54 protein-coding genes and 1 pseudogene (1 of these 55 cut by a window edge) are annotated in these 57,415 nt (G+C 66.3%); 31 read left to right on the top strand and 24 right to left on the bottom strand.

Translation table 11 applies throughout. From position 1 onward, the window contains the following. The 7 genes from ACFVJ5_RS33700 to ACFVJ5_RS33670 form a co-directional block, all read left to right on the top strand. A protein-coding gene (locus ACFVJ5_RS33700) for a phytoene desaturase family protein (RefSeq protein WP_379226501.1) crosses the window boundary here: on the top strand, nucleotides 1-766 show its end. The gene continues 776 nt to the left of window position 1, outside the view; only the last 766 of its 1,542 coding nucleotides appear in the window; the start codon falls outside the window, past its left edge; the stop codon is at nucleotides 764-766. Further along, complete coding sequence (locus ACFVJ5_RS33695) at nucleotides 766-1,317, top strand: pyridoxamine 5'-phosphate oxidase family protein (protein ID WP_379226500.1); 552 nt, start codon at nucleotides 766-768, stop codon at nucleotides 1,315-1,317. The genes ACFVJ5_RS33700 and ACFVJ5_RS33695 overlap by 1 nt, the downstream gene beginning before the upstream one ends. 218 nt (nucleotides 1,318-1,535) lie before the next feature. After that, nucleotides 1,536-2,351 carry an alpha/beta hydrolase gene (locus ACFVJ5_RS33690; protein WP_379226498.1) on the top strand — a complete coding sequence of 272 codons (816 nt, stop codon included), beginning with the start codon at nucleotides 1,536-1,538 and terminating at the stop codon, nucleotides 2,349-2,351. A 57-nt stretch (nucleotides 2,352-2,408) separates the two neighbouring features. Next, entirely contained in the window at nucleotides 2,409-2,945 is a 537-nt protein-coding gene (locus tag ACFVJ5_RS33685) for a bifunctional adenosylcobinamide kinase/adenosylcobinamide-phosphate guanylyltransferase (protein WP_379226496.1), read from the top strand. 39 nt (nucleotides 2,946-2,984) lie between these two features. Further along, nucleotides 2,985-4,100 (top strand): nicotinate-nucleotide--dimethylbenzimidazole phosphoribosyltransferase, encoded by a 1,116-nt coding sequence (gene cobT, locus ACFVJ5_RS33680; protein WP_379226494.1) that lies wholly within the window; start codon nucleotides 2,985-2,987, stop codon nucleotides 4,098-4,100. After that, a complete protein-coding gene (locus ACFVJ5_RS33675) occupies nucleotides 4,097-4,846 on the top strand; it encodes an adenosylcobinamide-GDP ribazoletransferase (protein WP_379226492.1) in 750 nt (249 codons plus the stop codon). The genes cobT and ACFVJ5_RS33675 overlap by 4 nt, the downstream gene beginning before the upstream one ends. Before the next feature lie 133 nt (nucleotides 4,847-4,979). Beyond that, nucleotides 4,980-5,693, top strand: coding sequence for an MBL fold metallo-hydrolase (locus tag ACFVJ5_RS33670; RefSeq protein ID WP_379226490.1), 714 nt, complete (start codon nucleotides 4,980-4,982; stop codon nucleotides 5,691-5,693). Between the two features lie 55 nt (nucleotides 5,694-5,748). Here the strand turns inward: ACFVJ5_RS33670 and ACFVJ5_RS33665 are convergent, their stop codons facing one another. Both ACFVJ5_RS33665 and gcvT read right to left on the bottom strand, forming a co-directional pair. Then, the gene (locus tag ACFVJ5_RS33665; protein ID WP_379226488.1) at nucleotides 5,749-6,846 is read right to left on the bottom strand and encodes a branched-chain amino acid aminotransferase; all 1,098 of its coding nucleotides are present in this window, start codon (nucleotides 6,844-6,846) and stop codon (nucleotides 5,749-5,751) included. A gap of 55 nt (nucleotides 6,847-6,901) precedes the next feature. Beyond that, nucleotides 6,902-8,002, bottom strand: a complete 1,101-nt coding sequence (gene gcvT, locus ACFVJ5_RS33660; RefSeq protein WP_379226486.1) for a glycine cleavage system aminomethyltransferase GcvT — start codon at nucleotides 8,000-8,002, stop codon at nucleotides 6,902-6,904. Nucleotides 8,003-8,131: 129 nt separating this feature from the next. Between gcvT and ACFVJ5_RS33655 the strand changes: the two genes are divergently transcribed. After that, nucleotides 8,132-9,733: a phosphatase PAP2 family protein gene (locus tag ACFVJ5_RS33655; protein ID WP_379226484.1), complete on the top strand. Its 1,602-nt coding sequence runs from the start codon at nucleotides 8,132-8,134 to the stop codon at nucleotides 9,731-9,733. An 83-nt stretch (nucleotides 9,734-9,816) separates the two neighbouring features. Continuing rightward, on the top strand, nucleotides 9,817-10,470 hold the full coding sequence (locus tag ACFVJ5_RS33650) for a nucleotidyltransferase domain-containing protein (RefSeq protein WP_379226482.1): 654 nt from the start codon (nucleotides 9,817-9,819) through the stop codon (nucleotides 10,468-10,470). Between the two features lie 64 nt (nucleotides 10,471-10,534). On the opposite strand, the gene ACFVJ5_RS33645 is transcribed toward ACFVJ5_RS33650, so the two are convergent. Next, nucleotides 10,535-11,569: a hypothetical protein gene (locus ACFVJ5_RS33645; protein WP_379226480.1), complete on the bottom strand. Its 1,035-nt coding sequence runs from the start codon at nucleotides 11,567-11,569 to the stop codon at nucleotides 10,535-10,537. Nucleotides 11,570-11,683: 114 nt separating this feature from the next. On the opposite strand from ACFVJ5_RS33645, the gene ACFVJ5_RS33640 reads away from it, so the two are divergent. Beyond that, entirely contained in the window at nucleotides 11,684-11,932 is a 249-nt protein-coding gene (locus ACFVJ5_RS33640; protein ID WP_379226478.1) for a hypothetical protein, read from the top strand. Between the two features lie 54 nt (nucleotides 11,933-11,986). On the opposite strand, the gene ACFVJ5_RS33635 is transcribed toward ACFVJ5_RS33640, so the two are convergent. Then, nucleotides 11,987-13,024 (bottom strand): hypothetical protein, encoded by a 1,038-nt coding sequence (locus ACFVJ5_RS33635; RefSeq protein ID WP_379226476.1) that lies wholly within the window; start codon nucleotides 13,022-13,024, stop codon nucleotides 11,987-11,989. A 108-nt stretch (nucleotides 13,025-13,132) separates the two neighbouring features. Continuing rightward, nucleotides 13,133-13,648 (bottom strand): peptide-methionine (S)-S-oxide reductase MsrA, encoded by a 516-nt coding sequence (msrA, locus tag ACFVJ5_RS33630; protein WP_056816640.1) that lies wholly within the window; start codon nucleotides 13,646-13,648, stop codon nucleotides 13,133-13,135. A 172-nt stretch (nucleotides 13,649-13,820) separates the two neighbouring features. Here msrA and ACFVJ5_RS33625 point away from each other — a divergent pair, with 172 nt between their 5' ends. From ACFVJ5_RS33625 to ACFVJ5_RS33610, 4 genes are all read left to right on the top strand, one after another. Next, entirely contained in the window at nucleotides 13,821-14,285 is a 465-nt protein-coding gene (locus ACFVJ5_RS33625) for a carboxypeptidase-like regulatory domain-containing protein (protein WP_379226474.1), read from the top strand. A 113-nt stretch (nucleotides 14,286-14,398) separates the two neighbouring features. Then, nucleotides 14,399-16,354: a GMC family oxidoreductase gene (locus ACFVJ5_RS33620; protein ID WP_379226472.1), complete on the top strand. Its 1,956-nt coding sequence runs from the start codon at nucleotides 14,399-14,401 to the stop codon at nucleotides 16,352-16,354. A gap of 97 nt (nucleotides 16,355-16,451) precedes the next feature. Further along, complete coding sequence (locus ACFVJ5_RS33615; RefSeq protein WP_379226470.1) at nucleotides 16,452-16,919, top strand: MarR family winged helix-turn-helix transcriptional regulator; 468 nt, start codon at nucleotides 16,452-16,454, stop codon at nucleotides 16,917-16,919. Nucleotides 16,920-17,051: 132 nt separating this feature from the next. Continuing rightward, the gene (locus tag ACFVJ5_RS33610) at nucleotides 17,052-18,515 is read left to right on the top strand and encodes an MFS transporter (RefSeq protein WP_379226468.1); all 1,464 of its coding nucleotides are present in this window, start codon (nucleotides 17,052-17,054) and stop codon (nucleotides 18,513-18,515) included. A gap of 9 nt (nucleotides 18,516-18,524) precedes the next feature. Here ACFVJ5_RS33610 and ACFVJ5_RS33605 read toward each other — a convergent pair whose 3' ends face one another. The 6 genes from ACFVJ5_RS33605 to ACFVJ5_RS33580 form a co-directional block, all read right to left on the bottom strand. Then, nucleotides 18,525-18,899, bottom strand: coding sequence for a DUF742 domain-containing protein (locus tag ACFVJ5_RS33605; RefSeq protein ID WP_379226466.1), 375 nt, complete (start codon nucleotides 18,897-18,899; stop codon nucleotides 18,525-18,527). After that, the gene (locus ACFVJ5_RS33600) at nucleotides 18,896-20,875 is read right to left on the bottom strand and encodes a nitrate- and nitrite sensing domain-containing protein (RefSeq protein ID WP_379226464.1); all 1,980 of its coding nucleotides are present in this window, start codon (nucleotides 20,873-20,875) and stop codon (nucleotides 18,896-18,898) included. Before ACFVJ5_RS33600 ends, ACFVJ5_RS33605 begins: the two co-directional genes overlap by 4 nt. A gap of 185 nt (nucleotides 20,876-21,060) precedes the next feature. Continuing rightward, nucleotides 21,061-22,365, bottom strand: a complete 1,305-nt coding sequence (locus tag ACFVJ5_RS33595; protein WP_379226462.1) for an AAA domain-containing protein — start codon at nucleotides 22,363-22,365, stop codon at nucleotides 21,061-21,063. Beyond that, complete coding sequence (locus ACFVJ5_RS33590) at nucleotides 22,362-23,843, bottom strand: hypothetical protein (RefSeq protein ID WP_379226460.1); 1,482 nt, start codon at nucleotides 23,841-23,843, stop codon at nucleotides 22,362-22,364. Before ACFVJ5_RS33590 ends, ACFVJ5_RS33595 begins: the two co-directional genes overlap by 4 nt. Further along, nucleotides 23,840-24,925 (bottom strand): hypothetical protein, encoded by a 1,086-nt coding sequence (locus ACFVJ5_RS33585; RefSeq protein WP_379226458.1) that lies wholly within the window; start codon nucleotides 24,923-24,925, stop codon nucleotides 23,840-23,842. The genes ACFVJ5_RS33590 and ACFVJ5_RS33585 overlap by 4 nt, the downstream gene beginning before the upstream one ends. Beyond that, complete coding sequence (locus ACFVJ5_RS33580) at nucleotides 24,922-25,707, bottom strand: hypothetical protein (RefSeq protein ID WP_378636463.1); 786 nt, start codon at nucleotides 25,705-25,707, stop codon at nucleotides 24,922-24,924. Before ACFVJ5_RS33580 ends, ACFVJ5_RS33585 begins: the two co-directional genes overlap by 4 nt. Before the next feature lie 137 nt (nucleotides 25,708-25,844). On the opposite strand from ACFVJ5_RS33580, the gene ACFVJ5_RS33575 reads away from it, so the two are divergent. Further along, nucleotides 25,845-27,353 (top strand): leucyl aminopeptidase, encoded by a 1,509-nt coding sequence (locus tag ACFVJ5_RS33575; RefSeq protein WP_379226456.1) that lies wholly within the window; start codon nucleotides 25,845-25,847, stop codon nucleotides 27,351-27,353. On the opposite strand, the gene ACFVJ5_RS33570 is transcribed toward ACFVJ5_RS33575, so the two are convergent. Then, nucleotides 27,354-27,704, bottom strand: coding sequence for an oxidoreductase (locus tag ACFVJ5_RS33570; protein WP_378636459.1), 351 nt, complete (start codon nucleotides 27,702-27,704; stop codon nucleotides 27,354-27,356). A 232-nt stretch (nucleotides 27,705-27,936) separates the two neighbouring features. On the opposite strand from ACFVJ5_RS33570, the gene sucB reads away from it, so the two are divergent. The 6 genes from sucB to ACFVJ5_RS33540 are packed head-to-tail and all read left to right on the top strand — an operon-like array spanning nucleotide 27,937 to nucleotide 33,264. After that, entirely contained in the window at nucleotides 27,937-29,688 is a 1,752-nt protein-coding gene (gene sucB / locus ACFVJ5_RS33565; protein ID WP_379226454.1) for a 2-oxoglutarate dehydrogenase, E2 component, dihydrolipoamide succinyltransferase, read from the top strand. 11 nt (nucleotides 29,689-29,699) lie between these two features. Continuing rightward, nucleotides 29,700-30,593 (top strand): TIGR01777 family oxidoreductase, encoded by an 894-nt coding sequence (locus ACFVJ5_RS33560; protein ID WP_379226452.1) that lies wholly within the window; start codon nucleotides 29,700-29,702, stop codon nucleotides 30,591-30,593. A 4-nt stretch (nucleotides 30,594-30,597) separates the two neighbouring features. Further along, nucleotides 30,598-31,101 (top strand): GNAT family N-acetyltransferase, encoded by a 504-nt coding sequence (locus ACFVJ5_RS33555; RefSeq protein WP_379226450.1) that lies wholly within the window; start codon nucleotides 30,598-30,600, stop codon nucleotides 31,099-31,101. 44 nt (nucleotides 31,102-31,145) lie between these two features. Further along, nucleotides 31,146-31,895 carry a lipoyl(octanoyl) transferase LipB gene (gene lipB, locus ACFVJ5_RS33550; RefSeq protein WP_379226448.1) on the top strand — a complete coding sequence of 250 codons (750 nt, stop codon included), beginning with the start codon at nucleotides 31,146-31,148 and terminating at the stop codon, nucleotides 31,893-31,895. After that, nucleotides 31,892-32,914, top strand: a complete 1,023-nt coding sequence (gene lipA, locus ACFVJ5_RS33545) for a lipoyl synthase (protein WP_358127197.1) — start codon at nucleotides 31,892-31,894, stop codon at nucleotides 32,912-32,914. Before lipB ends, lipA begins: the two co-directional genes overlap by 4 nt. 38 nt (nucleotides 32,915-32,952) lie before the next feature. Then, nucleotides 32,953-33,264 (top strand): pyrimidine/purine nucleoside phosphorylase, encoded by a 312-nt coding sequence (locus tag ACFVJ5_RS33540; protein ID WP_379226446.1) that lies wholly within the window; start codon nucleotides 32,953-32,955, stop codon nucleotides 33,262-33,264. A gap of 48 nt (nucleotides 33,265-33,312) precedes the next feature. Here ACFVJ5_RS33540 and ACFVJ5_RS33535 read toward each other — a convergent pair whose 3' ends face one another. From ACFVJ5_RS33535 to ACFVJ5_RS33525, 3 genes are all read right to left on the bottom strand, one after another. Continuing rightward, the gene (locus ACFVJ5_RS33535; protein WP_062991977.1) at nucleotides 33,313-33,846 is read right to left on the bottom strand and encodes a hypothetical protein; all 534 of its coding nucleotides are present in this window, start codon (nucleotides 33,844-33,846) and stop codon (nucleotides 33,313-33,315) included. Nucleotides 33,847-33,926: 80 nt separating this feature from the next. Continuing rightward, entirely contained in the window at nucleotides 33,927-34,667 is a 741-nt protein-coding gene (locus ACFVJ5_RS33530; protein WP_379226444.1) for a glucose 1-dehydrogenase, read from the bottom strand. A 33-nt stretch (nucleotides 34,668-34,700) separates the two neighbouring features. Then, nucleotides 34,701-35,102 (bottom strand): DUF5360 family protein, encoded by a 402-nt coding sequence (locus ACFVJ5_RS33525; protein WP_379226442.1) that lies wholly within the window; start codon nucleotides 35,100-35,102, stop codon nucleotides 34,701-34,703. Between the two features lie 72 nt (nucleotides 35,103-35,174). Between ACFVJ5_RS33525 and ACFVJ5_RS33520 the strand changes: the two genes are divergently transcribed. Further along, a complete protein-coding gene (locus tag ACFVJ5_RS33520) occupies nucleotides 35,175-35,762 on the top strand; it encodes a TetR/AcrR family transcriptional regulator (protein ID WP_379226440.1) in 588 nt (195 codons plus the stop codon). A 10-nt stretch (nucleotides 35,763-35,772) separates the two neighbouring features. On the opposite strand, the gene ACFVJ5_RS33515 is transcribed toward ACFVJ5_RS33520, so the two are convergent. Then, nucleotides 35,773-36,399 (bottom strand): hypothetical protein, encoded by a 627-nt coding sequence (locus tag ACFVJ5_RS33515; protein WP_378636434.1) that lies wholly within the window; start codon nucleotides 36,397-36,399, stop codon nucleotides 35,773-35,775. 474 nt (nucleotides 36,400-36,873) lie between these two features. Here ACFVJ5_RS33515 and ACFVJ5_RS33510 point away from each other — a divergent pair, with 474 nt between their 5' ends. Next, on the top strand, nucleotides 36,874-38,292 hold the full coding sequence (locus tag ACFVJ5_RS33510) for a WGR domain-containing protein (protein WP_379226438.1): 1,419 nt from the start codon (nucleotides 36,874-36,876) through the stop codon (nucleotides 38,290-38,292). 260 nt (nucleotides 38,293-38,552) lie between these two features. On the opposite strand, the gene ACFVJ5_RS33505 is transcribed toward ACFVJ5_RS33510, so the two are convergent. Then, nucleotides 38,553-39,224, bottom strand: coding sequence for a TetR/AcrR family transcriptional regulator (locus ACFVJ5_RS33505; protein WP_379226437.1), 672 nt, complete (start codon nucleotides 39,222-39,224; stop codon nucleotides 38,553-38,555). Nucleotides 39,225-39,374: 150 nt separating this feature from the next. Between ACFVJ5_RS33505 and ACFVJ5_RS33500 the strand changes: the two genes are divergently transcribed. The 5 genes and pseudogenes from ACFVJ5_RS33500 (at nucleotide 39,375) to ACFVJ5_RS33480 (ending at nucleotide 46,419) form a co-directional block, all read left to right on the top strand. Further along, nucleotides 39,375-39,590, top strand: a complete 216-nt coding sequence (locus tag ACFVJ5_RS33500) for a hypothetical protein (protein ID WP_378636426.1) — start codon at nucleotides 39,375-39,377, stop codon at nucleotides 39,588-39,590. Then, entirely contained in the window at nucleotides 39,587-41,098 is a 1,512-nt protein-coding gene (locus ACFVJ5_RS33495; RefSeq protein ID WP_379226435.1) for a hypothetical protein, read from the top strand. Before ACFVJ5_RS33500 ends, ACFVJ5_RS33495 begins: the two co-directional genes overlap by 4 nt. A 528-nt stretch (nucleotides 41,099-41,626) precedes the next feature. After that, a complete protein-coding gene (locus tag ACFVJ5_RS33490; RefSeq protein ID WP_379226433.1) occupies nucleotides 41,627-41,899 on the top strand; it encodes a hypothetical protein in 273 nt (90 codons plus the stop codon). 205 nt (nucleotides 41,900-42,104) lie between these two features. Then, a pseudogene (locus ACFVJ5_RS33485) lies at nucleotides 42,105-42,994 on the top strand (N-6 DNA methylase); the annotation flags it as partial. 98 nt (nucleotides 42,995-43,092) lie between these two features. Then, nucleotides 43,093-46,419: a type ISP restriction/modification enzyme gene (locus ACFVJ5_RS33480; RefSeq protein WP_379226431.1), complete on the top strand. Its 3,327-nt coding sequence runs from the start codon at nucleotides 43,093-43,095 to the stop codon at nucleotides 46,417-46,419. Between the two features lie 7 nt (nucleotides 46,420-46,426). On the opposite strand, the gene ACFVJ5_RS33475 is transcribed toward ACFVJ5_RS33480, so the two are convergent. Further along, nucleotides 46,427-46,768, bottom strand: a complete 342-nt coding sequence (locus ACFVJ5_RS33475) for a hypothetical protein (RefSeq protein ID WP_375934042.1) — start codon at nucleotides 46,766-46,768, stop codon at nucleotides 46,427-46,429. Between the two features lie 412 nt (nucleotides 46,769-47,180). After that, nucleotides 47,181-47,333 carry a hypothetical protein gene (locus ACFVJ5_RS33470; protein WP_379226429.1) on the bottom strand — a complete coding sequence of 51 codons (153 nt, stop codon included), beginning with the start codon at nucleotides 47,331-47,333 and terminating at the stop codon, nucleotides 47,181-47,183. 176 nt (nucleotides 47,334-47,509) lie between these two features. Here ACFVJ5_RS33470 and ACFVJ5_RS33465 point away from each other — a divergent pair, with 176 nt between their 5' ends. Further along, entirely contained in the window at nucleotides 47,510-47,692 is a 183-nt protein-coding gene (locus ACFVJ5_RS33465; protein ID WP_379226427.1) for an alpha/beta hydrolase, read from the top strand. A gap of 23 nt (nucleotides 47,693-47,715) precedes the next feature. Then, nucleotides 47,716-48,489 carry an SDR family NAD(P)-dependent oxidoreductase gene (locus ACFVJ5_RS33460; protein ID WP_379226425.1) on the top strand — a complete coding sequence of 258 codons (774 nt, stop codon included), beginning with the start codon at nucleotides 47,716-47,718 and terminating at the stop codon, nucleotides 48,487-48,489. Between the two features lie 339 nt (nucleotides 48,490-48,828). Here the strand turns inward: ACFVJ5_RS33460 and ACFVJ5_RS33455 are convergent, their stop codons facing one another. Next, the gene (locus tag ACFVJ5_RS33455; RefSeq protein ID WP_379226423.1) at nucleotides 48,829-49,374 is read right to left on the bottom strand and encodes a hypothetical protein; all 546 of its coding nucleotides are present in this window, start codon (nucleotides 49,372-49,374) and stop codon (nucleotides 48,829-48,831) included. A 68-nt stretch (nucleotides 49,375-49,442) separates the two neighbouring features. Here ACFVJ5_RS33455 and ACFVJ5_RS33450 point away from each other — a divergent pair, with 68 nt between their 5' ends. Then, nucleotides 49,443-51,587, top strand: a complete 2,145-nt coding sequence (locus tag ACFVJ5_RS33450) for a DUF262 domain-containing protein (protein WP_379226422.1) — start codon at nucleotides 49,443-49,445, stop codon at nucleotides 51,585-51,587. 166 nt (nucleotides 51,588-51,753) lie between these two features. On the opposite strand, the gene ACFVJ5_RS33445 is transcribed toward ACFVJ5_RS33450, so the two are convergent. From ACFVJ5_RS33445 to ACFVJ5_RS33430, 4 genes are all read right to left on the bottom strand, one after another. Continuing rightward, nucleotides 51,754-52,188 (bottom strand): Imm50 family immunity protein, encoded by a 435-nt coding sequence (locus ACFVJ5_RS33445; protein ID WP_379226420.1) that lies wholly within the window; start codon nucleotides 52,186-52,188, stop codon nucleotides 51,754-51,756. A gap of 10 nt (nucleotides 52,189-52,198) precedes the next feature. After that, nucleotides 52,199-52,441, bottom strand: coding sequence for an HNH/endonuclease VII fold putative polymorphic toxin (locus ACFVJ5_RS33440; RefSeq protein WP_379226418.1), 243 nt, complete (start codon nucleotides 52,439-52,441; stop codon nucleotides 52,199-52,201). 221 nt (nucleotides 52,442-52,662) lie between these two features. Further along, on the bottom strand, nucleotides 52,663-53,169 hold the full coding sequence (locus tag ACFVJ5_RS33435) for a hypothetical protein (protein ID WP_379226416.1): 507 nt from the start codon (nucleotides 53,167-53,169) through the stop codon (nucleotides 52,663-52,665). Between the two features lie 67 nt (nucleotides 53,170-53,236). Beyond that, nucleotides 53,237-57,400 carry a DUF6531 domain-containing protein gene (locus ACFVJ5_RS33430; protein WP_379226415.1) on the bottom strand — a complete coding sequence of 1,388 codons (4,164 nt, stop codon included), beginning with the start codon at nucleotides 57,398-57,400 and terminating at the stop codon, nucleotides 53,237-53,239. Between the last annotated feature and the right edge of the window lie 15 nt (nucleotides 57,401-57,415).

Raw genomic sequence — 57,415 nt, 5'->3', positions numbered from 1 at the left:
GTTCGACGGCGACCGGGTCACCGGGGTGCGCTGCGCCGACGGCACCGAGTTCAGCGCGCGTCGCGCTGTCCTGGCCGACCTCAATATCAAGCAGCTGCCCGCGATGGTGGAGCACCGATTCGGCGCCGAGTGGGAGCGCAAGGTCGACCGGATCAAGTCCGCCGGTTTCCGCCTGGTCGCCGGGCATCTCGTCCTGAGCGAGGCGCCCGAGTTCCGGGCCGGGCCGGAGGTCACCGAAGCCGGTTTCCAGGAGGTCGCCCTCGATCTGCCCGACCTGCTGCGTACCTTCGACCAGCTCAAATACGGCGAACCGGTGCACACCATCCCGACGGTCTCGACCGCCACCCGCTGGGACCCCAGCAGGGCCCCCGCCCCGCATCACACGCTCTACCTGCTCGGATATGCCCCGATGGAGCTGGCCGAGGGCGATTGGGACAGCCGCAAGGAGGAGATCTTCGATCAGGTCTTCGCCACCTTCGCGCAGATGACCACGAATATCGGCCCCGATCAGGTGCTGTCGCGGGTGGTGCACAGCCCACTGGACATGGAGCGCTACAACGACGCCTGGGTGGACGGCGATCCCGGCCACTTCGGCTGCCAGCTGTTTCAGTTCATGGGTATGCGACCGCTGCCGAACATGGGCTACCGGCTGCCCGCCGAGGGCTTCTATCTCGTCGGGCCGTCCACTCATCCCGGCCAGGGTGTCACCGGTGGCGCGAGAGCCGCCGCGCTGGCGGTCCTCGCCGACCTGGGGATGGGCGCCTGATGACCACCGAACCCGGCCCCGCCGAAGTCCAGGAAGCGATCACCGAACTCCTGCGCACCGAGGAGCTCGCCGCACTGGCCACCATCGACGAGCAGGGCGCGCCGTCGACCTCGGCCATGCACATCGCCGCCGACGGTCTCATCGCCTACATGCACACCTTCCAATTCAATCGCAAACACGCTCAGATGCAACAGAATCCGAATGTCAGCTACGTGGTGAGCCATATTCCACCCGGCGGTTTCGCGGGTCGCCACGCCATTCATTCGGTGCAGATCCAGGGGCGCGCCACGCTGGTCACCGATCCCGCCGAGATCCAGCGGGCCGTCACTCTGAGCTTCGAGCAGTTCCCGTGGCTCGCCGATATCTCCCTCTACGACAATGTCAAACTCCCCGACGAAGGCCAGCAGGTGTTCTATCGCATCGAACCGACCCGCGGACTGTGGGCCGATCACCGGGTCCGCCAGCTCTGGCGGGTGTTCCTGGAATTCAGCTACGACGGCCGCACCGTCACCGGTTGCCGCCCTTACCATTCGGCGCGCCGAACCGGGTGAGTTCGGGCTGTGAGGTCGCACAGTCTGCTTGACTCGACCCATCGGAAACTGATCAGCTGGCTGATGTGTTCAACGTTGGGTGGGGAAGATCTCGTCGGCTGAGCCGAGCTCTCACGATCGTCGCGACGGCCGTGGTCGTGTCGTCCATCGGCACCTCCGCGGCCGTTGCCGCGCCGCCGGTGATACGAACGCCCGCAGGCGGTTTCGAGGATTTGATCGTGCCGTCGAGCATGGGCCCGATCAAGGTCCAGGTGCAGTGGGCGGCGCGCGGCGGCAGCTCCGCGCTGTATCTGCTCGACGGTCTGCGTGCCCCCGACGACCACAGCCAATGGACCACCGACACCGACGCGCTGCGCCAATTCGCCGGCGACAACGTCACTGTGGTGTTCCCGGTCGGCGGGCACTCCAGCTTCTACACCGACTGGTACCGGCCCAGCAGCACCAACGGCCAGAAGACGACCTACCGGTGGGAAACGTTCCTCACCCGTGAACTGCCCGATTTCCTTGCCGGATATGGGGTCTCGCGCACCAACAACGCCATCGTCGGCGCGTCCATGGGCGGCAACGCCGCACTGACCCTCGCCGCCCACCATCGTGACCAGTTCCGCTTCGCCGGTTCGTTCTCCGGCTTCGTCAACCCGACCTACCCGATGTGGAACCAGGCCATGCGCGTCGCCATGCTCGACGAGGGCAATTTCAACGTCGACGACATGTGGGGCCCGGCCGGCGACCCCGCGTGGGCCCGCAACGACGCCACCGCCCAGGTCGAGCGGCTGCGCGGCCTGCCTGTCTATGTGACCACCGGCAACGGCATCCCGGGCGCCGCCGATGTCCCCTACGGCCTCGGCAACACCCTCAACGCGATGAGCCTCGAGGCGATGACGGTGGTCGCCGCCGGCATCTTCCGCGACCGGGCCACCGCCCTCGGCGTCTCCGCGCGCGTCGACATCGTCAACGGCACCCACAACTGGCCGTACTGGCAACAGGCCCTCACCACCGCCCGCCCGATGATCCTGGACGCACTGTCGGCCTGACTCGGCAGCCGACGGTGTCGCCAGTGGCGCGACGTCGCCGATTGCTACCGTGCTGACATGTCAGACAGGTCCCCCTCGGCCCGCGTCCTCGTGCTCGGCGGCGCCCGCTCCGGAAAATCCGCCTTCGCCGAGGCCGTGCTGACCGACGCACCCTCCGTTCGCTATCTGGCCACCGCCGTGGTCGATCCCGCCGATCACGACTTCGCCGACCGGATCGCCGTCCACCGTGACCGCCGCCCCGCACACTGGACGACCGTCGAGAACGCCGAGCCCGCAACGGTTCTCGCCACCGGCGCGCCCGCGACCCTGCTCGACGACATCGGCACCTGGCTCACCGCGCGCCTCGACGCCCGTGCGGCCTGGGACGCACCGCGCGGCACCGTCACCCCCGACTGCGACATGCTCGTCGAGGCTGTCGCGGCCTACCGGGAACGGCTGGTGATCGTCTCGCCCGAGGTGGGCATGGGCGTTATCCCGGCGACCCGCTCGGGGCGGCTGTTCCGCGACGAGATCGGCACACTGAACCAGCGTCTCGCGCGGGCGTGCGACGAGGCGTACCTCATCGTCGCCGGGCTGCCGCTTCGATTGAAATGAGCCGGGTCGGTCGGCGCCGCGCACCGTGATCCGGGCAAGATGAGCGTCGAACACCCCGTACCACTTCCGAAAGGCTTGCCAGTGACTCACGGATTCGACCCGGTCGCGGCCCCGGACGCGCAGGTGCGCGCGGCGGCCGAGCAGCGCCAGACGCAGCTCACCAAACCGGCCGGATCGCTGGGACGGCTCGAGGAACTCGGCAACTGGGTCGCCGCGTGCCAGGGAGTGTGCCCGCCCGCGCAGTTCGAACGGGCCAGGGTGGTGCTGTTCGCGGGTGATCACGGCGTGGCGAAGCACGGTGTCTCGGCGTATCCGAGCGAGGTCACCGCGCAGATGGTGGCCAATTTCCTGGCCGGCGGCGCGGCCGTGAACGCGCTGGCCGCCGTGGCGGGCGCGACCGTGCGGGTCGTCGATGTCGCCGTCGACGGTGATACCGAGCCCTCGGTGTCCCAGCACAAGGTGCGCCGCTCGAGCGGTTCCATCGACCGCGAGGACGCGCTCACCGACGCCGAGGTCACCGCCGCGCTGGCCGCGGGTCGCGCGATCGCCGACGAGGAAATCGACGCGGGCGCCGACCTGCTCATCGCCGGCGACATGGGCATCGGCAACACCACCCCCGCCACCGTTCTCATCGCCGTCCTCACCGGCACCGAACCCGTCGCCGCGGTCGGCCGCGGCACCGGCGTCGACGACCAGGGCTGGATCCGCAAGGTCGCCGCCATCCGCGACGGCATGCGCCGCGCCCGCCCCGTCGCCACCGATCCCGTCGACCTGCTCCGCGTCGCCGCGGGCGCCGACTTCGCCGCCATGGCCGGTTTCCTCGCTCAGGCCGCGATCCGCCGCACCCCAGTCCTGCTCGACGGCGTGGTGGTCACCGCCGCCGCCCTGGTCGCCGAAGACATCGCCGCGGGCGCGAAAGCCTGGTGGCTGCCGGCCCACCGCTCCACCGAACCGGCCCACGACCTGGCCTTGAAGCACCTGCGCCTGACCCCGCTGATCGACCTCGAGATGCGCCTCGGCGAAGGCTCCGGCGCCCTGACCGCCCTCCCGATCCTGCGGGCCGCGGTCGCCACCCTCGCCGAGATGTCGACCTTCGCCGACGCGGGCGTCAGCACCTCGGGCGAGGAATCGGACACCGTCGACCTGGCCAAGTGAACGCGCTCCGACTCGCGGTCTCCTGGCTGACGGTCGTCCCGATCGCCGGCCCGGCACTGGTCGACCGGCGCACAGCGGGCCACGCGATCACTCTCGCCCCGCTGATCGGGCTCGCTCTGGGAGCGTTCGCGGCGGGCGCCCTCCGGTTATCGGTCAGCGCGGGCCTGACCACCCTGCTCGCCGGTTTCCTGGTCGTCGGCCTGCTCGCCCTGCTCACCCGGGGCATGCATCTCGACGGCCTGGCCGACACCGTCGACGGGCTCGGCAGCTACGGTCCCCCCGCGCGTGCCCGCGAGATCATGAAGTCCGGCGGTGCGGGCCCGTTCGGCGTCGCCGCTCTCATCTTCGCCATCGCTGTTCAAGCGGTGGCTTTCGCGACCCTGGCCGAACAGCACCGCTGGCTCGCGCTCGTCCTCGCCGTCGCCGCGGGCCGAGTCGCCGTCGTGCTCGCCTGCCGCACCGGCATCCCCGCCGCCCCCGACGCGGGTTTCGGCGCATTGGTCGCAGGCACTCAGCCCCGCGCCGCCGTGCTGATCTGGCCGACGTTCGCCGTTGTCGCCGCGGTCGCGGCGGTGCCAGACAACCTCTGGCTCGGCCCCGTCGTGATGATCGCCGCCCTCGCGCTGACCGCCACGATCACTCGCCACTGCGTCCGCCGTTTCGAGGGCCTGTCCGGCGATATCCTCGGCACTGTCGTGGAGATCACGGTTTCGATTGCCGCAGTTGGCTTCTCGCTGGGGTTATAGCCGATCGCACATTCACCGCAAACTCGGACTGGTCACAAGTCCAAGATATCGGCGATTGTGTGCTCCCACAGACCGTCCGGTCAACGGTACTCGGGTGCATCCCCAGCACACCGGTGGCAATACAGTGGAGCGCATGTCATCCGAGCGCCTCTACTTCCGCCAGCTGCTGTCCGGCCGGGATTACGCCGTCGGCGATCCGATCGCCACGCAGATGCGCAACTTCGCGTATCTGATCGGCGACCGGGAGACCGGCGAGACCCTCCTGGTCGACCCCGCCTACCAGGCTGCCGACCTGGTCGACGTCGCGGAGGCCGACGGCATGCGGGTATCCGGCGTGCTCGCCACCCACCATCATCCCGACCATGTCGGTGGCACCATGCTCGGTTTCACCCTCGGCGGCGTGGCCGAACTGCTCGAGAAGACCAGCGTCCCGGTGCATGTCAACAAGCACGAACTCGAGTGGGTCGCCCAGACCACCGGCATCGCCCCCAGCGATCTGACCGGCCACGACCACGGAGACAAGGTGACGGTCGGCGCGTTCGACATCGAGTTACTCCACACGCCCGGCCACACGCCGGGTAGCCAGTGCTTCCTGTTCGACGGTCGCCTCATCTCCGGCGACACCCTGTTCGTGGACGGCTGCGGCCGCACCGACTTCCCCGGCGGCGACTCCGACGAGATGTTCCGCAGCCTGCGCCAGCTCGCCGCCCTCGACGGCAACCCGGTCGTCTACCCCGGCCACTGGTACTCCGAAGCGCCGAGCGGCGCACTGGCCTCCCTGCGCGACAGCAACTACGTGCTGCGGCCGAAGTCCCTGGGCGAGTGGCAGGCGCTGATGCCGGGCTGACAGCACAAGAGCGGGCCCCGCGATGGGGACCCGCTCTCGAATGCTGTTGTGGCGCTTACAGAGTCCGCATCCACCCATGGGTGTCGGCGAAGGTGCCGCGCTGGATTCCGGTCAACGTGTCGCGCAGCGCCATCGTCACCTCACCGGGCTCCCCACCGCCGATGGCGAATTCACCGTCACCGGACTTCACCCAGCCGACCGGCGTGATCACCGCGGCGGTCCCGCACGCGAAGACCTCACTGATCTCCCCGGATTCGGCGCCCTTGCGCCATTCCTCCACCGAGATCTTGCGCTCCTCCACCGGGTAGCCGGAGTCGGCGGCCAGGGTGAGCAACGAGTCGCGGGTGATACCGGGCAGCAGCGAACCCGACAGCTCGGGAGTCACCAGTCGCGCTTCCGAGCCGGTGCCGAACACGAAGAACAGGTTGTTGGTGCCCATCTCCTCGACGTAGCGACGCTCGCAGGCGTCCAGCCAGACCACCTGGTCACAGCCCTCGTCGGTGGCCTGCGCCTGCGCGAGCAGCGACGAGGCGTAGTTGCCCGCCACCTTCGCCTCACCGGTGCCGCCGGGAGCCGCGCGCACGTACTCGGTGGACAGCCACACCCGCACCGGCTTCACACCACGCGGGAAATAGGCCCCGGCAGGCGAGGCGAGCAGCAGGTACTTGTAGGCCGACGCGGGCTTCACGCCCAGGCCCGCCTCGGTGGAGAACATGAACGGCCGCAGGTACAGCGAATCCTCGCCACCGGCCGCGGGCACCCAGTCGGAGTCGACGTCGAGGAGCTGGCGCACGGACTCGATGAACAGTTCCTCGGGCAGTTCCGCCATCGCCATCCGCGCGGCCGAGCGGCGGAACCGCGCGGCGTTGGCATCGATGCGGAAGGTCGCGATCTCGCCGTCGGGCTGGCGGTAGGCCTTGAGCCCTTCGAAGATCGCCTGGCCGTAGTGGAACACCATGGTGGCCGGGTCCATCGACAGCGGGCCGTACGGTTCGACGCGCGCGTTGCCCCACCGGCCGTCGGCGTAGTCGATCGACACCATGTGATCGGTGAAGAATCGTCCGAAACCGGGGGCCGCCAGTACCTCTTCCCGCTGCTGCGCCGGGGTGGGCGCGGGGTGCGGAATACGGGTGAACTGTGCGGCGACTGTCATGGTGGGAATCCTATCCGGGCCGATTCGGTGCTGTCTCGCCCCCACTACGGGGGAGTTACTTGGTCTTGGTGTCGACGAACGGCGGCTTGACGACCGCGGCGCGCAGCTTGCGCCCGCGCACGTCGACCTCCACCTCGTCGCCGGGTTCGAGCTTCGCGTCGGTGTCGAGCAGCGCGAGCGCGATGCCGACCTTCAGCGACGGGGAGAACGTCCCCGAGGTGGTCTCGCCGACCGGCTCGCCGTCGCGGAGCACGGTCTGGCCCTGGCGCAGCACGCCGCGATCCAGTGCCTTCAGCCCCATCAGCGTACGGCGCGGGCCGTCGGCCTTCTCCTGCTCGAGCGCGGCCTTGCCCCAGAATTCCGGCTTCTTCCAGCCCACGGCCCAGCCGGTGCGGGCCTGGTTCGGGGTGATCTCGAGGGACAGTTCGTGTCCGTGCAGCGGGTAGCCCATCTCGGTGCGCAGGGTGTCGCGCGCGCCGAGTCCGGCCGCCTGGCCACCCTCGGCCTCGACCTGCGCGATCAGAGCACGGAACAACGGCTCCGCGTCAGCCCACGTCGGCAGCAGCTCGTAGCCGTGCTCGCCGGTGTAGCCGGTCCGGCACACGCGCACCGGGCGGCCCTGCCACTGGGCGTCGGCGTAGGCCATATACTCCATCTCGGTGGGCAGGCCGAGGGCGGTGAGCACCTCGGTGGCCTTGGGGCCCTGCACCGCGAACACCGCGTAGTCGCGATGCTGGTCGGTGACGGTGATCCCCTCGGGAGCGACCTTGCGCAACTCGGCGACCACCGCCGCGGTGTTGGCCGCGTTCGGTACCAGGAACACCTCGTCATCGCTGACGTAGTAGGCGATCAGGTCGTCGATCACGCCGCCGTCCTCGGCGCAGCACAGCGTGTACTGCGCCTTGCCCGGCTGGATCCGGCCCAGGTCGTTGGTCAGCGCCGAGTTCACGAAAGCCGCAGCTCCCGGCCCCGCGACCGTCGCCTTACCGAGGTGGCTCACATCGAAGAGCCCGACCGTGGTGCGCACCGCCGTGTGCTCGCCGACCGTCCCCGCGTACTGCACGGGCATCTCCCACCCGCCGAACGGCGCGAAGGTGGCGCCGAGTTCGACATGAACAGCGTGGATGGGGCCCTCGAGCAGCGCGGTGTCGGTCATGGGCAGAGTTTATCGGGCGAGGATCGCCGACATGAACGTACGTCGGATCGGCGCCGCCGCGCTTCTCGTCACCGCATCACTGCTTCGCGTCGAAAGATCGTGACGCCCAACGGCGGTAGTGTTCTGGATGTGAGTGATTTGCCCCGAGCACGCTTCGGCCATGTCGCCCGGATGGACGACACGATGAGCCGGGCGGTGTCCCGCATTCCGGAATCGCCGGTCGATCGCGGCATGCTGCGGTTGACCCGGTCTGCCAATACCGGCGGTCTATGGCTGGCCGTCGCGGCGGCGCTCGCGGTGAAGCCGGGTCCCCCGCGGCGGGCCGCGCTGCGCGGCGTCATCGCGCTCGGGGGCAGCAGCTTCGTCGTCAACCTCGTGCTCAAGACGCTGATCCCACGGCGGCGGCCGCCGGGCGAACTGATGCCGCTCGGCCGCAGGCTGGTCGCCGCGCCGGTGTCGTCGTCCTTCCCGTCCGGCCACAGCGCCAATGCCGCCGCCTTCGCCACGGCCGTCGCCCTGGAGAGCCCGCGCGCCGCGCTCGCCGTCGCGCCGGTCGCCGCCGCCGTCGCCTACTCGCGCATCCACACCGGCGCGCACTGGCCCTCCGATGTGCTGGTCGGCGCGGGCGTCGGCACCGCCGTCGCTCTCACCACCCGTCGCTGGTGGCCGATTCGCGAATCCGACGAGGCCGACGCGCACGTCGTGCACGACGCACCGATCCTCGCCGACGGCAAAGGCCTGCTGCTGCTGGTGAATCCCCGCTCCGGCGACTCCTCCTACGACCCCACGGCCGACATCGCCGAAGCCCTGCCCGCCGCGACGCTGGTACGCACCGAACCCGGCCGTGACGCCGTCGAGGTGTTGCAGGAAGCGGTCGACGCCGCCCTCGCGAGCGACGGCGACACCGCGGCTCGCGCGGCGAGCGACCACACCCCGGTCCTCGCGGTCGGCGCCGCGGGCGGAGACGGCACCATCGCCGCGGCGGCGGCCGTCGCGGTCCGCAACAACCTGCCCCTGGTCGTCATCCCCGCCGGCACCCTGAACCACTTCGCCCGCGACCTCGGCGTCTACGACCTGCGCGAGGTGGCCGATGCCACCGGCACCGGCGAGGCCGTCGAAGTCGACATCGCCGCAGTCGAACTCGGCACCACCGACGGCCCCTACACCCACCATTGGATCAACACCGCGAGCATCGGCGCCTACCCCGAACTGGTCCGCCTGCGCGAGAAGTGGGAAGACCGCTGGGGCAAGTGGCCCGCCTTCGCCGCCGCCCTCGTCGTCACCCTGCGCCGCGCGGAACCGATCCACATCCGGCTCGACGACCGCTGGCACGACATGTGGTTCCTGTTCATCGGCAACGGCCCCTACCACCCGCACGGCGCCGTGCCCGCCTTTCGCTCCCGCCTCGACGAGGGCCTGCTCGACGTCCGCTGGCTCCGCGCCGACGTCCGGTTCTCCCGCACCCGCGCCGTCATCGCCCTGATGCTCGCCGCCATCGGGCACAGCCGCGTCTACGGCGAACGCCAGATGCACGAACTCACCGTCACCTCGAAAACCCCCGTCGCGGTCGCCGCCGACGGCGAAGTAGTGGGCATCGCAACCACTTTCCGTTTCTCGGTGGCGGGCCGGATCCCGGCCTACCGCCGTAACGAGGACAACCCCCGCTGGGAAGACCGCCCACGACCCCACCACCGCCGCCCGCTGGCCTGGCTCACCGACCGCCGACGCTGACTTCCTCACAAACCCGTCTCGTCTCGATCACCATCGCCCACAACAACCTTGCGTCCCAGACCATGGGTACCGAGGATGGACAGATGAGCTCGCCGGACGGGGGACGTCCGATCACCGCAACCGAAGCCGCCCGCCGCTGGGACCCGTGGACCCCGAGCGTGGTCGCCGCCCGCCTCGCCACCTGTGCGGCCCCCTGGGCCGTCGCGGGCGGCTGGGCCCTTGACCTGTTCGCCGGCGCGATCTCCCGCGCCCACGACGACATCGAAATCACTGTCCCCCGAACGGATTTCCCCCAGATCGCCGCAGCCTTCCCCGAATACGAATGGGACGTCGTCGGCAGCGGCGAGCTCTGGCCCTATTCCCTGGCGGCGTCCTACCCCGAACTCCACCAGACCTGGCTGCGCGACCCCTTCACCGGCGCCTACCATCTCGACGTCTTCCGTGAACCGCACGACGGCGACACCTGGATCTGCCGCCGCGACCCCACGATCACGCTCCCCTACACCGAACTCATCCGCACCACGACCAACGGCATCCCCTATCTCGTTCCCGAGGTCGTGCTGCTGTTCAAGGCGAAAGCCAACCGCCCCAAGGACGACGGCGACTTCCGCCGCGTCCTCCCCCTGCTCCCCGAATACCGGCTCGCCCGCCTGAATTCCTGGCTGACCCAGCTCTACCCCGACCACCCGTGGCTGACCGAGATCTGTGCGCCCGCCATCGGCCCCACCACGGAATAGACCCGACGAACAGGCAGCCGAGAACCGGTAGTGCCGCCGATCCGGAATCGGACGGTCTCCGAATTCATTCGGTTGTTCGACACCACTCTCGTCGATAGTCGGCCCAATCCTGTGGCGTGGCAGCGAAATCCACGTATAAAGCCACACCGAAATTCGCTCGGTCGACATCGGCGTCGGTCAGGCCGAGGCGAATTCCCCGAACCGCGGCGGCAACGGTCTCGGCAGCACCGTGATGGCCTGGGTCGTCGGCCCAGAAAGCGGGTGCACCCATCAAGAGATCGACCCCGTCCGGGGTCACCTCGGCGGCGAGTTCGGTCTGCTGCGCCACATACCCGCTGTAGAGAGCCCGGGTGGGCATCGCCGTGTCATAGGACATCACCGCCACCTGATCGGCGCGACGGGCAACCTCGGCGAAATAGGCTTGGCTCCACCATTTTCCGTGATCGGCGACAGCCGAACCCACCGAATGCAATCCCGGTAGCGGATCGATCACCGGCGCCGAGACCGACAGCTGTACGCGCGCCCCCGAGGTCACGACCCGAGTCGCGTCGAGCAGCGCGAGAAATCCCGGCGATCCGGACCGAATGGGTTCGAGGTCGTAGTGCACGCCGTCGAACCCGTAGGCCAGCACTCGCCGCGCCGACGCCACCACCCGCTCGCGCGAGGCCGCCGATTCCACATCCAGGCCGTCGAATTCGGGCTGCACGATGTCGCCCAGCCACGACTGCACCCGTATCCCCGGTAATCGCGCGTGCACCGCGTCGACGAACCATTGCGCCCGCGGCGCGAGATCCTCGCGCAGACTCCCGTCGTGTTCCAGCGGTCCCGTATGGACATACAGATCCCGAACTCCGGTACCTGCCAGCAACTTCCCGAGTCCGTCGATATCGGCGTCGGTCTTGCGCCCGTCCACCCAGGCATGCCCGAGCCAGACCGCGTCTCTCCCTCGCGTCCGCGCCTGTTCGGACTGTTCGCCGATGTTGTGCACCAGCAGGGCGGCTACCACCCCCGCCACCGGCAGCGTCACCACGAGAACCAGCGCGAGCGCGAGCACCGCACTCCGCGCCCACCACGACAACGCCCGCCACTTCCCCCGCATCACTCCCCCTTGTTCGAGTCCCCCGATGCTACCGGCAGGTACCGACAAGCAAACTTCCGACAAATCACCCGACCGTGAAACACTGTGCGCCGCTGGATAATTGAATGGAGCACAATGAAATACGCCGTAACCCTCGGTTCCGCCGTCATCGCGGCCTTCGCGTTCGCGATCGCCACGCCGACCGTCGCAGCAGCGCAGCCCTCGAACTGCCACGACTCCTACACTCCGTGCCTGCCCATCGTCAGCGATGTGGACTGCGAAGGCGGCAGCGGCAACGGCCCCGTCTACACCGGCCGCGTCAAGGTGATCGGCCCCGACGACTACGGCCTCGACCGTGACGGAGACGGCATCGGCTGCGAGTGAACAGCACGAGGGGCGTGCGATGAGCGACATCGCACGCCCCTCGGGATCAACTCCTCAGCGGTTGCCTTCAGGTCCCCAGCCCTGGTCACCGGGCTTGCCCAGATCAGGACCATCCGGGTACCCGGGACCGCCGTAACCCTGTCCGCCCGTGCCCGGACCGCCGGTACCGGGACCGCCCGCAGGACCGCCGTAACCCTGTCCGCCCGCGGGCCCACCGTAACCCGGTCCGCCTGCGGGCCCGCCGTAACCGGGACCGCCCGCAGGACCGCCGTAACCCGGTCCGCCTGCGGGACCGCCGTAACCCTGTCCGCCTTCCGGACCGCCGTACCCCGGCTGCCCGCCGTATCCCCCTGCGGGCCCGCCGTATTGCTGCGGGTATCCCGGCTCCGGGGCCGTCGCCGCACCGGCGACCGGCCCACCGGTGACAACCCGGTAGGCATAGGTCGAGGCGATGATCGTCAACGGGATCGTGACGAGCAGGCCCAGGCCGCACAGCAGCGCGCCGACGATGTTGATACCGAACAGCGCCAGCGCCAGCAACAGCAGCGTTCCCGCATTGCTCGAGATCGCCGAGAAACTCGACTTGATCGCGGTGACAGCGTCCTGGTCGCGGTCGATCACGAACTGCATCGTCCACCAGGTGAAGAACGCGATGACCAGGCCCGGCAGCACGCACAGCAGCAGTCCGATGCCGGTCGCCAGACCGACCAGCAGGCCGGCGATGATCACCGCACCCACATTGGTGAACTGGAAGAACGACCCGAATCCGGGCTTGTTGCCATCGGTTTCGTGCAGCGAGCCACGCACGAATGCCGCCGAGATCAGATATCCGATCACCGTGCTCACGATGGTGCCGAGGATCTGCCAGAGCCCGAACCCGAAACTGACACCGCCGTCATAATCGGTGTCGCCGGAATTTCCGAGGCCGAACAGGAAGCTGATCACCGCCTGGATCAGGAAGGCGACGACCACCATCCCGATCCATACGAGCGCGTTGTCTTTGAATTTCGTCCACCCGTACCCGATGGCATCACCGACACTGAGCGTCGGTCCCGCCGGGGGATAACCGGGTTGCTGCTGTCCATATGTCATCCGAATCGCTTCCCCTCATCGTTCGAGACGGCCGCTGCCGCTCATATGAGTACTCCGATCCGACGTCACGGTCACGCCGACACAGCCGATCATGACATATGGAAAACGCTACTTGTCGGTGTTCTCGCGCTTCGGGAGTTTCCAGCCGGGACGAGGAAAATGGCAGGTGTAGCCGTCGGGGTAGCGAATCAGGTAGTCCTGGTGCTCGGGCTCAGCGTCCCAGAACGCGCTCGCCGGGGTCACCTCGGTGACGACCTTGCCCGGCCACAGGCCCGACGCGTCGACGTCGGCGATGGTATCGAGGGCGATACGGCGCTGATCGTCGTCGAGATAGAAGATCGCGGAACGGTAACTGTCGCCGAGATCGTTGCCCTGGCGATCCTTGGTGGTCGGATCGTGGATCTGGAACAGGAACTCGAGCAACGCGCGGTAATCGGTCTGCGCCGGGTCGTATTCGATCTCGACGGCCTCGGCGTGACCCGGGTGATTGCGGTAGGTCGGATTGTCGTTGGTCCCGCCGGTGTAGCCGACCCTGGTGGCCAGCACGCCGGGCTGACGACGGATCAGATCCTGCATGCCCCAGAAGCATCCACCGGCCAGAATCGCCTTACGAGTGTCGCTCACACATCCTCCTTCATGAGGGCTCAACGGTCGCACAAATCGGCCACAACCGCCTCTATGGAACACCGGTTTCAGCGCCGGAATTCCCGTCAGTATTGTTGCCGCCCGAGCGTTACCTCAGCAATGTCGGAGTGCACTTTCAGGTACATCCAGGAAGCAGGAGGAAGACGGCGCGATGCCACGGTTTGTCATTTCCCAGTGTTTGGCGATCGGATTGGCGACAACAGCTCTGATGGGGCCGGTGGTGGGCAGCGCGGGGGCGCACCCCGGCGCCGACGACTCGATCGCGCAGGACGCGGCGCCCTGCGAAGAGGCGAGACAGGCACGACAGAACAACCAGGGAGTCCGAGGGGCCACCCCGGTGGCCGCGGGCCAGATCGACGCGGTGCTGATCACCGCGAAGAACCGCACGCCGATCGCGGGCGGAAAGATCGTCCTCACCGGCATCGACGCGTGTGGCGACAATATTCACCGGCACATGTCCACCGGCGCCAACGGGCAGGTGAGTTTCCGCGGACTACAACCCGGCCGCTACCGGCTCACCGCTTACCGCAACGACTCGGCGACGCAGTCGGTCACCAAAGCCGATGTCGACCTGTCGACTCCGTCGCTCAAAACGATCCAATTCACCGCCGACTGATCTAGGCGGTCGGGCCGGGCGGTGACCGCCCGGCCCGAAACCTGTTGACCCCCAGCGCGGTCGCGTGTCCCGTGATAGAACTCACTCCAGAGTTGAAAAGGGGTGGTTTCCGCATGGAACCGACAACTGAACAGCGGGCCGCGCTGGGCATGATCTGCGATACGTTTCTCCCTGGCGACGGGCTCGGATTGCCCGCCGCGACCGACATCGGCGCGGTCGACACGATCTTCCGGATCCTCGGGCGCAATCCGCGCGAAGCCGAGAAGAAGCAGCTGGCAACGCTGCTGGGACTGTGGGATTCTCGCCTCTTCGGCCTGTTCACCGGCAGCGGCTTGCGCCGGTTCTCCACCCTCTCGCAGGAGCAGCGCGAGGCAGCCCTGCTGCGCCTGGCCGACTCCGGCCTCGCCCCCGCCCGGGCGATCTTCCAGGCTCTCAAGCAGGCTTCCCTGCTCGCCTACAACGTGAGTCCCGGTCCCACCGGCACGAATCCGCTGTGGGCGGAGATCGGCTACCCGGCGCCGGCCGGCCGACTCGACACCGCCCCGAAGCCGCCGCTGTCGCCGCTGCGGTTCACCGAATCCACCGCGCTCGAGTGCGATGTCGTGGTGGTCGGCTCCGGCGCCGGTGGCGGCGCCGCCGCGGCGGTGCTGGCCGAAGCCGGCCTCGACGTGATCGTGCTCGAACGCGGAAACTATTACGACGACCAGGATTTCGGCAACGGCGAACTCGACGCGCTGACCAGCCTGTACGCCCCGGGACCCGCCGCCTCGGCGGAAGGCCAGATCACCCTCGTCGCGGGGACCTGCCTCGGCGGCGGCACCGTGGTCAACTGGAGCACCTCGCTGCCGACACCCGACCCGGTCCGTGCCGAATGGGCCGAGACCGGCGTGCCGCAGTTCGCCGAGGACGAGTTCGGTGACGCGCTGGCCGCCGTACAGAAGCGGATCAGCGTCACCGACGGCAAGTCGCCGCTCTCGGCGCGCGACGGCATTCTCGAACGCGGCGCGCGTGCGCTCGGCTGGGATGTCGATACCCTGCCGCGCAATGTCAGCGATGCCTGTGACGCCGGAATCGAGTGTGGGCGTTGTGGTTACGGCTGCCGCCTCGGCGCCAAGCAGTCGGCGACCAAGACCTGGCTCGCCGATGCGGCCGAGCACGGCGCGCGCCTGGTGGTCGACGCCGACGTCCGCGCGATCACCGTCAAAGCGGGTCGGGCCGAATCGGTTTCGGCGGTCACCGCCTCCGGAGTCGAGATCACGGTCCGCGCCAAGGCGGTCGTGGTCGCCGCGGGCGCGATCCAGACACCGGCGCTGCTGCGACGATCCGGTTTGCGCAACAAGAACATCGGCCGGCATCTGCGCCTGCATCCGGCCGCGGCGGTCTTCGGCGTCTTCGACGACGACGTCCGCCCGTGGGAAGGGGCGTTGCAGGCGCGCATCAGCAGGCACCACGCCGACCTCGACGGCAACGGCTACGGCGTGATCTACGAGACCGGCCCGGTCCATCCCGGTCTGGCCACCGGCTTCATGAGCTGGCGCGGCGCGGCGCAACATCGGGCCACCATGCTCGATTTCGCGCGCACGAACTCGATCGGCATCATCACCCGCGACCGCGACCCCGGCAGCGTCTCGATCGACAAGTCCGGCGAACCGGTGGTGAAATACCAGCTGTCCGACTACGACGCCGCGCACCTGCACACCGGCATCGTCGGCGCCGCCTCCATCCTGGAAGCCGCGGGCGCGCAACGGATCTATTCCGGTCATCAGGCGGGCATCTCCTTCGAACCCGGCACCCGCGGTTCGCTCGCCGAATTCGACGCCGCGGCCAAGAAGGCGGGCTACGGCCCCGGCCGCTGCTCGATGGGCGCCCTGCACATCATGGGCTCGGCCAGGATGGGCGGTACGCCGGAGCTCTCGGCGACCGACCCGGACGGCGCCACCTGGGATGTGCCGAACATCGTGGTGGCCGACGGGTCGAGCTTCCCCACCGCGCCCGGCGTGAACCCGATGGTCACCATCGAGGCGATCGGCTACATGAACGCGAAGCGGCTCGCGGCCCGGCTGGGTTAGTGGTCCTCCGATATGTAGTGGACACGTAGTGTGGTGGGTACACATGTCATAGATCCGCCCGCGGCCGGGCAGGTGCGAATTCGCGGAAAGGGCTGAGATGGACAAGGCGACGCAGTTGGTCGAGTTCGAGACCATGCTTCTGGGCCGCCACAGCCTGAGATCGCGCCGCGGGCCCGACGCCATGGACCGCAGCGCCTATATCTTGCTGAGCAGGCTGCGGATGGGTGGGCTGATGTCCATCGGCCAGCTCAGTGACGCACTGGGCTTGGATGCCTCGACTCTCAATCGGCAGACCGCCGCCATGATGCGGACCGGTGCGATCGAGCGGATTCCGGATCCCGAGGGCGGGATGGCGCGGAAGTTTCGGGTCACATCCAAGGGTGAGCGGCGGTTGAATGCCGAACGGGCCCTGATCGTCGATGCCCTCGACTCGATCCTCGAGGACTGGCCGGCCGAGGATATCGCCGCATTCGTCGGCTACCTGCGACGATTCAACACCGATATCGAACGCCGGTCAGGGGAGTACTGGCCACGGCCGCTCGCGGCGCTGCCCGCGGATCACTAGCGGAACTGCGACCTACATCACGATTCCTCGATCCGGTTCGCACGTTCAGCGATGTGTAATATACACATCTATTGCAGTATGCATATCTTGTGCTCTGTACATAACTTGCGTGTTTGTCGATAGGAGCGGTACGTGGGGATCTCGGAAAAGACGGCACGACCCGGGGTGGTCGTCGGCGTCCTCGCCTTCGGCGGCACCGTCGCCGCGATTACGCAGACGGCGGTGGTGCCGATCATCGGTCAGCTCCCGGAACTGCTCCATACCAGCGCTGCCAACGCCTCCTGGGTGATCACGGTGACGCTGCTCGTCGGAGCGGTGTTCACCCCGGTCGCAGGCAAGCTCGGCGACCTCTACGGAAAACACCGCATGCTGCTGGTCTCCGGTGGATTCCTGATCGTGGGCGCCGCGGTCGCCGCCATGTCCTCCTCGCTGGTCCCCATGCTGATCGGACGCGGAATCCAAGGCATGGGTGTCGGCTTGATCCCGTTGGGAATCAGCCTGATGCGCGATGTGCTTCCCGCGGAGCGGCTGGGTTCCTCGATCGCGCTCATGAGCGCGTCGCTCGGGGTCGGTGGCGCGCTGGGTCTGCCGGTGTCGGCCGCGGTCGCGCAATATGCGAGCTGGCGGGTCCTGTTCTGGGCCGCGGCGGCGCTGAGCGCGCTGATCGTGGTACTCATCGCGACCCTGGTTCCGGCCGAGGCGAAGCGCGGTGACGCGGGTGGACGTTTCGATTTCGTCGGCGCGGTGGGACTCGGCGCGGGACTGGTATTCCTGCTCCTTCCGGTGTCCAAGGGCGCCGGGTGGGGCTGGAGCAGTGCCACCACGCTCGGGCTGTTCGCCGCTTCGGCGGTGACCCTGGCCGCGTGGGGATGGTGGGAATCGCGGACCGTCGACCCGCTCGTCGATCTGCGCACCACGGCGCGACCGCAGGTGCTGCTGACCAACGCCGCCTCGGTCCTGGTCGGCTTCGCCATGTACGGCCAGGCGCTGATCGTGCCGCAGTTGATGCAGCTGCCCGCTGCCACCGGTCACGGCATGGGACAAACCATGCTGGGCATGGGTCTGTGGATGGCGCCGGGCGGCTTGATGATGATGGCGTTGTCACCGACGGGCGCGAAACTGTCGGCCGCACGCGGACCCAAGGTCACTCTCGCGGTCGGGGCGCTGATCATCGCCATCGGCTATGGCTCGTCGGCCGTGCTGATGGGTTCGACCTGGGGTCTGATGGCGATGGTCTGCATCACCAACATCGGTGTCGGCCTGGCCTACGGCGCCATGCCCGCCCTGATCATGGGTGCGGTGCCGCTGTCGGAAACCGCCTCCGCCAACAGCATCAATACGCTGATGCGCTCGCTCGGTACGTCGGTGTCGGCCGCCGTTGTGGGTGTGGTGCTGGCGAATATGACGACCGACTTCGCCGGGCACGCCGTGCCGTCGGAGGCCGGGTTCCATGTCGGCCTGCTGATCGGCGCCGCTGTAGCGCTCGTGGCGGCCGGTATCGCGATGACCATTCCGCGCCGACCGGCCGAGCCCACCGATCTCGATACCGAACTCGCGACACTGTCGACCCAGCCGGTATCGGTGGCGAAAGCCTGACGACCCGGCCTAGGACCGTTTGATCCCGGCGAGCACCGCCCGTAGGACGTCCAAGTCCGGGGCGGTGCTCACCTGGTTTCGTGGCGCCCGAGCGTGGAGTCGGCCCTCGTCGATCAGGTCGCCGATGAGCAGTTTCGTCGAGGTCAGGGGTAGGTGCAGGTGGGCGGAGACCTCCGCGACCGACAGTGGCGTACGGCACAACTCGACGATCGCGTCGTATTCGGGCGCGAGCAGACGTGAGCGGGCACCCGAGCGCGCGTCGACGAGCAGGGTGGTGAGCTCGAGGTCGGGGCGCTGCGCCTTGGCGCGCCCGCCGGTGACGGCGTAGAGGCGCACCAGCGGACCCGCCTCGTCCTCGTACCAGTGTTCGCGCTCGTCGCTCATGGTCGCGGCGAGACGGCGGGGAACTGGCCCGAGATCGCCGACTCGGGATCGGACGCCTCGGCCAGCGCCGACGGGATCAGCACCACGACCCGCATGCCGCCGTACACCGATTCCGACAGCCGCACCGAGATGCCGTGCCTGCCCGCCAGCGTGGCCACGACGAACAATCCGAGCCGCGAGGTTCCGGCCAGCGTGCCCACGCTGAACGCGGGTGGGTCGGCCAGCATCGCGTTGCGTTCGGCCACATCGGTTTCCGACATGCCCAGACCCTGGTCGATGATCTCCACCGCGACCCCACGACCGACCACGATCCCCGACACCGCCACCTGGGTCTCGGGTGGGGAGAAGGCGGTCGCGTTGTCCATCAGCTCGGCGAGCAGGTGGATCACGTCGGCGACGGCATGCCCGGAGACGCGCACATCCGGCATCTGCTTGGCCGCGATCCTGGTGTAGTCCAGGCTTTCCGCGATCGCGCCACGCACCAGCTCGAGCAGCGGGACCGGCTTGCGCCACCGACGGCCCGGCTGTTCGCCGCCGAGGATGATGAGATTCTCGGCGTTGCGCCGGGCACGGGTGGCCAGATGGTCGAGCTGGAACAGCAGATCGAGCTGATCGGCGTTGCTCTCGTCGCGCTCGGCGCGGTCGAGCAGCGCGAGCTGCCGGTGCACCACCACCTGGCTGCGGTGCGCGATGTCGAGGAAGACCGTGCTGATCCCCGCCTTGGTCTGCGCCTCGGCGACGGCGGCCGACATCGCGGCCACGTGGGCGCGGTTGAACGCCGCGGCCACCTGGCCGAGCTCGTCGGTACCGAAGTCCAGGCTCGAACCCTCCGCCGCGGTGTCGACGGTCTCCCCCGTCGCGACCCGGCGCATCACCGCCGGCAGCCGCTCGTCGGCGAGTTCGAGGGTGTCGTGGCGCAATCGGTGCATCCGCGCGATGAACCGATTCGCCATCACCAGCGCGATGAGGAACGCGGCGACCGCGGCGAGCGTGATCAGCGCGCCGCCGAGCAGCGCGCTGTCGGTGTCGCGTTCGCCCTGCTGTCTGGCGATGACGTGCGCGTCGCCGCTCTGGTCCTCCCACAGTTTCTGCAAGGCGAGGCCCACGTGCTTCGACGCGTCCTGCCAGTCGGCCAGACCGATCGGGAGTCCGGCCTCCCCGTCGCGTACGGATATCGGTCCGCGCAACAAGATGGCGTCCTGCATCGCGATCACCCGCTGCCACTGCGCACCGGCGGTGATCTCGGACAGCTGCGCCAGGCGGCGGCCTTTCAGAATGGTCGCGGAATAGGCTGCCTCGCCACGGAATTCGCCGACCCGACGGCCGAAATCGACCAACTGGGCAGCGCTCATCTCGCCCGTGGTCACTGCGACGGACCCGAGAGAGTCGGCTTGTGACAGCGCCTCCGCCGCACGCAATTGTTCTACGGCATAGCCCAGTTCGATGCCGACCCCGGCCTCGGGCGCGACCCGGGCGGCCAGCATCGACGCGGCGATGATCGTGCCGATCACCCCGGTGTAGAACCCGAATACCTCGTCGGCGGAAATCCGCAGGAATTCCACACCGGTGCGCACGGTCGGCACCATGGCGAACAGCTTGTTGTATCCCTCGATATCCTCCCGAGAACCATCGGGATTCAGCGCGCGAGCCGCGTCGCCTTTCGCGATCACCGCCGCGAGCGCCTCGTCGGAACGTTGCTTGGCCGTGGCCAGCGCGGGTGCCGACGACACGTCACCGGCCAGCCGCAACAGCGACAGCCTGCGCTCTTCCTGGAATGCCGACACCATGAGAATCGCGGGCGCGGTGGTACTGCTCGCCAATTCGGCCCATTCGGTGGAATCCCTGGCCGAATTCACCAGATAGACAGCTCCGCCACCACCGACCACCAACAGCATGACACTGGAGATGAGCACCATCGACAACAGCCGGATACGCACACTGACCCGGCCGCGAACACCGGTACGCCTGATCTTCAATCTGAAATCTTTCCGCTCCCCGGAACGCCCCGGCGCCCCGCTGCGTGCCGGTGCCGCTAATGGGCCACCCACCACGCGTGTCTCGCCGTGAGACTAACCGACGGCCCGAGCGTGCGCGCGATGTCGCGAATTGTCGAAACATATGGTGTATCAGGCAAACTCGCAGCATCTGAACAGGGTGCGGTTTATAGCGCCGCCGCACGCACCCGATGGCTCGACAGATGACTCAGCACCGCTTGATTCGCCTCCCAGCCGTCGGGGAACTTCACCGGCACCCCGAGGTGCACCGGGTCCGCGGAGGGGTGGGCGTCGAGGAGTTCGGGGATGCCCGCGCGGCCGACCAGGATGCAGGCGTGGCGGTGCCGGGAGGCCAGCACACACAGTCGGCCCGCCTCCAGGTGGAAGGCGCTGGCGTCGCGGCGGCCCGAGAGTGGGTGCAGCACAAGGGTGACGTCGTATTCGCGGCCCTGGAGGCGGTTGGCGGTATCGACGGTGACGGGTTCGGCGCGGGTGCCGCGCAAGGCGGTGCGGATGGCGTCGGCCTGGTCGCGGTGCGCGGTGCCGATCGCGACCCGATCGGTGGTCACGGGGTGACTGCCGGATTCGGAGTGGGCGGTGGCGCCGCGCTCGATCAGCCGGGCCGCGATCGCGGCGATCGCGGCGACGGCGTCACGGTCGGTTCGCAGGGTGTGCCGGGCAGGCAATTCGTACCAGCCCCAGCCGGATTCGGCCGCCTCCTCCAGTACCGCGTCGACCGGCCCACCCAGGCCGCGGGTCGTGAAATCCATGCGCCGGTCCCCGAATCCGGTGCCGGACTGGAATTCGGTGAAGGGGTAGAACGCTTTCGACACCACGGGTGCGGCGGTGGCGGGCAGCCGCCAGGACACGGGCAGCCGATGGGTGGGGATGTGTTCGTTGTTGGCCAGCATCACGCTGACCGCGCTCATCGTCGGATCCCAGGTGAGACCGGCCCAGCGCGCGGTTTCGACGGTCGCGAAGGGGTCGAGCTGTCCCGGGTCGCCGACGAACAGGCCGCGATCGAACCGATTCGCGATGCGCAACAACATGTCCGAGCGCATCTGGTACGCCTCGTCGATGATCGCGTGCGACCAGCTGCCCTCGGTGATGGTGGCCCACTTGGCCGCGGTGCCGATGACGATGGTGCGGTCGGCGAGGTCGCCGGGTTGCTTGGCGACCCGGACATTGCCGTGCCGGTCCACCCGATCGCTCACGACGTAGGCCGCGCTGGACAGCCGCCCGATCCGCAGTGCGGGGTCGGCGGCGGCCAACCGGTCGATGAGGTCGTCGACCTGCTCGTTGGTCTGGGCGACGATCATCCGCTGATCGCCGTCCTCGGCGAGCTGGCGAGCCGCGCGCACGACCAGCGTCGACTTGCCCGCTCCCGGTGGGGAGTCGACGACGATCGCGCGATGGCTCTCGTCGCGCAGGTCGGTGAGAATTCCCGCGACGGCCTCGTCCGGTGTGGTCACTGGAGTTCGTCCCCTTCCTCGTCGGCAGGCGGGGTCCACTCCGGCGGCGGACCGCCGTGGGTCCACGGAGTCTCCTCGCGCGCGGGCAGATTCAGCATCCCGTTGAACGGTGTCGGTTTGAAGCGGGCGAAACCGAGGTCATCGCCTTCCTCGGGGACACTGCCCGGCTCGGCGACGAGTTTGCGCCCCATCCCGCCGGACAGTTCGAGAACGATCGTGTCACCGTCGATCTCGACGACGAGCCCCGACTGTTTCGGCCGCTCGACGCAGGTCAGTTCCTCCCCGGTCACGGCGACGAACGGGTCGGTGGTGCGAATGTGGATGTGCGGACGCAGTTTCGGGCGCGATCCCGAACGATCGAGGCGTTCCGGCTCGCTGTGGGTGACGGTGCCACGGAAAGCCGCTCCGCTGACACGGTGCTCGAGCATGCGCAGCGGATCGTCGAAAGCGCACTGCCCCTGCAAGGCTTCCAGCGCCCGTTCCCGCTCCAGCAGTCTGCGCACCGCGGGAACGGCGGAATCGCGGCGGGCCTGCGGAATCCCCTCCGCGACATCGGCGGCGAAGCGGGAGAACGCACCGCGATCATCGGTCCACCGGTTCTCGACGCTGGCGCCTTCGGGCAGTGCGCTCAGCAGCTCGATCGAACGCCACATCAGCTGCCAGGTGGGCTCGAGCTGACCGCGCAGCGAGCGCTCGAGCCGTTCGGCCGCGACAGATCTGGCGGAGTCGTCGAGTGCGGCGTTGTAGGCGGCGATCAGCGGCGCGAGTTCCTCGTTGTCGAATCCGGGATCGGTGGCCGGACCCGCGGGCGGCGACAGCAACGGATCCTCTGCCAGGGCAGCGGCTTCCGCGCCGGTCAATCCGGGCGGCGGATCGATCCAGCCGAGCAGGGCCGCGAGATTGCCGTCTTCGAGCGTGGACTGGCCCGATGCCCAATGCGACGACAGCGCCGTTGTCATCGCGGGCAACACCGCCGAACCTGGATGTTCGGCGCGATCACCGAACCAGGTGAGCCAGCGCCCGAGCAGCGGAATCGACTCCGGCACAGGGTTGTCCCCATCGATCCGGTGAAACCGCACCGAACGCCCCAGCAGCTTCAGGAAATTCACGCCGCCGGGGTTCGGTGTCCACATCTGGGGTGCGTCGAGACACCGCGTGTAGGTCTCACCCGCCTTGCTGGTGAGTTCCTCGGTCTCGACGAGAAATGTCGAGAGATAGGGCAGCACAACATCAGCCAGTTGCTCGATGAACCGCAACCGCAACACGCGGTCGCGCGGCTGTGGCACCGTCAGCACGTTCTGGTCGCCTGCCGAGGTGCCGATCATGATCGCGACCGGCGCCGCCGCCTCCCCCGCCAGCCGCAACGGCACCGCGACCAGCGGCCGCTCGGCGAGGTGGAGATGGCGCACCGCCGCGGTCGCCTGCGCACGGCCCGCCCGCACGGCCTCGGCCTTGGCCAGGGCCGCCAGGACGCTCATCCGGCGATCTCCCACCGCAGCCGATGGGCGGTCCGCAGCATGGCGGTGATGTCGGTGTGCTCGGGGCCGGGTTCCAATGTCCCGTCGGCCAGGCCGAGGACCGTGTGAATGTTCTCGATGCCACCGACCACATCACACACCCCACGGCCCAGCGCATCCACCGAACCGCAGGTGCGGGCCTCGTCGCGGCAGGCGAACGCGAGCTCGCAGCTCGACATGCACTCGGGGGCGTAGCGAGCCGGGATCGCGGCGATCGTCTTCTCGAGGTTCTCCCCCGGCGCGAAGGTGGCCTCGGGCGGCAGCAGGTCGAGCAGGTCGGGAATCGCGGTGAGCCTGGTCAATTGGCGCGAGACCGTGGCGAGTTGCTTGCGCAGATCGACGAGTTCGGCGGTCGGGCGATTCGAGAAATCCTTCGCGCAGACCAGAATCACATTGTGCGACACGATCTCCGGTGACTCGCCGATCTCGGCCATCAGCTCGCGCAAGGCGATCACGTACACCGCGGACTGCCGCGCGGCGGCCGCCACCTGCGCCGGATCGGCCTGCCCGTCGATCACCGGGAAGGCCTTGACCTCCACCACATGGAACTTGCCGTCCAATTGCACGGCCACCACATCGGGTTCCAGATAGGCCGTCGCACCGGCGATATCGAGGCGCAGCATGGGGTGGTCGAACAGGGTGCCGTCGCCCGCCGCGATCGCGCTCTTCAACAATTGCCTGGTGCGTTGATAGCGCACCGCGTTGCCGGTGTTCTCCCCCACCGAATTCAGGTCATGGTAGGCGACTTCGGGAATCGTGAGTCCGAGTTTGTCACGCAACAGGGCGAGCAGTTCCGCGCAACCGTTCGCCTTCACCATCGCCTCGAAAGCGTTGCCGCGCGTAATGGCGAACTGGGACTGACCGAATTGTGGCGGGAATCCCAGCGATTGGGCGATCACGGTCTTGTCCACCGCGGCCGCGTCGAGCAGGGCGCGGCGGGCACATCCGGGATTGGCCGTCAGCGCGGCGATGGTGCGGGCATTGTGCCTGGTCGCGGGCGCTTCGCCGCGCAACTCGTCCAACTGTGCTGCGAGAGTGCTCATTTCACCTCGATTCGTCGCCGATCGGCTACGCCGAGCCGAACACCGAATAGTTGTGCGGCCGGATCCGCCAGCTGATCCGCCGCCCGACGCGCGGCCGAATTGCGCTGCCTCGCGTCCTCGTCCTCGTGCACCGCGAGCTCACGCCGCGCGGCCTCGATCACCTTCGCCGGGTCGAGCGAATCCGGGGCGGTGGAGATGCCAGGAATCGACACGGCGAGCCGCCACAGTACGCGCAAACCCGACGTTTCCCCCGCAGGCTGCGCCGAAAGATGTTCGGCCAAGCGAATAGCCGACACCAGCAGCCCGACCCGTGGACTCAACGGGCCGACCATCCGCCGTTCCAGTGGCCACGAACTCACCGCCATCAGACCGCGCGCGGGGGCGAGCAGATCCGTGGTGAGCGCCGCGCACAGGTAGTACGGGCGGGCGTACGGCGCCGACCGGAAGGACCGTTCCTCGTCACGGCGCAGGCTCGTCAGCCGGGCGGGCAGCAGCTCGCCGGAGAAGAACGCGTCATGGGTAGCGAGCACCAATTTCGGCGACGACGGCACCGACAGCAAGGTCAACGCGCGATGCACGTGTTCACGCACCGGCACCCCCGGCGCCTCCGACGCCTCTTCCGGCATCGAACCGAGAACCGCCGCGTCCCAGGCCAACTCGGCCCTGCGTAGTTCGGCGCGCAATTGCCTTGCCCCGGCCCGATCCCCACCGGCGGCCGCCCGTCGCACCTCGGCCCGCAAACCGGAGATGCGCACCTCCAGCTCCTCGGCCGAGTCCGTCACGAGTCGGAGCGTATCCACAGCTACCAGTATTGTCCAGTAATTCCCAGTATTTCCGGAGCAGCCGAACCGAAGTGCCGCACACCCGCACACCCGGACTCGTGATGCGAGCACCGATAGCGACCGAATAACCTGGGGCAATGACAGCTGTTGCAGATCGTTCACTCGGACCGGAATTGGCACGTACCGAAACCATCGCCACGGACACCGACGTGCTGGTGATCGGGTTGACGTCCTCGGAGAACGGACCGGCCATCGTTCCCGCCGACCTGTTCGGCGACGTGCTCACCGCCGAGGTTCGCGCGGAACTGCTGGACGCTCTCGGCTCGGTCGGCGCCAAGGGCAAGCCCGAGGAGCTCACCCGGGTGCCCGCGCCCGCCGCGCTGGCCGACGTCACCAGCGTGCTCGCCGTCGGACTCGGCGCGGCCGACAAGGTCGACGCCGAACAGGTACGCCGCAGCGCCGGTGTCGCCGGTCGCGCGCTCACCGGCACCGAACTCGTCGCCACCACCCTGTCCGGCATCGATCTCGGTGCGGCGGCCGAAGGGTTCTACCTCGGCGCGTACACCTTCTCGTCGTTCAAGTCCAAGAGCGCGCCCAAGCCGGACGAGCGCCCGGTGGTCCGCCTCGAATTGCTGGTGCCCGGACCTGAATTCGGCACTCTCGAGCTCCTGCGCGCACAGCTGGTCGCCGAAGCGATCGCCACCGCACGCGATTTCGTCAACACCCCGCCGAGCGCGCTCTACCCGGCCGAGTTCGCCGAGCGGGCCCGGATCCTCGCCGTCGGGGCGGGCCTCGAGGTCGAGGTGCTCGACGAGAACGCGCTCGCCGCAGGCGGCTACGGCGGCATCATCGGCGTCGGCCAAGGTTCCTCGCGTCCGCCGCGCCTGATCCGGATCACCTACGCGGGCGGCCCGAAGAAGATCGCGCTCGTCGGCAAGGGCATCACCTTCGACACCGGCGGCATCTCGATCAAGCCCGCCGCCAACATGGAGAACATGACCTCCGACATGGCGGGCGCCGCGGCGGTCATCGCCACCGTGCTGCTGGCCGCGCGGCTCGGCCTGCCGGTCACCGTCACCGCGACCGTCCCGATGGCGGAGAACATGCCCTCGGCTACCGCGCAGCGCCCCGGCGACGTGCTCACCCAGTACGGCGGCACCACTGTCGAGGTCATCAACACCGACGCCGAGGGCCGTCTCATCCTGGCCGACGCGATCGTGCGCGCGGTCGAGGACGAGCCCGACTACCTGATCGACGTCGCCACCCTAACCGGCGCGCAGATGGTCGCGCTCGGCACCCGCACCCCGGGCGTGATGGGCACCGACGAGTTCCGCGATCGCGTCGCCGCGATCTCGCGCTCGGTCGGTGAGAACGGCTGGGCGATGCCGCTTCCCGCGGAACTGCGCGCCGACCTCAACTCCAAGGTCGCCGACCTGGCCAATGTCGCGCCGCACCGCTGGGGCGGAATGCTCTCGGCCGCACTGTTCCTCAAGGACTTCGTGCCCGAGGGCGTGCAGTGGGCCCACCTGGACGTGGCCGGTCCGGCCTACAACACCGGTGGACCGTTCGGCTACATCGGCAAGGGTGGCACCGGCGTTCCGGTGCGCACGCTGATCACCGTGATCGAGGAGATCGGCGCGGAGTAGTCACTCCTCCAGCTCGGCTTCGCGAGCCCGCCGCTCCTCGATGCGGCGGCGGGCATCGAAGTCGCGCATGCGTTGCGGGTAGCCGGTGCGGTTCACGTCGTAGACGGGAATCTTCAACGCGCCGGCCAACCGCCGCGCGCCCTTCTCCCCGACGATGCGACGGGTCCACTCACCGTCGGCGGCCACCAGCACTGCTGTGACATCGGTCACAGTCGTTTTGGGTTCGACGAACGCTTCGACGCCGCGCCGCGTCCGCGCCCAGTCCGCCAAGGCACTCACTTCCGACGCGGTCTCGCGAGCGCCTGACCTGCTCGCACCGCGCCCACCACGGAAACGATCCAGCAAACCCATTCGGCTCGACCTCCTACATTCCGGCGGAATTCTGCTCACCGCCGTACATTCCATGGTGCCAGCTTCGCCCGGATCGCCGCCCTGCGCTACACCCGCGACGGACGAGTGCAAGGATGGTTGCCGGAACAAGAACCAACGTTTCCCGGGTGCTCCGCCGAGACCGGTGGGGTGGACGAAAGCCGCGACCCGCGACGGATGTCCGCCGGGTACACACTCAGAGGAGTCAGAGGACATGGCCTTCTCCGTCCAGATGCCAGCCCTTGGTGAGAGCGTCACCGAGGGCACGGTGACCAGGTGGCTGAAGCAGGAAGGAGACACGGTCGAGGTCGACGAACCGCTGCTCGAAGTCTCCACCGACAAGGTCGACACCGAGATCCCGTCGCCGACCGCGGGCGTGCTCTCCAAGATCGTCGCCCAGGAAGACGACATCGTCGAGGTCGGCGGTGAACTCGGCGTGATCAGCGATGCCGGCGAGACCCCCGCCACCGCTCCTGAGCCTGCTGCCGCACCCGCCGCGCCCGAGCCGGCCCCCGAGCCCGCGCCCGCCGCGCAGGCACCTGCCGCCGAGGCCCCCGCCCCGGCCGCCGCGCCTGCCGCCTCCGCTGCTTCCGGCACGTCCGTGAAGATGCCCGAACTGGGCGAGTCGGTCACCGAGGGCACCGTTACCCGCTGGCTCAAGGCCGTGGGTGACACCGTCGCCGTCGACGAGCCGCTGCTCGAGGTGTCCACCGACAAGGTCGACACCGAGATCCCCTCGCCGGTCGCGGGCACGCTGCTCGAGATCACGGCACAGGAAGACGACGTCATCGATGTGGGTGGTCAGCTGGGTGTGATCGGTAGCGGTCAGCCCGCGGCCGCCGCGCCCGCACCGGCACCGGCTCCCGCCCCGGCACCTGAGCCCGCCCCGGCGCCCGCGCCTGCGCCGGCCGCCGAGGCCCCTGCACCGGCGCCCGCGCCGAAGCCCGCTCCGGCACCGGCTCCCAAGCCCGCTCCGGCACCCGCGCCCGCCGCGTCCGCTCCTGCCCCGGCGTCGTCCAACGGCAGCACGCCGTACGTGACTCCGCTGGTCCGCAAGCTGGCCGACGAGAACAACGTCGACCTGTCGACCCTCACCGGTTCCGGTGTCGGCGGCCGCATCCGCAAGCAGGACGTGCTCGCCGCCGCCGAGGCCAAGAAGGCGCCCGCCGCCGCTGCGGCTCCGGCCGCTGCCGCCGCACCCGCGCCCGCGGCCAAGCAGTCCGCCGCCCCGAAGCTGGCCGCCCTCGTCGGCACCACGCAGAAGGCCAGCCGGATCCGCCAGATCACCGCGACCAAGACGCGCGAATCGCTGCAGAGCACCGCGCAGCTGACCCAGGTCCACGAGGCCGACGTCACCAAGATCGCGCATCTGCGTCAGCTCGCGAAGGCCTCGTTCAAGGCGCGCGAGGGCGTCAACCTGACGTACCTGCCGTTCTTCGCGAAGGCCGTCGTCGAGGCGCTCGGCGTGCACCCGAACGTGAACGCGTCCTACAACGAGGACACCAAGGAGATCACCTACCACGCGTCGGTGCACCTGGGGATCGCGGTCGACACCGAGCAGGGTCTGCTCTCGCCGGTCATCCACAACGCCAGCGACCTGTCGCTGGCCGGCCTGGCCCGCGCGATCGCCGACATCGCCAACCGCGCGCGCAACGGTGGGCTCAAGCCCGACGAGCTGTCCGGTGGCACCTTCACCATCACCAACATCGGCAGCGAGGGCGCGCTCTTCGACACCCCGATCCTGCTCCCGCCGCAGGCGGGCATGCTCGGCACCGGCGCGATCGTGAAGCGCCCGGTGGTGGTGACCGACGAGGCCGGTGGCGAGTCCATCGGCGTGCGCTCGATGGTGTACCTGCCGCTCACCTACGATCACCGTCTCATCGACGGTGCCGACGCGGGCCGGTTCGTCTCCACCATCAAGCACCGGCTGGAAGATTCGGCGTTCGAGGCCGATCTCGGCCTGTAGTCGAGGAATTCATGAAGGTGGTCATCGCCGGTTCGTCCGGCCTGATCGGGACGGCGCTCGTCGCGGCACTGCGCCGCGACGGGCACCAGGTCTCCCGCCTGGTGCGGCGCACTCCCGCCGCACCGGACGAATTCGCGTGGGATCCCGCACGCGCCCAGCTCGACGAGCGGGCGTTGCGCGGGGCCGACGCGGTCGTGAACCTGTGCGGTGCGGGCATCGCCGACCGTCGCTGGAACGGCGGTTACAAGCAGTTGCTGCGTGACAGCCGCATCACCCCCACCGATGTCCTGGCCACCGCGGTGGCCGCCACCGGCGTTCCGACGCTGGTCAACGCCAGCGGTTCGCACTATTACGGCGGCGAGACCGGTGATGCGATCATCGACGAGACTTCGCCCGCCGGAACGGATTTCCTGGCCACTCTGTGCCGGGACTGGGAAGCCGCCACCGAGCCGGCGGCCGAAGCGGGCGCGCGCACCGTGCTGCTCCGCAGTGCCGTGGTGCTGGCCCGCAACGGCGGCATGCTCGGCAAGTTGCACCCGCTGTACTGGGTCGGTCTGGGCGGACGCCTCGGCAGCGGGCGCCAGTACCTCCCGTGGATCTCCCTCGACGACGAGGTCGGCGCGATCGTCTTCGCGCTCACCCACCCCGAGATCTCCGGCCCGATCAATGTCTCCGGCCCCGCCCCCGTCACCAACGCGGAATTCAACCGCGCCCTCGGCCGCGCACTACACCGGCCGACCCCGTTCATCGTCCCCGGTTTCGCCCTGCAAGCCCTGGTCGGTGAGCTGGCCGACTCGATCCTGCACGGCCCACGCGCCATCCCCGCGGCACTGGAAGACGCCGGGTACACCTATCAGCACCCGACCATCGGCGCCGCGCTGGCAGCCGCCGTCGGCAAAGGCTGAGCCGATGCTGATCCGCGACGCCGACAAGGCCGACCTCCCCGCCGTCCTCGCCATCCACAACACCAACATCGCCGAGTCGACCGCGATCTGGGACACCGACGAAGTGGACCTGGACGACCGCCTCACCTGGTTCGCCACCCGCACCGATGCCGCCATGCCGATCCTGATCGCCGAGATCGACGGCGAGGTCGCCGGCTACGCCTCCTACGGCCAGTGGCGTCCCAAATCCGGCTACCGGTTCACCGTCGAGAACTCGGTCTACGTCGACAGCCATTTCCAGCGCCGCGGCGTAGCCACCACCCTGCTCACCGAATTGATCGCGCGCGCCATCGATTCCGGCCGCGTCCACGCCATGATCGCCGCCATCGAATCCACCAACAGCGCGTCGATACTCCTGCACGAACGCTTCGGCTTCCACACCGTCGGCGAACTCCCCGAGGTCGGCCACAAATTCGGCCGCTGGATGGACCTGACCCTGATGCAGCGCAACTTCCCGATCGAACCCTGAGACCCTCTTTGGCCGCGCCGGGCCCCCGGCGTAACGTCAGAACGGTGAACGACACGCGCCCCACCGCGTCCGCTCGATTCGATACGACCCCGATCGTGGTCGAGGATCTCGGACTCATCGATTATCACGCCGCCTGGGAGCTGCAACGGCAGACCGCCGATCAGCGCGCCGCAGGCGAAGGTTCCGACCGGCTGTTCGTGCTCGAGCATCCGTCGGTCTACACCGCGGGCCGCCGCACCGAGACCGAGGATCTGCCGATCGACGGCAGCCCAGTGGTGCAGGTCGACCGCGGCGGCAAGATCACCTGGCACGGTCCCGGCCAGCTGGTCGGCTACCCGATCATCCGCCTCGCCGAGCCCGTCGATGTCGTCCACTACGTCCGGCGCCTGGAAGAGGCCCTGATCCAGGTCGTGTCCGGGCTCGGCATCACCTGCGGCCGCATCGATGGCCGCTCCGGTGTGTGGCTGCCCGCCACCGAACTGCTCGCCGAGCGCAAGATCGCCGCGATCGGGGTGCGCGTGCAGCGCGGTGTCGCCCTGCACGGCATCTCCCTGAACTGCAATTCCGCGCTCGACGGCTTCCAGGCGATCGTGCCCTGCGGCATCAAGGACGCCGGCGTCACCACGCTGACCCGCGAACTCGGCCGCGAAGTCACCGTCGCCGAACTCAAGCCTCTCGTGGCCGCCGCGATTGTTGCCGCGCTCGACGGTGAAATTCCCGTTCGGCCCCATGACATTGATCGCACCACCGCCCCTGCGAACGCGCAGGCCCCGAGCGTAGAGTCGGTCCGGTGACTTCCGTCGATGCCTCTGCCCCCGCCGGACGCAAGCTGCTGCGCATCGAAGCGCGCAACGCGGAGACACCGATCGAGCGCAAACCCAAGTGGATTCGCACCCGTGCCACCATGGGCCCCGAATACACCGAGCTCAAGAGCCTGGTGAAGTCCGAGGGCCTACACACCGTCTGCGAAGAAGCGGGCTGCCCCAACATCTTCGAATGCTGGGAAGACCGCGAGGCCACCTTCCTCATCGGCGGTGAGCAGTGCACCCGCCGCTGCGATTTCTGCCAGATCGACACCGGCAAGCCCGCCGCCCTCGACCGCGACGAGCCCCGCCGCGTCGCCGAGAGCGTCCAGTCGATGGGGCTGCGCTACTCCACCATCACCGGCGTCGCCCGCGACGACCTCGACGACGGCGGTGCCTGGCTCTACGCCGAGACCGTGCGCGCCATCAAAGCGAGCAACCCGGCTACCGGCGTCGAACTCCTCATCCCCGACTTCAACGCCGACCCGGCCCAGCTCGCCGAGGTCTTCTCCTCGCGCCCCGAGGTCCTCGCGCACAACCTGGAAACGGTGCCGCGCATCTTCAAGCGCATCCGCCCCGCCTTCCGCTACGAGCGTTCCCTCGCCGTGATCACCGCCGCCCGCGAGGCGGGCCTGGTCACCAAGTCCAACCTCATCCTCGGCATGGGCGAAACCCCCGAAGAGGTCACCGAGGCGATGCGCGACCTCCACGAAGCGGGCTGCGACATCCTCACCATCACCCAGTACCTGCGCCCCAGCCCCCGCCACCACCCGGTCGACCGCTGGGTGAAGCCGGAGGAATTCGTCGAGCATTCCAAGGTCGCCGAAGAACTCGGCTTCGCCGGTGTGATGGCAGGCCCGCTGGTCCGTTCCTCGTACCGGGCAGGCCGCCTCTACGCCCAGGCGATGGCCCACCACGGCCGCGAGATCCCCGAAGCGATGGCCCACCTCGCCAAGGAAGGCACTGCTTCTCAGGAAGCCAGCTCGGTCCTGGCTCGCTTCGGCAGCTGACCTAGACTAAGGGTCCCCTCACCCCCTCGGAAGGACCCATGTCGAAGTTCGAGAACGTCTCCGTCAGCAAGAAGGCCAACGTCTACTTCGATGGCAAGTGCGTCAGCTACAGCCTCGAGTTGCCCGACGGCGCTTCGGTGTCGGTCGGCGTGATCCAGCCGTCGTCGCTCACCTTCACCACCAACGCTCCGGAGATCATGGAGCTGGTCGCGGGTGAGGCCAACGTGACGTTGGCCGGTACGACCGAGGCCATCACCTATCGTGCGGGCGAGTCGTTCAAGGTCCCCGGCGACAGCTCGTTCGACATCGAGGTCGTCGACACCCTGCACTACGTCTGCTACTACGGCTGACTAACCCGGAGCCGGGGCGACCATCTCGGTCGCCCCGGATCGCCGGATCTACTTCACAAGGAACTCGTCCTTGTACAGCCGGTTGGGCCGCGGGGCGGTAGCCTCGCTCAATTCCACCTGAAAGTCACTCTCGCGCTTGGTCCTCGGTCGGTAACTGCCACCGAAGGTGACCATCACCGACCCGCCGACACCGGTCGTTCCGCGAGCCGACGTCGTTTCCCGGCCGGCGTTGAACACCGTCGCCACATCGCGTCCGTCGTTGCCGACAGCGATCTTGCCGTCATGGAAGAACTGCACGAAGGTCCCGTTGTCCGCGCCGACGGTGGCAGCCACCGTGTGACCCTTCTCCGGGTCGAGCTCGAACTCCGCGTCACACTGCTGACGCCGATCCACGGGACCGGGCTCACCGAGCGTGCGCCCGATACCGAGCAGCACAGTCTCGCCGAGAGCGTTGTGCCGCTCGCGACCTTCTTCCGTCCACAAATGGGTGGTCGACCAAACCTTCACGCGCCCGTCATCGAAAAGCGACACCCGGTCGTCGGTGCCGTTGCTGATCAGATATTTCGCACTGTTGGGGGCCATACTCCCCATCTTCCTCGCTTTCGCGCGCCGAGATCACCCGTTCGGGTGAGTCGATCGCCCAAAACGCGCTACATGCCAGGTCAAAAGCTTTTGTGCGGTACACCAACGGTAAGGCCACCGTCCACCACGAACTCCGCACCGGTCGAATACGAGGACTCGTCGGACGCCAGATACGCCACGAGTGCCGACACCTCATCCGGCTCGGCCGCCCGCGCGAGCGGAATCTGCAGGAAGTCCGCGGGAATCCCCTCGGTCATCGGCGTGGAAATCAGTCCCGGATGCACCGAATTCACCCGGATCCCCTGCGGCGCGAGCTCGAGTGCCGCCGACTTGGTGAGCCCACGCACCGCGAATTTCGTCGCCGTGTATCCGTGCAGACCCGGACTACCCCGCATCCCCTCCACCGAGGAGATGTTCACAATCGACCCACCGCCGGCAGCCTTCATCGCCGGAACGGCCGCCTGCATCCCGAGAAACGTCCCGGTCAGATTGATATCGATGATCCGCTGCCACTCGTCCAACGCGAAGTCCACCAACAGATTCCCGTTGACGATCCCCGCATTGTTCACCAGCACATGCAGCCCACCGAACTCCTCGACCGCGGCCGCCACGATCGCCGCCCACTGCTCCGGCTCACGAACATCGAGATGCCGGTAGGCGACCGCGTCCCCGAGTTCCTTTGCCACCGTGGCGCCTTCGTCATCGAGCACGTCCCCGATCACCACCGACGCCCCCTCGGCGACAAACCGCCGAGCATGCGCCGCCCCCATCCCGCGCGCACCACCACTGATCACCGCGACCTTGCCGGCCAACCGTCCCATGTCCACATACTCCTTCGTAGAAACCGAACCTCCTCACACCGTAGGAGGACAGCCCACACGATGGGCAGCATTGCTAGAACGCGTTCCAATTTCGCTCCATGCGCGGACGATCCCGGCGAGCGCCACGACCGGAAACAGGAACAACCAGAGGTTGGGAATCCACCACATCAGGCTGTACTCACCCCGAATCACATAGAAGTTCAGCGCCATCAGCCCTGCGGCGGAGGTCAGCGACAACGACACGATGATCAGCGGGATCGAGAGGGCCGAGCGCCTGCCGAGCGCGAGCCCGGCCAACCCCAACCCGATCGCCGCGGCATCGAGTCCGAGAAACGACCAGTTCCACTGCTGGAGAAACTCATCCGACCCGACGCTGATCAGCCCCAGTGCGGTGACGACCCAGTAGGCGAGAAAGCCGAGGTCGGTCACCCACATCACTCGCTTCACCACCCGCAGTTTTTGCATAACCACGGTTACATAATACTGGGTATGTAAACTCTCCTGTCAATGCCGAAAATCGTCGATCACGAAGAGCGTCGCCGCGCGATCAGCGCTGCGGCGTGCCAGGTCATCGCCACCAAAGGCTTGGCGCACACCACCGTCCGCGACATCGCGGCCGAGGCCGGATGCACCACCGGCATGGTCGTGCACTACTTCGCGGACAAACGCGCTGTGCTGCGGGCGGCGCTCGGCGCGGCATCCACCGCTGTCGCGGACCGCGTGACCCGCATGGCCCCCGAGTCCGCCGATCTGTACGAGCTACTGAGTCAGTGCCTGCCGATGGATCGAACCCGTCGTGTCGAATGGCAGGTGTGGATCGCCTTCTGGGACTGGGCCACCCACGACACCGAGCTCGCCGACGAACAACGCGCGCGTTACCGAGCCTGGCGCGCGGCACTCGAACTGGTCCTGACCACCGCCGGCTACCGACCGGGCCCCGACCTCGACAACGCGGCCGAATCCCTCACGATCCTCATCGACGGCATCGGCATCCAGGCAGTCTTCGATCCCGAGCGATTCCCCCCGGAACGTCAGCTGGAACTCTTACGGAACCAGGCCGAACCGATTCTGGCCGAGCTCGAGACGAAATCCTGACTTCGCGCGATCAGCAGGCGATGTTGGTCGCGCCCGACGACTCGAACGAAATGTGCACGTGGTCATAGTGGTTCTGCGTCGGGCTGCCGCGATCCTCCATGTAGGACCAGCCGTTGCCGTCGTTGTATCGCTGCTGCCAGATCACGTAGGTGACACCGAAGCGCGCCTTGTTGGCCAGAACGAAGTCGGCGATGGTATTGCCCAGGGCAAGGTTGCCCGTCATCACATCGAGCGCCTGCCCCGCACCATGGTCACCGTCATAGCGACCGTGCGCACCACCGATATCCGAGACCCCGAACATCTTCTGCAACAGGTTTCCGACCTGCGCCACATGCGGCAGAGTCCCGTTGAACTCCGTCCCGCACAACACCTTCACCTTCAGCGCCGACAACGCCGCCATCTCGTCATCCGCCCTGACGATCGGCCCCGGCTGCGGCGCATCGTGCGTCGGCGCGGCGGCGATCGGGTCGACCTCGATGGCCGACGTAGACAGCGGTTCGACCGAAGCCACTGCCTCGACCTGCGCACCCGGCCGCATCACCATCATCAACATGCCGGGAACGGTCGCCGCGAGACTGCATACGGCGAGCGGCAGCCGACTCTTGGGAGCCGACGGTTTGCGATGCGAAGCAGTCACGTTGTCTATCACCAGTCATTGTCGAGAGCAGGTCACCGTAAGATTACGAAATGGTCGCGGAAAAGTCACGCCCAGATACGCACCAACAGTTGGACCAGCATCTATCACCCAGCGCGATCCCGCAATCCTTTCGCCGCGTGTCGTTACAAAGACGGCCTGTCGCGATGATCGGCGCAGTGGTGTCTCACCTCTCCGGGACCAACCCGTCAAGGATCGGCATCGCGAAGTCCTCCGCGATCCCGCGTCTGCGTGGAACCCTTCGATCCCACCATCTGGGAGCCGGATTCTGCAGTCGGGTCGAACTGCCGACGCGCGCTATCGGCTTGTTCGCCGGGCAGCGGTCCAGCGCACCCGGACTGCATCCGTCCACCCCACCGACTACCGGATATACCACCTCTGACGAGCACCGCACCGAATGTCGGTGCCCCTTGCTACTTTTCGTGCATTCGATCTCCACGAGCTCAGCGAGGACGCATGACCGCCGAAACCACCTATCTCGAACTGTCCGACGACGCGGGCTCCTCGCACAAGTTCTACGAGGTAATCGTCACCGGAACGAACGTCAACATCCGCTACGGCCGCATCGGCGAGCAGGGCCAGTCCAAAGCGAGCTCCTTCGCCACCGAGGACAAGGCGAAGTCGGCCGCGCGGAAAAAGATCGGTGAAAAGGTGCGCAAGGGCTACGCCCCCGCCGTCATGGGCGCGCGCGAACGCCGCACCGTCACCCGCCGCAGCATCACCAGCCAGCGCTCCACCGCCAAGTCGGCCCCCGTGCTGTGGCGCTTCGACTCCGGCGCCGCCGCCTTCGGCATCTTCGTCGACGAGCAGCGCTGCTGGGTCGGCAACGAGGACGGCGAGGTCTTCACCCTCTCCCCCGGCGGCGTTGTCACCAACAGCTACAGACTGCCCGACGCGGTCAAATGCATCGTCGCCGACGACTTCTGGATCTACGCGGGCTGCGACGACGGCCGCGTCTACGACCTGTCCGGCAAGGTCCCCCGCGCCGCCTACGACGTCTCCGCCGACGACGTCTACTGGCTCGACATCCACGACGGCATCCTCGCCGCCTCCGACTCCGCGGGCGGCCTGACCGTCATCGACCACGAAGAGGAATCCCTCTGGTCCGCGCGCAGCAAGGGCAACTCCGGCTGGATGGTCCGCGTCGACCCCACCGGCGTCTACCACGGCCACAGCGCCGGCGTCACCAAGTACCACCTGGAAACCGGTCGCTCCCAGTGGAATTCGTCCACCCGCGGCGCGGTCCTGTTCGGCTGGCAGGAATCCGACACCGTCTACGCGGGCACCTCCCACAACCAGGTCGAGGAGATCACCAAGCAGGGCACCGCCACCCGCACCTACCAGTGCGACGCCGCCGTCTTCTCCTGTGCCGCCTCCCCCGACGGCCGCTACGTCTTCGCCGGCGACTCCCACTCCTCGGTCTACTGCTTCGACGCCACCGGCACCCGCCTGTGGAAACTCGCCACCGGCTGCGGCTCCGCCTACTCCATGCAGTACCACGACGAGAAGCTCTACCTGGTCACCACCTCCGGCGCCCTGGCCTGCCTCGACGTCAGCGAATCCGCCATCCGCGACGCCGACCAGGGCGTCCTCCCCACCACCCGCTCGGTGAAAGCCCCCGAATTCTCCGCCGTAGCCCCCAGCACCACCCTCGAACTCACCACCGACGTAGGCACCGGCGTCATCGTCGAATGCCTCCAACACGGCGACTCCCTCCGCGTCCACGTCGTCTCCCCCGGCTACGACCCCGCCTGGAACGTCCAATTCCCCCGCGACATCCGCCTCGCCGGCGCCCGCTACGTCGTCGACGCGGTCTCCGAATCCGCCCGCGGCGGCTTCTACCGGGTCCGCGGCGACATCCGCCGCCTGGGCTGAGTCCCCCACTGCGGCCCAACCCCGCCGTCATGCCGAGTCCACCACCCATCGACTAGACGACGATGGCCTGGACCCCGATCACCAAATCGGAACACGCGCACGAACGTCGCAGCCTCACCGCCAGCCACGAACGACTACCGTCCGCCAGTCACGAGGTGACGGCTGTGGCTGGCGGCGGGCTGCGTGCTCGGGCTGGGTCAGATAGAACGCCGACTGCCGGTGCCGCCGCAGGTTGTGTTCCATCGCGAGTCGCCGATGCCTCAGACTTCACCCGAATCCGGGTTCAACGCGGCCAGGGTGACAAAGATCGGCACCCCTGGATCGGCCGTGATCCCCCGCCCCCGCAGAAACGCATCGATCATCCCCCACACCAATTCGTGCACCCTGCTGACGAATTCTCCGGAATCCGGTTTCGCGTCACTCAGCCACAGATCAGTCAGCACGATCATCACACCGACGATCGCCCGCGCCAGATATTCGATCCCCTCGGCATCCAACGGAATCGAATCCGCGACCGCCCGAGCCCTTTCCGCGAAGCGACCCGCCACCGCACTGGCGAGGTCGTACTGGCCCGTCGCACCCTCGCGATTCGCACTCGTCTGCGTCAGGAACCGGAAAACATTGGGGTGGGCGAGAATTCCGACGGCGTAATCGGTGAGTGCACGATCGATAGCGGCGTTGGGTGGCTGCAACAGCAGGGTCAGGTCCGTTCCCGTCGCGGCGAACGCGGAGTCGGCGAATCGAGCACCGATGGCCGCATAGAGGTCACCTTTGTCGGTGAACTGCCGATACAGCCGCGGCTTCGTGATCCCGGCCTCGACCGCGAAAGCATCCATGCTCGGATGAGGCCCATCACGATCGAGCACCCGAATCGCGGCGTCGACGATGACATCCCGGCTCACCGGCGGAGGTCGTCGACTGGCGCGGGTCACGGTCGAGACGATACACGTACCAGCAGTATGATCGAAGTTTTCCATGTGTCACACATGAGCACCTCTTTACAGAAGGCACCACGTACCGGCAGTATCGGTGTCCGTACCGGCAGTACGAACTTCCGGACATCGCATCGAAGGAGACGGTCCGTGTCGGATGCCCTGCGCCAACTCACCGCAACACTCGGCGCCCCACCGCCACCCGACTTCGCCACCCTCACCCCCGACGAGCTGGCCCTCCTCGACAACTACGTCCGCGCCGCCCTCGACCACCGCAAGACCGCCCTCGACGGCGCCCTCGACTCCGGCATGCGCCTCATCCCCCGCCTGGCCCGCCCCGCCGTGAAGAAGGTGCTCGGACTATGACAGCGACCCACCACACCACCGTCGAACTAGCCAAACTGGCCCGCGTCCTCGACCGAGACCCCGCCGACCTGGACTTCCTCGCCACCCTCCTACCCGCGGCCCTCCGCGAATTCCGCGACCAGATCACCGATCTCACCGCCCGCCGCGAGGCCCGCCGCATGCAGCGAGTCGGCGCCGCCGCCAAACTGGTCCCCGCCCCCATCGCCGCCAAGATCACCGAAGCCGCCTTCGGCCCCGTCCTCGCCGCCGCACTCGCCGGCTCCGTCGATCCAGCCCGCGCCGTAGCCATCGCCAGCGCCCTCTCCCCCAGTTTCCTGGCCGACGCCACCCTCACCCTCGACCCCCGCCGAGCAGTCGAACTGATCGCCCGGGTCCCCGGCCCGATGGCCGCAGCCGTCGCCAGCGAATTGATCAGCCGCGGCGACTATCTGACCATGGGCAACCTCGCAGGCTCGGTCCCCGACTCGGTCCTGCGCGCAGCCCTCCCCCACGCCTCCGACCTCGACATCCTCCAGGTCGGCTACTACCTCGAGGAAACCTCAGCAGCCGACCGCCTCCTCACCATCGTCACCGACCGCGTCCCCGGCGTCATCCGCGCAACCCACGACGCAGGCGAATGGCCCAAAGCGATCACCCTGCTAGCCCTCCTCGGCCCCACCGAACGCTCAAAACTGGCAGATGTCGTAGCCGCCCAAGACGACGAAGTGATCGACGGCCTAATCGCCGCAGTAGAAGAAGTCGACGCCTGGGACACCCTCCTCCCCGTAGCAGCAGGCATGTCCCCGCAACCCCTACAACGCCTGGCCCAACGCCCAGCCATGCAAAACCCCACCCTCCTCACCAAAATCGCCGACCTAGCCCTAACCCAAAACCTCTGGCTCTCCCTACTCCCCCTAGCCACCCACCTCTCCCCCACCCAACTCCACACCGTCGCCGCCCGAGTAGCCACCGAACCCGACGACTCCCTCACCACCCTCATAGAGCAAGCCCACGCCGAAAACCACTGGCCCACGCTCCTCCCCGTAGCCCTCGCCCTCTCCACCCCCGACCGCAAACGCCTGGCTTCCCTCCCGGTAATGCACCGCCCCGCCTACCTCACCGCCGCCATAGAAGCCACCGCCACCCACAACCTCTGGCCCGAAGCCCTCCCCCTCCTCAACGACCTCCCCACCACCACCCACGACACCCTCGCCGCCACCATCAACGCCCTCACCGACAACGAATTCTTAGCCGCAGTCCAGGCAGCCCCCGCAGCCGATTGCAGCACAACCCTGATACAAGTCCTTCTCCGCCAGGACTTCTCCGCTCGATCCCGCTCCCTCACCCTCATCGACGAAGCCGACAACCTGGAAGCCCTGATCGGCACCATCACCACACAAGATCCCGCAATCTGGCAAGCCTTGTCCGACATCCGCTCAGAAATCCCCGAACGTCTCCGCAGCCTGCTCGCAGCGCAAGCGACTCAATGCGGTCAACCGGGACTCGCGGACAATCTGACCGCCAGCTGATCGTCCGAGGACCTATCAGCGTCCTCGTGACTTGTCAGGCGTGAAGGACGCTCATGCGGGATATGCCTTGCGGGACAGCGCATTCCGCAGCGGGGCGTGAAAGCCTCGTCATCGCGGTCGCCCAACGGGGTTGTCGGCGATGGATAAGGAGTCGGATGGGGAACATGCTCGCCCGGACCCGGCAGCCCGGCCACGCATCGACCCCATCCGCGACGCCCGGCAACCCCCTACCGTCATCGACATGACCGAGTACGCAGCGACATCGAGATCACCCGCCCCGCGCATGCGGGGGCGGGGGCGGGCCTGGCCCGCCCGGGATGCTGCCGCGACCACGACTGAGTCCGCTTGCCTCACACCCCGTCACCGCCCGAGGCTGCGATCGCGTACTCGCCACGCCAGGCCGCCCGCATCCACCGCCACCGAGGACCCGATGAACTACCCACACGTGAATCCACCGCAGTACTCGCACCAGCCCGATTTCCGAGACCGGTACGCGCGGCATCAGGCGCAGAATCGGCGCCACCGCTGGTGGCACACACACTCGACATATGCCTGGCCGCAGCCCTGTGGCTACTGCCGCTCGCCTTCATCGTCCTGACCCTGATATTCCCCGGCACCTGGATCATCGTCGCGTCATCACAGGACTGCGTGAAATACCCGACAACCTGCATGGACCCCTACGACATCCCCAAAGAGCTGATCCTCGGCACAGGACTCGCACTCGTCTTCGGACTCGCCGGCACGGCCCTGTCCACCACACGACGCTGGCCCACCTCCCAGCCGCCATCATCGGCGCTGTGATCCTGATGTGGACATGGGTCGCGGCATTCGGAACCGCATTAGCGTAAGAACCCCTGAGGGATTCAGGCGGTTAGCATCGTTCGATCTCGAACCAACGAGGCTGGCGACGTTGACTGATGCCGGTAGGCGATGATGATGCGTTGACGCGCCCCGGCAAGTGACGGGGTCGGCCATAGGTTTTCCAGTGGACGTCGTGAGGAGTGGTGTGAGCAGTCTTGGCAGTTTCATCTGGTCGATCGCAGATCAGCTTCGGGGTCCGTACCGCCCCAACCAGTACGGCAACGTGGTCCTGCCGCTGACCATCCTGCGCCGCCTCGACTGCATCATGGAGCCGGATCGGAAGGTCGTCCGCGACCTCGCGGCCAAGTACGAGAACCCCAACAGGCTCAAGGTCGAGGTGAAGAAGGCTACCGGACGCTCCTTCTACAACACCTCGCACTACTCCTTCGACAACCTGCTCAAAGACGCCGACGGACTCGCCGACAACCTCGCCGACTACATCGACCGCTTCTCCTCCGATGTCGATGTGTTCGAGTACTTCGACTTCAAGAAGGAAATCCTCGCCCTGGAGAAGGCCGAGCTGCTGCGGGCCGTCGTCACATCCTTCGGGGCCATCGACCTACATCCCGCCGTCGTCTCCAACGCCGACATGGGTGACGCGTTCGAGTACATCATCCGCAGGTTCAACGAGGCCGCGAACGAGACCTCCGGAGACCACTACACCCCCGCGACGCGATCCGGCTTTTAGTCGACCTACTCTTCGCGGAAAAAGACGCAGACCTCACCGAGGCCGATATCGTGCGCACACTCTACGACCCGACGGCAGGCACGGGCGGAATGCTCACGCTGGCGGAGGAACACCTGTTGACGCAGAACCCCGACGCGAAGCTGACGCTGTTCGGGCAGGAGTACAACCCGCAGTCGTATGCGATCTGCAAGTCAGATCTGCTGGCCAAGGGCCACGACGCGACGCACATCGCCTTCGGAAACACGTTGACCGAGGACGCTTTCCGCGGGCGCAAGTTCGACTTCTGCATGTCCAACCCGCCCTATGGCGTCGACTGGAAGCAGTACGCGAAGGCCATAACCAAGGAACATCGCACCGAAACGTGTTTGGTCCCAAGTGCTTTCACGTCATCCTCTAGGGCTAGGATGTGACATACTCCTCGCGTCGCGATCGATAGGGCGGGGGTGTGGCAGTGACGCAGGGTCAGGAGTTCGACTGGCTCGCAGAAGCTATCTCGATCTTCGGTGCGTCATGCAAGGCCATGGTGAACGGACCGGGCGACCCCGAGGCGTCAATTCGACCACCGCTGCAGAATCTCCTGGAAGCTGTGGGCAGCCACGACGCCATGGACGGCGTCCTGTGGCATTCCGAAACGCCCCTGCGTGATGTTGGCGTGCGCCCTGACTATGCGGTCGAGGTGCACGGTGAAATCGTAGGTTATGTCGAGGTCAAGCGCCCCGGTCAGACGGTCGATCCAGAGAAGTTCACCGGGCGTAACAAGAAGCAGTGGGAACGGCTCCGCGACTTGCCGAACGTCCTCTACACCAACGGCACTGAATGGCGCCTCTTTCGCTCCGGCGAGCTGATCGGTGCGCCAGTCTTCTTCGACGGCGATCTCGGAAGCGTAGGACGCTCGTTGTCCGTCCGGGAGCCTGCAGCGTTCCATGCCCTTCTGAGGACCTTCCTCCACTGGGTTCCTGAGCCGATCCGCCACATCAACACACTGGTCCGGCGCACCGCGCCGCTGTGCCGCCTGCTACGTGCGGCCGTCCTGGAGCAGCTGGAATGGGAGGGACAGTATGCAGCTGAGGGCGCGCGTCCCGAGGAACTGCGGTTCACTGGGCTGAAAAACGACTGGCGTAGGCTGCTTTTCCCGTCAGCTGACGACGCTACCTTTGCTGACGGATATGCCCAGACGGTGACCTTCGCGCTTCTGCTGGCGCGTACAGAGGACATCTCTGTTAAAGGAGTGGGGCTACACGAGATCGGCCGACGCCTGGACGACGGACACGCCTTGATGGGCAAAGCCCTTCAGCTCCTAACCGACAACATCACGGTAAGCTTCGAGGTCAGCCTCGACCTGCTTATCCAGGTAATCGACGCTGTCGAATGGGCGGTGATCCGCAAGGGCCGACGGGATGCGTACCTACACCTGTACGAATCGTTCCTGGAGGTATACGACGAGAAGCTGCGCCAGAAGAGCGGCTCGTATTACACCCCTCGGGAAATTGTCGAGGAGATGGTGCGCCTCACCGAGGATGTGCTCCGTACCCGCTTGGGTCGCCAGGCCGGATACGCGGACGACGGCGTGCGCATCGTCGATCCGGCGATGGGGACGGGCACATACCTACACGCGGTCATCGAGCACGTCGCCGCTTGGACGGCGGATAACGATGGCCCTGGGGCGATTCCGGATGCGATAGGCAGTCTGGCAAAGCGCCTCATCGGTTTCGAGCTGCAGATGGGCCCCTTCGCCGTCGCCGAGCTAAGGGCTTCGGACTTGCTCAAGCGGCATCAAGCAGTCGCACCGCCCGACGGTATGAAGCTGTTCGTCACCGACACATTGGACAACCCGTATCTGGCCGAGGAAACCCTCGCCTCAACGTACGGCGTGATCTCGGAATCGCGTCGACGAGCGAACCAGGTGAAGGCAAACACACCGGTCACCGTCGCGATCGGCAACCCACCCTACGACGACAAGGCCATGGGCCGTGGAGGCTGGATAGAGAAGGGAAGCCCGGCGCAGGGCAGCACCCCGATCGAAGCGTTCAAGTGGCCCGGAAACGGCCGCTATGAGCACGTGCTCAAGAACCTCTACATCTACTTCTGGCGCTGGGCAACCTGGAAGGTCTTCGACGCCCATCAACAGGACCAGCAGGGAGTCGTCTGCTTCATCACCCCCGCCGGCTTCACCACTGGACCCGGCGGGCGTGGCATGCGTAACTACCTGAGGCGCACCTGCGACGAGGGTTGGATTATAGACCTCTCTCCGGAAGGGCATCGCCCAGATGTGGCCACCCGGATTTTCCCTGGTGTTGCCCAGCCGCTGGCCATCTGCATCTTCGTCCGCAGCAAGGACACCGATCCCGATCGACCCGCCCACATCCACTACCGAGCCGTGCACGGCAGGCGAGCCGATAAGTACCGCCAGCTCAAAGAGATCCAACTGGACGACGACGGCTGGCAGGACACGCACTCTGCCGCCATCCGCCCGTTCCGCCCAATCACCGAGACGGGGTGGGAGGACCATCCCGCTCTCGATGATCTTTTCCTCTGGGGAAGTCTGGGAATTACCGCCAACCGCTCGTGGGTCAACGCCCCCAGCGAGCAGTTGCTCCAACGGCGCTGGGCGCGTCTGATCCACGAGGCCGACCCAGACAAACAGGCGAAGCTGTTCAAGGGGACGCGAGATCGTTCACTGCACGCCCGCCGGCCCCCGCTGCCCGGACAACCTGAGCACGCCCACGGGCTTGCAGACGAAACTGACCTCACGCCGGACCTGATCCGCATCGCCATGCGCAGCTTCGACCGGCAGTGGCTGATCTCCGACAGTCGCGTCATCGACTTCGCCCGACCCACGCTGTGGGAAGCCCTCCAGCCGGGACAGCTCTTCCTCAACCAGCAGTCCTCCCAGGAGATCGAGACCGGGCCGGCCGTCGTCGCCACCGCGCTGCTCCCCGACACCCACCACTTCAACGGCCGCGGCGGCAAAATCATGCCGATCCTCCACCCGGACGGCACACCCAATGTGCATCCGCGGCTGCTCGCCCACTTGGCAACCGAGCTCGGCCTCGACCGCATCACGGTGCACGACCTGGCCGCATATGTGGCGGCTGTCACCGGGCACAGTGGGTTCACCGAGCGGTTCGCCGAGGAACTACTCACTCCTGGCGTACGGCTGCCGCTCACTCGCGACCCCGATCTGTGGCACGAGGCCGTGAAGCTTGGCGAGCGTCTGCTGTGGGCCTCGACGTACGGGGAACGGTACATCGCTCCGAAAGACGGTCGACCAGCAGCAGATGTCCTCTTCCCTCCAGGCGATCCGCGTCGGCTCCGCTACGACCAGCACATCGGGACGGAAGTTCCGAGCGAAATCCGCTACGCCGAGATGAACCGAACCCTGTACTTGGGTGCCGGATTCGTCAGCCCGGTCCCCACAGAGGTGTGGAACTATGACGTCGGCGGCATGCAGATCGTCAAGAAGTGGTTCGGATACCGCAAGGCGAACCCCAACAGCCGCAAGACGAGCCCCCTGGACGACTTGCATGTCGACTCGTGGCCATCCAGCTGGTCGCGCGAACTCATGGAACTGCTCTCCGTGCTGCGCCGACTCACCGACCTCGCTCCCGTGCAACAGGAACTGTTGGACCGGATCCTCGCCGGACCCAAGGTCACGGTGGCAGACCTTGAGAAGGCCGCTATTCTGCCGGTGTCCGACAAGGCTCGCAGGCCCCGTCGTCAACTCAAGACCAGTCACGACGAGCTTCATCTGAACGCCGACGAGAAACCGTAGCGTCAGCTCAGCGCGTCTTCGCACAACGCTCGACATACGCTACCGCCTCTGTTCCGGTCCATGCACCTTCTGCGAGTTCACGGAGCGCGTGCATTTCCGGACTGAGTGAGGGTGTACGTCGCTGCATCTCATCGGCGAATACGCTCACCTCAGCCAGGCGTTCGCCAAGCGTGGCGCACTCGGCTTCGAAGTACACTGCCTTGCCTCGCGGCGTGATAACCAGACTCTCACCGGTGACTTCCAGTAGGCCCATCCAACTGAGAGTTTGCACGTCGGCTGCGATGCTCTCCTGGTCAAGCCCCCGGACTGCGGCCGCTATAGCATCAGGGAACGGAATCTCGGCGGTCACGAGATGATGCAGAACCCGAATCTGTGATGGCGAGAGCGCTGGGTGCACGGATGCATGTCTAGCAGCACCGGGGACGATCCTGCCGCAGGCCGCGCGTAACGGGGCTTCTAAACAAACCGTGCGCCCGCTTCTGTCGCAATAACGCGAACGCGTGGCTCGGGGTCAGGTCACCGACACACCGATCAAACTGCCACGACACGCCGATCAACCGGATCGCCTGTCCCGACCAGCACCGCCTGTATTCAGCTCCCACCGTCACCGTCCCCATGATCGCGGAGACAGACCAACCAACAGCGCGGCAATCGCCTTGGTCTGCATCGCGGCGAGGCGCTCTCCTTCCGCGCCGTCGACATGGCGAATCCTGCGAAAACACCGTCGCGACCAGTAGCCGAGTTGGCCCGCACGGTAGTCGCTACGACATGGGCGCGGCAGCCCGCAACGGGCTCAACCACTCGGTCACCCTCGACCAGCGCAAAGCCATGATCGATACCGCCGTCGCCCAGCGCGACGTCGCATTCACCGGTGGCCCCGCCGAATACACCAGCGGCACCGTCCACGAACTCACCACCGAATCCACCCCGATCGAGCGCGAGTTCTACGGCTTCTACCGCACCCAGCGCGGCGCGGTCACCCCCGAAGGCGCCACACCGGAAACCACCACCCACCCGACCCTGTCCAGCAACGTCAAGTTCCTGAACTTCCACCCCTTCAACGACATCGAGACCATCTCCCCGCGCCCCGATGCTGTTCGTCACCGGCGAGAACGCCCACTCCCGCGAATTCAGCGAGGAAGCCTTCCGCCTCGCTGGCGACCGCAAGGAACTGGTCGTCGTCCCCGGCGCCGGACACGTCGACCTCTACGACCGCACCGAGGTCATCCCCTTCGACAAGCTGACCACGTTCTTCCAGACCAACCTGCGCTGAGGCGCCACCCCGAAAGGGTGACCATGACAACGATCGCGATCATCGGCGCGGGCCCCGGGCTCGGCCTGGCCACAGCACGCCGCTTCGGACGCGAATGGTTCTCGGTCGCGCTGATCTCCCGCTCCCAGAACAAACTCGACCGTCTCGTCGACGAACTCGCCGCCGACGCCACCACAGCCGCCGGGTACCCCGCCGATGTGCAAAACCGGACCACCCTGGCCGCCGCGCTCGACAAAGACTCCAGCGAACTCGGCCCGATCGAAGTTCTCCAGTACAGCCCCGTCCCCCGCCAGGAATTCCTGCGACCCGTCCTCGACACCACCGCCGAGGACCTCTCCGCCGCGACCGAATTCTCCATCCTCGGCCCCGTCACCGCCGTCGAACAGGTACTCGACGGAATGACCGAACTCGGCAGAGGCACGGTCTTTGTTCGTCAACGGCTCCAGCGCCGCTCAACCCAACACCAGCGTCGCGGGCACCTCGATCGCCTTCGCAGGCGAGTCCGCCTACGGCGCGATGCTGCACGAAGCACTCGAGCCACGCAATATCCGAGTCGGGCAACTGATCATCCCTCGGCGCCATCGGCGGCGGCGACCCCCAGTACGCACCCGACGCACTCCCCGAACAACTATGGGCAATCCACACCGAACAACGGCCCTTCCGCACCACAGTCGGCGTCGGCTAGCAACCCGGTCGATCCGGCCGGTCCGTCTCGCCACAACCCGCACCGGCTCCCTCACGAGACGGGTGCCGGGTATATTTGGTCCAGACCTACAACGCGTAGTCACCCACGATGACCAGGCGTTTTCCGGTTGCCCATGTTTTGTGTGTCCTGCCGAGGAATCGAACCTGCGACCTCCCAGCGGGCCACAGTGCGAACCGACCACCCCGCCTCCAGACATCGACAGCCGCGCCATCAAGGTCGCAGCCGGTCCGGGCCTGCAGCCCGCCGCTTACCTACCTACGGCCAGGTGGTCTGCTCACCGTGCAGGAGGCAGCGCACGGTTAGCGCCGACCCCGGGCCCGTAGGAGCGAATGTTCATCGACCCGTTCGGCGTCGATGGTCAGCAAGCCGTCGTGTCGGCGTCGGTGGCCAGGCGCAGGACGGCGCCACATTGATCTACCCGGACAAAGGACTACGGTCGGCCGTCCAGGGGAGCATTCTCGTTGTGCCACAAGATCTTTCCGAACAACTCTAGTGGATCCACGGCGACTACGGCCTTTTGGCGCAGATGGAACGCCGTCGGAGTGGTGCTACTGGCCAGATAGTGCTGTACCGCTTGCATCGGCTCGACGCCGAGTTCGACCCCATCGACCAGTCGAAAAATTCCATCAACGTGCCGCCCGCGAAACCCAAGTTCTACATCATCGGGATGACGACCGAACTCCGATGGCCCGAAGTCGATTACGCGGCGCTGTCGGCGTAGCTGAGTCTTGGCTGGATCGATCCGCACGAAGAATGAGTGCAGGTCGAGGTCCTTGATGCGGTGCTTGCCGCCGGAGGCGTAGTGCAGCGCGCCACCCTGAGTCAGCGCAGTCATCAGGTAGGCATTCCGGTAGGCAGCAAGATGGGGGTTTCGTTCGAAGAACACTGCTAATTCGTCCTTGGCGATCGAGGCCAGGCGATGCAGGTGACTTTCGGAAATCGGTTCGTGCGAATACCTCGACACATCGTTCTCCACTCGCGCAGCCTAGGCGATCAGTCCACCTTCCGCTGCGGGGTCTCGGTACCGCGGTGCAGGATGGGACCGTGGAGACGAACGTACGGACGCCGATGCAGATCTTCAGCCTCCCACAGACTCTGGTGGTCCCACTGTTCCAGAGGCCCTACGTCTGGGATCAGGTCGAGCAATGGGAGCCGCTGTGGAACGACATCCGGCGTCTGACTGAGCTGCGGCTACGCGATCCGTATTCCACGGCAACGCATTTCCTCGGTGCTGTAGTTGTCCAAGCTCAGGAAGGACAGCTCGGCAGTCTGCAGGTGAGCAACATCATCGACGGCCAGCAGCGACTGACGACGCTGCAGTTGCTTATGGATGCGACCGGCTCGGTGCTGGAGTCCGCCGGCCGTGACACGCTCGCGGGCCAGCTGGAGAGCCTGACCCATAATCAGGCCACCTTCGTACCAGCAGGAGAGTCGCGGCTGAAGATTCGCCACACCAACCGCGACCACGCCGCCTTCGATGAGGTCATGGACTCAGATCCGCCGGTCAGTCACGCCGAGCTCGCGCACGCGAGTGCCCGGATCACTCGTGCCCATGCCTTTTTTGCTGATGCCGTCGCCGCCTGGCTTGGCGCGTACGACGGAGAAGACTACTCGGCTCGGGCCAATGCACTGGTCGGTGTGCTGACCAGCGGGCTCCAATTGGTGGCCATCAACCTCACCGCAGTGGAGAACTCGCAGGAGATCTTCGAAACTCTCAACGCTCGCGGAACCCCGCTGACCGCTGCCGATCTCATCAAGAACTTCGTCTTCCAGCGGCTCGCCGCTGAGGGTTCGGACACGCGCCGCGCCTATGCCGAAGACTGGCCTTTCGACACGAAGTTCTGGGAAACTGAGGTCAGCGTTGGGCGCTACCGGGTTAGCCGCGGGTCCCTGTTCCTCAACCAATGGCTCATTTCCCGGATCGGCGAGGAGATCGGACCGCAGCAGACATTTGCGCGCTTCAAGGCCTACGTCGAGCATGACAGTGGACAGAAAATGGGCGTACTACTGCCGACGATCAAACGGCAGGCCGATCTCTACGAGGCTTGGACGCTAGCCGCCGACGACAAGGACCGACAGCTCACGACCGTCGAAATGTCGGTATACCGCATGAAGGCCTTCGAGGTCGAACTGCTCAAACCGATTCTGGTTTGGCTGCACGACCCGGAACGCGCGCTTACCGGCGACACCATCGACGGTGTCGTTGCGGCAGTGGAAAGTTGGGTTGTCCGCCGCATGTTCCTCCGCCTGACGACATCCGATTTGGGCCGCGTCGTCGCCGACATCATCCGCATCTACAACGATGCACCCGATGCCGAACTTGTCGACAGAGTTGCCAAGCACCTGTCCAGACTGAACGTCTCCAGCACATATTGGCCCGGAGACAACGAGATTCGTGCGTCGCTCGCTGCTGAAGCCGCCTACCGTCGCTTCAAGGTCGCACGTCTGCGGGTCTTCCTGGAAGCGATCGAGAACCGGTTCAGGCGGGTGACCAACCAGCCACAGATGCCGCGACGCGGCTACCCGATCGAGCACATCCTGCCGCAGACGTGGAAGGACAACTGGGCTGTCGACGGACCCGAGGCCGAGATCGAACGCGGAGCGCATGTGCACCGGCTCGGCAACCTGACCTTGCTCACCGGTTCGCTCAACTCCAAGGTTTCCAACGGCGCTTGGGATCTCAAGCGAGACGCAATTCGAGAACACGACACCCTGCTGCTCAACAGTCGACTTCTCAGCAATATCGGCGACGAGCAGTGGGCGGAGGAAGCCATCGAGGCTCGGACCGAACGCATCATCGACGTGCTACTCGCCGTGTGGCCGGTGCCCCAAGGGCATACCGGGCAGGTAGTCGATCCCCGAGATAAGAACCAAGACTGGGTCGAGGTGAAGGACCTGGTTGCGGCCGGACTCCTTACGCCAGGAACGATACTGACGCCGCGACAGGGGAATTGGCGATCGTGTGAGGCCCTCATTTGCGATAACGGCACGCTGGAAGTGGAGGGCCAATCCTTCGGGTCCCCCTCCGGAGCGGGTCGTCATGTCAAGGGCAGTGTGACCAACGGCTGGACCTTCTGGAGCCTCCCGGACGGACGGCGGCTCATTGACGTCCGGGCTGCATTCCGCGGTGAGAAGCCGACGGGCGACAACAAGACCACTGCACTCTCGGAAGCTGGCACTACCGAATGACCGCGGCGACTGCGCAGAGGTGGAGATCGCTACGCCGGGCGGGATCGGACTACCACAGTAAGGCGATGGTGCACGGTCGGTCAGTGCTGGCCCGGGCCCCTCTCCTTTGCCAATTGGACGTCCCGCCTTCTCGCTAGCCATCTCCAAAATGCCGAGCCCCAACGGGTCACAGCGAGGTGCTTCTATCAGGCGGGGGCGGATCGTTTTTGTAGGCCGATACCTTCGCGACACTCACGCTCCCCGCCACAATATTTAAGCGTATCGTGGAATTTCCCGATGTCCAAACGCGCACGGCGACCCTTCCATTACGGACGATGGTCGATATATTAAGGTCGATCACGGATACAGTACTCAGCTCGGATATCTCAACGCTTTCAACCGCATACAGCCACAGTTCGACTTGAACCGTGTTGTAGCCAACGGCTCCCCACTTTGTAGGCGGATCAGTCGGAAACTCACGAAAATCGAACCGCACATAGACACTTGGGCCGTCACGGTGCAACCGAATCTCGTGGAGCACAACGCCATCCAGCGATGGGGTGAGCGCCCCGAATACTCCTCGAATACTCCTCGGCTCATGCAGCGCATCAACCCAGCTCATCAGCTGCATCCTATGTTTGGAAGGGATAGCGCCCAGGGGTTCCGGGTACTTTACCAGTTCGAGTATTTTCAAAAGGCCGGACGTTGAAGTGGGGACCCTGGTCACCGACGCCATCTTCCCCATACCGGTGCCCCGCACTGCGATCTTGAATAACAATGCGTTTTCCATTTCCGGCAGTAAAATGATACTCCTCGGTTATGATTTCCTGATTTTCATCGAGGACTGCATGGCTCCCAACCCGAACACCTATCATCCACATAACCCGATGTCTTGGATAGATCCGCTGGGCCTGGCTTGTGGGGACTCCAATAGTTAAGTGCCCACGGCAGATTTGCAGGCGGTGGCGGTTTGACCGGTCCAGTCCACGACATCGGAAGTAACCGAGGCGTTTTGGACGGTCGCTACCTCGCCGATCCAGCCAGTCCCAAACCCTTCAGAATAAATCTGACGGCGGAACGATCTCACAATCGAGCACTACCTATTTGCGATCATGCGAGACTTCAGATTAACTTCCCACACGCAGTCCGGCACCATTTCTCCGCCTTCATCTTTTGTGGTTGCCACAATGTCAGCGCCAGCTTCTGTCAGGTAGTGAATTTCATCGCGGAAGTTCAGATCTGTACGCCTCACCAGGCCGCCGCGCGGCTCGATCACAGAACGGAGATCGTCGAAGTATATTTTCTCTGGTATATCGGCTACCAATGCCGCAATCGGAATGGGGATTGAAGTCCCCCACTCTAGGCGGTGCACTGACAACTTCATCCCGAAGGATACCCACTCCTCTTCCTTATCGGGATTGAAATCTATTTGAACCAACCCGTAGTCGCGTCGCATCCAAGCACGTTTTTTTTCTACTTCCTCATAGAATTCAGAATCGCCCATTATTTGGTCGATGCTACTTACGCTCGCCCCATTGCGGAGTCCGCACAGAGAATCAGAGATCGCTACTTCTGCAATGAACTCACGAAACCCTATCAGCATCGACCTTACACTCCTCTTCGCTTGCACATGTCACACCCTGGACAAATATTCAGAAATATCTGATGCATCATTCTATACGCTCAAGCGCCTTGATGAGGAAATTCATCTCTGCCGCCTTGTTCTTTGCGTTTCCCCAATTGTGCGCGTTCATCTCGGTCATTGCCGCCCGCGATTTATCAATCAGGTCCGCTCGAAGATCGGCATTGGAGTATATCTCGGATACGACGCGGCGTAGCTGAGCATCATTCGGCGTACCGTTCGACATTCGCAAGCCTTCTACACCGATCGACCCGTCATGATGGGCAAACACACGTACTTCCTTGCCACCAATGTGCACATGCGCCCCCTTCGTCGCCCAGTCCGCGCTCATCGATGAGACCCTGACAGGGCAGGGCGTTAGCCCAAGAGGGTCGGCCCATGTCGTGGGGTTATCTGGATAAATGTTGGGGTTGGGCGACGGCGTAAGACCCAGAATGTCTTGAGTGAGGTAGCGGCCGGTTTCCGGGTCATAGTAGCGATGGAGGTTGTAGTGGAGTCCGGTTTCCGGGTCGTATTGTTGACCCTGGAAGCGATGCGGGGTGTCGGGGCCGGTCCAGACCGTTTGCCCCCAGAGCGTTGCGGTCGCCGTTGAGCCTACTTCTCCGGTTGCTGGATCAGCGAGGTGACTCGGACTGCCTTCTAGATTGGTGACGATCGCCCAGAATCTGTCGTCGACAGATTGAGTCAGGGGGATGTGGGTTGTGGGATGGTTGGTCCAGGTGTGGGTACGCGCGCCGGCGTGGTTTGCGGTCGATTGTTCGGTGAGATGGACCCCGTCCCAGGCGAATTTGGTATAAGTGTTGCTGGCGTGGTGTTGCTTGCTGGTTCGGCGACCGAATGCGTCGTAGGTGTAGTACCAGGTGGTGTTGTCCGGGGTGGTTGCTTCGACAAGTTGGTCGAAGGCGTTATACCGGTAGTGCCAGATAGCCGGCTTACGGGAAATCCGGGTCTTTTCTTTGCGGACAAGGCGACCAGCCGTGTCGTAGAAGTAGCGGGCACGTCCGGTGCGGACGAGGAGGTTGTTGCGGTACTCCGCACGCTGGTCTGTGGAAGGCACGTCCATTTGGTAACCGGCGGCGATGGGATCGGGTGGTACCGGTGATGCCGGAACCGCGACAGTGGTGAGATTCGACAAGGCGTCGTAGGTGTATTCCTCGGAGGTCCCGGCGCCCGGGCTCGCAATGCGGGTGATGCGACCGATCACATCCAGGGTGTAGTCGTGCCGTCGGCTCGATGCGGGCGTGGTAGTGGTATGGCTCGTAACGCACCCATCCGGACGCCAGGTGTAATCGTCGCGCTCGAGCAATTGGGTGGGTGAGCTGGTCCGCGGATCGAGCTGGACGAGTTCGCGGCTGAGGGTATAGCCGGCGGGACTGTAGGTATTGTGTTGGCCGATCCCCGCACTGCGCCAGCTATTCTGACGCCCCATCGCATCGTGGGTGAAGTCGAATCGGTGCCCGCGTGAGGTTAGGGCGGCGACTTGTCCTGTCGGCGTGTGTTCGTACGTGGTTGTCGCGCCACTAGGAGTCGTGTATCCAATTCGGCGACCGTGACGATCGTAGTCATAGGCAATGGTTTGGCTGTCGACACGTTGGGCGAGCATGCGCCCTGCCGCGGTGTGTTCGAAAGTGACAGTGTGGATGGTGCTGTTGTGGTTGCCGTTTCGAGCAGTCGCGAGCCGGCCGGTCGGGGTATAGGTGTTGGTAATCCATTCACTGGTGTCGGTGCTGACGCCAGTGAATCGGCCGAGGACATCGTAGGTGAGGCGGCGTTGAACACCCGCAGGTGTCGTGATGATGGCAGGTCGATTGAGCAGGTCGAACTCGGTCTGGGTGACCGATCCGTTGTAGTCGGTTTCAGTGCGGACATTGCCCGCCAGATCGTATTCGTAGGTCCAGGTGTCGCCGAGCGGGTTGGTGACCGAGGTGAGTCGGCCTTCGGTGTCGTGGGAGTAGGCGGTGATAGCGCCGTCGGGCGCTTCGCGGGTACTGACCAGGTCAAAGGTGCCGTAGGTGTAGCGGGTGAGCGCACCGATCTGGTTGGTGTGGGTAAGTAGGTTCGCTTCGCCGTCATAGGTCCACGACTGTGTCGTGCCATCGGTGTCTGTGTGGGAGAGCAGGTTTCCCTCGGCGGAATAGCAGTGCGTGCTGATACCACCGATCGGGTCGGTAATGATGGTGGGCTGACCGAACATGTCGCGCTCGACAACCGTGACCGCGTTGCCGGGTTCGGTGATCCGGATCGGCAGGCCAGCGGCGTCGATGTCGATATGGGTTGTGGCGCCCGTCGACATCGTGATCGAAGCCGGAGCACCGCACTGATGGTGGGTGTACGTGGTGGTCACACCGTCGGCATCGGAGATGCTGGTGAGGTTGCCGTCGTCGTCATATGTCCGGGTAATCGTCGTGCCGTCGACATCGCTCACAATGGCCGGACGGCGCGGTGCGGCGTAGCTGATCGAAATCACTTCCCGGTCTGGGCGGCGGAGCAGGACCAGATCGCCATCGAGGTTGTAGAGATAGGTGGTGATGTTGGCGTAAGCGTCGACATAGCGGACCGGCTGGCGGTACTCGTTGTAGTCGGTGACCGAGGACGCGCCACGCGGATCGATCAGGTTCCGAAGACACAGGTCTTCGTCGAACTCAAAGGTTGTAGTGGCGCCAAGCGAGTTGGTGTGGTGTGTGCGGACCCGCCGGAATTCGGGAAGGACTTCGTATGCGAAGGTCGCGGACAGGATTCCGTCGGACCCGACCTGCTTCACGACCCGTCCGGTCCGGTCGTAGGTGTTGTGCAATTCCGTACCGCGGGAATCACGCCATGACAGCATCCGCGCGTCGCTGTCATACCGGTAGTGCGTGGCGGCGCCGACGCCGTTGATGACCGTGGTGAGATTGCCTGTTGTGTAGATGAATTCACGAACTCGGGTTGTTGCGGGAGCACCGTCTGGATCTGCGCCTACGACGGCTAGACCAGTGACGCGAGCGCCTTCGGTGGTGATTTCGACACGGTAGCCACCGGAATGGGTGATATGGGTAGGCGTGCCCTCGGGGCTGTAGTGGAATCGGATGTGATTGTGGTGGCGGTCGGTAATCTCAGTGATCGCGTAGCCGTCGCCTTCAGTGCCGAACCCCGACAGTGCAGGGTCCGGGATGAAACCCCAAGTAAGTTCGCGGTCCGAGTCGTGAACAAGATAGCCGCCAGTTTCGGTGCGCGTTATGGTCGCGCGGATTCCGTTGTGCACCGGGCGGACCGGGACGTCGGGAACTGTGTGAGGGAACTGCCACACCTCGCCGTCGGGTCCGACAAATCGGACTCCGACTTGGTCGACGGTCACCCGCATGTCAAGCGTGGCCGCCCACGACGGCCCGAACCAGCCACCGAACCGATACGACGAGCGGTGGCGACGGGTGAGGACCAATGCCAGCACGCCGGGGAGTTCGACATCGGTTGCAGGAAGGAGGAACTCACCGGTCGCGACGTCGACCGGGTCACCACAGTCGGTGGTTTGCTTCGCGGTCTTGTTCAGGTCCGGCTTCTCGGAGCCGGACTGGTCGGGAAGCTTGCTCGTCTCCGGCGTGCTCGCCGGTTTCGTGGTCCCTGGGGTGTCCGGGTTATCAGTTGTCTTCGACGGTGTATCAGGTGTGCTGGCCGGATTCGTGGGCGTGTCAGGCTGTTTCGTGGTCGACGGGGTTGTCGAGGTATCGGTGTTCTTCGCGGCCGCGGGACTGGTAGTGGTGGTGTCGGCGTTCTTCGAGGTCTTGGACGGGGTCTTCTTGAACGCTTTCGCGATATCACCGAACGCCGACTTCAACTGCTTGAGCAACGGCTTCAGCTTCGACATCGTCTTGGCCAACTTCGAAAACAACTTCGAAATCGTCGCCACAGTCTTCGCGATGTAAGCGGTGGCCTGGACCGCGACCAACGGAGTCGCCAGACCGACCGAGAACACCAATTCCGCCGCCCACACCGCGAGACGACCGACGGTTTGGGCTACCAGGTCACGGACGGTTTCGCGGACCGCGGCCACGATCCCACCGGCCATGCGGATCGCTGAAGCTGCCGCGGTCGCGGCGGTGTTGGCGGCGGTGAGCAGGTTGGTGGTGTTGGACGCCGCGGATTTGTAGGCGGTGGCGGTTTGACCGGTCCAGTCCGCGACATCGGCAGTGACCGCGGCGTTCTGGGCAGTGGCCACTTCGCTGATGCGGGC

This window comes from Nocardia sp. NPDC127606 (assembly GCF_042671725.1).
Classification (GTDB): Bacteria; Actinomycetota; Actinomycetes; order Mycobacteriales; family Mycobacteriaceae; genus Nocardia.
This window is presented reverse-complemented; position numbering and strand designations above follow the sequence as displayed.

Coding starts and splice junctions, on each gene's coding strand:
- ACFVJ5_RS33695 (WP_379226500.1), top strand. CDS start 766: ATGACCACCGAACCCGGCCCCGCCGAAGTCCAGGAAGCGATCACCGAA.
- ACFVJ5_RS33685 (WP_379226496.1), top strand. CDS start 2,409: ATGTCAGACAGGTCCCCCTCGGCCCGCGTCCTCGTGCTCGGCGGCGCC.
- cobT (WP_379226494.1), top strand. CDS start 2,985: ATGAGCGTCGAACACCCCGTACCACTTCCGAAAGGCTTGCCAGTGACT.
- ACFVJ5_RS33670 (WP_379226490.1), top strand. CDS start 4,980: ATGTCATCCGAGCGCCTCTACTTCCGCCAGCTGCTGTCCGGCCGGGAT.
- ACFVJ5_RS33665 (WP_379226488.1), bottom strand. CDS start 6,846: ATGACAGTCGCCGCACAGTTCACCCGTATTCCGCACCCCGCGCCCACC.
- gcvT (WP_379226486.1), bottom strand. CDS start 8,002: ATGACCGACACCGCGCTGCTCGAGGGCCCCATCCACGCTGTTCATGTC.
- ACFVJ5_RS33650 (WP_379226482.1), top strand. CDS start 9,817: ATGAGCTCGCCGGACGGGGGACGTCCGATCACCGCAACCGAAGCCGCC.
- ACFVJ5_RS33645 (WP_379226480.1), bottom strand. CDS start 11,569: ATGCGGGGGAAGTGGCGGGCGTTGTCGTGGTGGGCGCGGAGTGCGGTG.
- ACFVJ5_RS33640 (WP_379226478.1), top strand. CDS start 11,684: ATGAAATACGCCGTAACCCTCGGTTCCGCCGTCATCGCGGCCTTCGCG.
- ACFVJ5_RS33635 (WP_379226476.1), bottom strand. CDS start 13,024: ATGACATATGGACAGCAGCAACCCGGTTATCCCCCGGCGGGACCGACG.
- ACFVJ5_RS33625 (WP_379226474.1), top strand. CDS start 13,821: ATGCCACGGTTTGTCATTTCCCAGTGTTTGGCGATCGGATTGGCGACA.
- ACFVJ5_RS33620 (WP_379226472.1), top strand. CDS start 14,399: ATGGAACCGACAACTGAACAGCGGGCCGCGCTGGGCATGATCTGCGAT.
- ACFVJ5_RS33615 (WP_379226470.1), top strand. CDS start 16,452: ATGGACAAGGCGACGCAGTTGGTCGAGTTCGAGACCATGCTTCTGGGC.
- ACFVJ5_RS33605 (WP_379226466.1), bottom strand. CDS start 18,899: ATGAGCGACGAGCGCGAACACTGGTACGAGGACGAGGCGGGTCCGCTG.
- ACFVJ5_RS33590 (WP_379226460.1), bottom strand. CDS start 23,843: ATGAGCGTCCTGGCGGCCCTGGCCAAGGCCGAGGCCGTGCGGGCGGGC.
- ACFVJ5_RS33585 (WP_379226458.1), bottom strand. CDS start 24,925: ATGAGCACTCTCGCAGCACAGTTGGACGAGTTGCGCGGCGAAGCGCCC.
- ACFVJ5_RS33575 (WP_379226456.1), top strand. CDS start 25,845: ATGACAGCTGTTGCAGATCGTTCACTCGGACCGGAATTGGCACGTACC.
- ACFVJ5_RS33570 (WP_378636459.1), bottom strand. CDS start 27,704: ATGGGTTTGCTGGATCGTTTCCGTGGTGGGCGCGGTGCGAGCAGGTCA.
- sucB (WP_379226454.1), top strand. CDS start 27,937: ATGGCCTTCTCCGTCCAGATGCCAGCCCTTGGTGAGAGCGTCACCGAG.
- ACFVJ5_RS33560 (WP_379226452.1), top strand. CDS start 29,700: ATGAAGGTGGTCATCGCCGGTTCGTCCGGCCTGATCGGGACGGCGCTC.
- ACFVJ5_RS33555 (WP_379226450.1), top strand. CDS start 30,598: ATGCTGATCCGCGACGCCGACAAGGCCGACCTCCCCGCCGTCCTCGCC.
- ACFVJ5_RS33540 (WP_379226446.1), top strand. CDS start 32,953: ATGTCGAAGTTCGAGAACGTCTCCGTCAGCAAGAAGGCCAACGTCTAC.
- ACFVJ5_RS33535 (WP_062991977.1), bottom strand. CDS start 33,846: ATGGCCCCCAACAGTGCGAAATATCTGATCAGCAACGGCACCGACGAC.
- ACFVJ5_RS33530 (WP_379226444.1), bottom strand. CDS start 34,667: ATGGGACGGTTGGCCGGCAAGGTCGCGGTGATCAGTGGTGGTGCGCGC.
- ACFVJ5_RS33525 (WP_379226442.1), bottom strand. CDS start 35,102: ATGTGGGTGACCGACCTCGGCTTTCTCGCCTACTGGGTCGTCACCGCA.
- ACFVJ5_RS33520 (WP_379226440.1), top strand. CDS start 35,175: ATGCCGAAAATCGTCGATCACGAAGAGCGTCGCCGCGCGATCAGCGCT.
- ACFVJ5_RS33510 (WP_379226438.1), top strand. CDS start 36,874: ATGACCGCCGAAACCACCTATCTCGAACTGTCCGACGACGCGGGCTCC.
- ACFVJ5_RS33495 (WP_379226435.1), top strand. CDS start 39,587: ATGACAGCGACCCACCACACCACCGTCGAACTAGCCAAACTGGCCCGC.
- ACFVJ5_RS33465 (WP_379226427.1), top strand. CDS start 47,510: ATGCTGTTCGTCACCGGCGAGAACGCCCACTCCCGCGAATTCAGCGAG.
- ACFVJ5_RS33460 (WP_379226425.1), top strand. CDS start 47,716: ATGACAACGATCGCGATCATCGGCGCGGGCCCCGGGCTCGGCCTGGCC.
- ACFVJ5_RS33445 (WP_379226420.1), bottom strand. CDS start 52,188: ATGAGCTGGGTTGATGCGCTGCATGAGCCGAGGAGTATTCGAGGAGTA.
- ACFVJ5_RS33440 (WP_379226418.1), bottom strand. CDS start 52,441: ATGATAGGTGTTCGGGTTGGGAGCCATGCAGTCCTCGATGAAAATCAG.
- ACFVJ5_RS33435 (WP_379226416.1), bottom strand. CDS start 53,169: ATGCTGATAGGGTTTCGTGAGTTCATTGCAGAAGTAGCGATCTCTGAT.